The sequence below is a fragment of the Natronomonas sp. genome (assembly GCF_047616845.1).
GTDB lineage: Archaea > Halobacteriota > Halobacteria > Halobacteriales > Haloarculaceae > Natronomonas.
Genome location: NZ_JBLGBY010000011.1, coordinates 1 through 53,086, shown reverse-complemented (window position 1 = coordinate 53,086; position 53,086 = coordinate 1). Strand labels below are relative to the sequence as shown.

The following is a 53,086-nucleotide window of genomic DNA, read 5'->3' as shown; positions in this document are numbered from 1 at the left end:
GGTTGCTCATCGACTCCGACTGAACGCGAAGAATCCCTCAGAAACAATTTTCAAACCCCTCCTTGGAAGATAGAGTGCCTAATACCTGTGTTTTGAGCCTTATCTGCTCTCCCGCTGTTCCACCTTGTTTAGGTCTCAAACTGGTGTTACAGATTTCGCCTACTTTGTCGCTTTCCTTGGAGTACAATCATACTGCCGGACGTACGTTCGTAAAGTCATGTTTGAGTAAATGTCCTCTCTGCCCCAGTACAGGTCGGTTGAGCAGCTCTACAGTTCAATTAATTACGTCCGGCAGTATCAGTCATCGTCGGCGGTGTACGCACCACGATGGAGCTTGATTCGAGCAACCACTATGCGCCTGTTCATTCTGACGGAACGTCACGGCGAGACGGAACTCTCCAACACGCACTTTCTTCCGTGGACTGTTCTGAAGTGGTTCGCCGTAATCGGGTGGGTCGCGCCATGGGGAATCGACGATTTCGTCGAGTTTGTCCAGAATTCGGCCTTGTTCGTGAGGGTCAAGCGCGGCGAGGTCGTTTTGCGCAGTCGGTATCAGTTCCCACGTCCATTCATCGTCACTCATCGCCGTCCGTTCCGAACTTCTGACGGGCGTCTTCGGCACTCATGGTTCGCCCCTCGCGGATATCCTCTTCCGCTTCGAGAAGCGCCACGAGTTCGTCGCGGTCGAACGTCGGGAACTCGATTGCATCGCGCAGCGTATACCTGATGAACTCACTCCGACTGTTGAAGCCACGTCCCTGCCACGTCCCGTCTATCTCGTCGAGGAACGACTGAGTGACTTTGAAGTTCACCGTGACGATTTCGTCCTCGCCGTTGTTGTCTGTAGTCGCTCCGGCCATACGGATGTATTACGTTCGTGTTACCAAGTTTGTTTCGCTGGCAGATACAGCCCCTCGTGAGCGGAACGAAGCGAGGCCAGAATCGCCAGGTATTGACCGGGTGAAACCACGGCAGTCGCTGCGAGTCGGTTACTATCGGGCTATCGCACGATTTGACCGAGACGAACGGTTCGCGCAGATCAGCGCAGTAAGATATCAGTCGCCAATCTACGGCGGATTCCCCTGAACAGCGAGATGCATATCGGTCAATATAGAGGATATAGGTATCAACGACCGTTTGGCCAATCACGAATACGATATCAGGGCTCGTGCTCACTCTTAAGTGAGGGGCGAGGCTAAGCTGGAATGGATCATGCGAGTGAAAAGATCCCTGCAAATGGTGCACCGCCACCCAGAGCAGTGCGACCCCGACATCCCGCTTCCATTCGGCGAGTGGACCGAGGTCAGCCGGAACCGACTGGAGAAGCTCGTCGAGAATGGCGACCTCGGGTTAGAACCGTGTGAGGTGTGTTTCCCAGAACTCGGGTAGCCTCAGACCTGTATATCTCGGATTGTCCGGGCGGTGTTCTTCCCAGATCTTCACGCCTTGCATCATGCACGGCACCTCCTAACAGAATCCAGAGAGGGCTGTTTCGCCATCTTCGCAAATTCGCTCGACCAGCTAATCAGCCCTATACAGCGTGAAAAAGAGGGTTGTATGAAGATGTGACAGTTGCGTCTTCGACTGTAGAGACGCTGAGACCACCATCGAACCGATGGTGTGTGTTACCGCTTATCACGCTGGGAAATTTTGTTCAACTCGATGAGGAGCCGGAAAATAGCTTTCACGAGGTTCGCGTCGACATCGAACTGTTCGGCGTTCTCGCCGGCCCGTTCCATAACCGCTTCCTCCTGGGATTCGTCGGTCGTCGGCAGCCCTTTCTCGCGTTTGACGGCGGCGATGCTTTCGGCGACGTAGGTTCGCTGGGCGATGAGTTCGACGATCTCGCGGTCGATGGTTCGTATCTCCTTGCGGAGTTCGTCGAGATCCATCTCGGCTGGGTCGCCGAAATCCGCGACGCCGTTCTCACCACTCATTTCGTCTCCGCTCCCGCCCGTTGTGTCGTTGTCAGCCATATGTTTCCTGTTCGTTCGTTCCACGTATCAGCCAATCGCTCGAGTGTCTCTCCGTCACCGACGGCGGTGTAGCTCGGGCCCGTCCCCGAAAGCGAGACGGCGAGGTCGGGCAGCGCTTCGATGAGTGGCTCGGTCGGATAGTCGAGCGCCGCACAGAAGGCGAAGCCGTTGACGCACATCGCCTGCTCGTAGTTGCCGTCCATCGCGAGGTCGTAGACCACGTCGGCCATCGGCGCGATGCGCTCACAGCGCGACACGTCGGCATCGGCCGAGAAGGCCTGTTCATCGGGGGTGTAGACGAGCACGTCCCAGTCGGGTTCGTCGCGCCGCAGGAGTTCGTCCTCGGTGTTGTCCGTGACGGTCACGCCGCCGAGCATGGACGCGGAGGCGTCGTCGAAGGCGCCGGTGACGGTCACACCGACGTCACGGGCAGCTTCGACACCGAATCGGCAGGCATCCTCGCGGTCGATCTCGCTTTCGGCACCGAGCGCATCGAGCGTTGCCAGTACCGTCGCGTTCGCCGCAGCGCTCGAGGATTTGAGCCCGGACGCCATCGGCACCTCGCTCTCGGTGCGGACGTGGCCGCCCTCGCCGTCGCCGAACCGTTCGGTGACGAGTTCGACACAGCGTTCGATGAGCCGTGTGTCCGCGTCGGCAGCCTCGGCGATGGTGCCGTCCACATCGCCGGTGGCGTCCAGTTCGACGGTCGCCTCGGTGTAGGCATCGATAGCGAACGCCGAGCCGTAGCCGTTCGCGAGGGCGTTCAGTACGGTGCCCGCTGCCGGAGCGACTGCGCGACCTTCCATCACGTTTCCCTCGCCGTGGCGGCTACAAAGCGGTGGCGGTTAGCGCAACCGCCCGCTACGCCTCCAGTATCTCGATGCGATTGCCGTCGGGGTCGCGGAGAAACACCAGCTGCGTCCCGCTGGCGGTGGTCTGCGGTTCGCTCTGGCGTTCCACGCTCTCCGGAAGCCCCTCGACGAAGGCGCCGACATCATCGACGCCGAAGGCGACGTGGCAGGCGCCGGGCTGATTGAGCGCCGCAGTGGTCTCCTCGCCCGACGGGTCGTACTCGACAAGCTCGAGACGGATGCCACTGGCATCGAGATGCGCGAAGCGTCCCGATGCCCCTTCCACGTCGACGGCGGTCGAAAATTCCTCTCCGGCGACCTCGAACCGGGAAACGACATCGAAGCCGAGGTCGTCACGATAGAACTGCACGGCGCGGTCGAGTTCCGAGACGGTCAGGCCGACGTGGTGAGCCGAGAGGTCGCTCATGCCCGCACCGACGCCGGCGGACGGGATAGGCGCTTCCAAACACGCCAAAACAGTTGGTTGTCGCGCTCGTCGATCCGGATATGACACGACCGGAGATTCCGGCGCCGGGGTTCGGTACCTCCGGACTGGAAGGCGACGAATGCGTCGACGCCGTCACCGACGCACTCGACGTTGGCTATCGCCACATCGACACCGCACAGATGTACGACAACGAGGCCAAGGTTGGCGAAGCCCTCGCCGACAGCGGTGTCGACCGTGATGACGTGTTCCTCGCGACGAAGGTGCATCCCGACTCACTCGCGCCTGAGGACGTCATCGGAACGGCCGAGGAGAGCCTCGGCCGCCTCGGCGTCGGCCAGGTCGACCTGCTGTACGTCCACTGGCCGATTCGCGCCTACGACGCCATGGCGACGCTGCCAGCCTTTGACGAACTCCACGAGCGAGGCCTGACCCGCAACGTCGGTGTCAGCAATTTCACGCCCGACCTGCTCCGGGAGGCCCAGGAGATACTCGATGCCCCCATCGCCGCCCACCAGGTCGAGTGCCATCCGATATTGCCACAGACCGAACTGCGTGATATCGCTCGCGGAACTGGCCACCGACTCGTCGCCTACTCGCCGCTGGCGCAGGGCGAGCTGCTCGCGCATCCGACGGTGCAGGCAGTCGCCACGCAACTCGATGCGACCCCTGCCCAGACCGTGCTCGCATGGCATCTCGACCACGATATCGTCCCGATTCCGAAAGCCAGGGGCGACCACATCCAGGAGAACTTCGCGGCCCGAACCGTCGAGTTCACCGACGAGGCGCGAGAGCGACTCGACGGCGTCGAGGAGACCGAACGCGTCGTCGACCCCGACGCCGCGCCCTGGAACTGACACTCGTCGCAGCTTTCGGGCCGCTCTCGGTGGCTGACTCGATGTTCGACGAGTATCCGCCGTCTGCAGTCTCACAGCCGCCAGTAGCCATTTACCGTCGCGCCGAGAACTCATCTGAATATGGGAACCTGTCCGTACTGCGACGCCGAAATCACGGTGCGAGCCGAACTCATCCCACCGGAGTCCTTCGAGGACGACAACGTCCCGATGGACGAGGAGGGCACCATCCAACTCGAACAGGGCTCACGGATGTTCCAGTACGTCTGCCCGGAGTGTGATACGATTCTCGGCGCTGGAACGCACAAGTGGGCGCGGTAACCGCAATCGGCAATCGCCTTCCTTTTGCCGTCGCCCACCCAACGACCGCCAATGAGCCAGCGAAGCGACATCGCCCCGGAGACGCTTCAGATTTCGCTCGAACCGGAGGGCGTCGAAGTGGAGTATCTCGACGACCGGTCGGTGTTCTACCACGGCGTGCCCGCAACGCGTGAGGGCTCCGTCACCTGCGGCCCCGGCAAAGACGCCCACGTCCTCGTCACCTCCCCTGACGAGGAGGAAGGCGTGATGGTGTACGTCAACGACCGAAGCACCCACGACGAGATCCTCGAATCAACGGGCGTGGGGCGGGTCATCATCGAACGCGACGAGGAGACCTCGCTGTTCCCGGGCGTCGACGCGGAGAACCACGGCTACCGCGTGGAGGTCTCGGCCGATCCCGAAGCGGCCCGCGGCCGGGTGTTCGTCTTCGCGGAAGACGAGATGGGCGAAGCCTCCTACGAGATCGTCAACGAAACGCCGGACGAGGAGGACTCCTGATGCCGCTGAGGAAAGCGTGGGAACCGCTCGAACGGTCGACAGTCGGGAAGGTGCCAGATCGCTATGGTATCTACGAACTCGGTGATAGCGAGGGCAACGTCATCGGCATCGACCACGGCCCGCTGCGCGATCACATCAAGGAGGCGCTGGCCTACGGCGACGGCGAGCAGGTGCGCTGGAAGACGGCCCAGAACCGCGAGCACGCCGAGCAGCTGGCTACGGAACACCGCGAACGGCTGGCGTAGGCGCACCACGGAACTGTCGCGGACGGCAGAAGCCGCGCCGTCAGCGCGAACCGCGCCTACTGAATATAGCTCGGGTCTTCGGCGTCGCAGTTCTTCTCGTGTTGTTTCGCATCCGAGCGGTCGTCGAACAGCAAGCCGCATTTCTCACATTCGTACCACGTCGACCCGTCGCGCTCTGTGGTTGCGACCATAGTTGACAATGCACAATGAATACGTAAAGGCGTTTCTCCGAATCGGGCGCAGTTCCGGGGACGGCGGAACCGTAAAGCGGGAGGCGACCCCAAGGCCGCACATGGATAAGCGGGTCACGCTCACCGTAAAGGGGGCCGAAAAGCAAGACGCGGGGCGGGGTGTTGCTCGGCTCCCCGAATCCGCACGCCGTGCGCTGGGCGTTCTCAGCGGCGACACCGTCGTCATCGAGGGTGAGCATCCGACCGTCGCGAAAGTCTGGCCCGCAAGCGACGGTGACGGCGTCATCCGAATCGATGCCGAGACCCGTGCCAACGCCGCGGTCAACATCGGCGAGACGGTGACCGTCCAGCCGATTTCGGTGGCGGAAGCCGACGAGGTGGTCATCGAGGTGCCCGTCAACGCCGACGAAGAGCTGCTGGAGGCAATCACCGACGACCTCCGTGACAGACCGCTGCAGTCTGGCGAGCGGGTGCGACTCGAACGCCCCGGCGTGCAGGCGACCGTCGCCTCGACGACGCCGGACGGAACCGTTCGCGTCACCGGCCGAACGACGGTACGAGTGCGTGAAACGTCCGATTCGATTCGATATACGGGATCAGCGGACGTGACCGACGAATCCGGCACGACCGGTGACGAGGGCGAAAAAGCGCCCACCCCGGAACCGACGGCCGATGCGACCTACGAGGACATCGGCGGCCTCGACGAGGAACTCGAACAGGTGCGGGAGATGATCGAACTCCCGCTTTCCGAACCCGAGCTGTTCCGGAAACTCGGCATCGACCCACCCTCCGGCGTGCTGCTCTACGGCCCGCCCGGCACCGGCAAGACGCTCATCGCGAAAGCCGTCGCGAACGAGGTCGACGCCCACTTCGAGGTCATCGACGGCCCCGAAATCGTCTCGAAATATAAGGGTGAAAGCGAGGAGAAACTCCGAGAGACGTTCGAACGCGCCGTCGAGAACGCACCGGCAGTCGTGTTCATCGACGAAATCGACTCCATCGCCGGCACCCGCGACGAGGACGCCGACATGGAGAACCGCGTCGTCGCCCAACTGCTGACGCTTATGGACGGCCTGGAATCCCGCGGCCAGGTCATCGTCATCGGGGCGACGAACCGAGTCGACGTCATCGACCCCGCGCTCCGCCGCGGCGGCCGCTTCGACCGCGAAATCGAGATCGGCGCGCCCGACGAGACGGGCCGCCGCGAAATCCTCGCCGTCCACGCCCGTGGGATGCCGCTTTCCGACGATGTGGAACTGGATTATCTGGCTGCCCGCACGCACGGCTTCGTCGGCGCCGACATCCACTCGCTCGTCACCGAGGCGGCCATGCGTGCCCTCCGCGAACGTGAGGAGCGCGAGGAACTGCTCGTCACGCGTGCGGATTTCGAGGCCGCCCTGGCGGCCGTCGACCCCTCCGCGATGCGGGAGTACGTCGCCGAAACGCCGCACACCACCTTCGACGACGTCGGCGGCCTCGACGAGCCGAAGCAGGTGCTCACCGAGGCCGTCGAGTGGCCGCTCTCCTACGGCGCCCTCTTCGAGGAGACGAACACCGAACCGCCGACAGGGGTGCTTCTGTACGGCCCCCCGGGCACCGGCAAGACGCTTCTCGCCCGCGCGCTCGCCGGCGAGAGTGACGTGAATTTCGTCAGCGTCGCCGGGCCGGAACTCCTCGATAAGTACGTCGGCGAGAGCGAGAAAGCCGTCCGTGAGGTGTTCGACCGCGCGCGACAGGCCGCACCGGCTATCGTTTTCTTCGACGAAATCGACGCCGTCGCCGGCGTGCGTGGCGAATCCAGCGACGCCTCCGAGCGAGTCGTCTCCCAGCTGTTGACTGAATTGGACGGGCTGGCCGAGAACCCGAACCTCGTCGTCTTGGCGGCGACGAACCGGATGGAAGCCCTCGACCCCGCGCTCCTCCGGCCTGGCCGCCTGGAAAGCCACGTCGAGGTACCCGACCCCGACGAGGCAGCGCGTCGTGAAATCCTCGCGGTACACACCCGCGGCAAGCCGCTCGGAACGGATGTCGGCCTGGACGAACTGGCTGCACGGACGGAGGGGCTCTCCGGCGCGCAACTGGAATCGCTCGTGCGAAGCGCGTCGATGCAGGCCATTCGGGAATCGGCGGCCGACCTCGGCCCCGAAGAGGCGGCGAAGCGGGCCGACGAAATCGTCATCGAGGAGCGGCACATCGACGCGGCGCTGGAGACTGAGCCGTAACTGACGGGCGTCAGTCCCAGAAGGACTTCGTCTTCGCGTACTGGCGCTCGCGTGTGAGGATGTCCCGGTAGAAATCCTCCTCGTTCTCGCGGTGATTGTTGATGATGTAGGCGGCGTTTCGCGGGCCCACACCGCGGGCAGCGAGCGCGATAACGGCTTCCTTGCCGTGGCTCTGGACGAGGCTTGCGGCCTTGTACGCCCGTTCGGTCATCTTCTCTTGTTCGTCGTCCTTCTCGTTGGCCCGAACCGCCTCCAGCACCTCGTCGGCCCAGGGGTTCAGGGCGGCCACGCGGGTCGACCCGCATTTCGGGCACTCGGGGGTGTCGTCGACGCGTTTGACCTGTTGGCGTCGATCCCACTCCGTGCAGTGCAGACACGCCAGCAGGATGCGGTCGTCCTGAATCCGCTCTTTGACGGTCTCGATGACGGACGCGTCGGCGTTCTCTGGCGAGAGGAGTTCCCGCCCTGAGGAACGGCCGCCCTGCCCTAGCGGCGTCCGGTCGCCGACGGTCGCGAGTTCGATGTCGCCGGCCTGAACCCGCCTGAGTACGTCGCTTGCGCCCTCGGCATCCAGTTGCTCGTGGAGGACGACCCGTATCGCCTCATCGTAGATTGGCGTGTCTTCGAGCGCCTTCAGCAGGCGGTCTTTGCCGAAGCGGTTCTGGCTCGATCCCTTCCCTTTCCAGCGTTTGAGGGCGCCGAACTTTGCGGCGACCTGCGCAAGCGTGAACTTCAACGAATCGGAGTTCTTGAGGCTCAACTCGATGAGGCCGGCAACGTGGTCGGGGTCGGTCCCCTCGAACACCTTGACAACGTCACCGATGGTCGTCCCGCTCGGGACTTCGAGTTCGATGCGGTAGGGGTCGGCCTCCATCGCAACCGAGGTGCCGGTGCGCTGGCCGATGAGCGCCGACAGCAGGCGTCCGAGCGTCTCGTTGACCGTGTGGCCGAAGGTGGCGTTGATGACGATTTCGCGGCCGTATCCCTCAACGACGATGCGGTCGTCCGCTGGCATCGCTGCTTCGTGGCGCTCTATCGGGTCGAGCGCTTCGCTCGCGGTGTGTTCGTCTGTCGGGAAGCGGTCGGCGAGCCCGCGAGCGACCAGCTCCCGGCTCACGGGTCGCTCACGCTCCCCGTTCGCACCGTCCGAGGCCTCCCCCCGGTCGGCCTCGCGCCCTTCATCGAACCGTTCGCTCGCCTCGGCGCGGGTTCGGCCGACGTGCTGGGCGACGTCGTACGGGACTGGAATCTCCTGGCCGACCCACGAGGGCACCTCCCCTGTGGGGTCTTCGATAGGCGTGACGAGCACCTCCTCTTCTTCGTCGTCGATTTCCGTGATGCGCCACATCTCGCCGCGCTGGATGAACGTCTCGCCCTGTTGGGCGAAGGTGACGACGAACCGCTCCGCGAGCGTCCCGACAGTGCGGCCCGAGGCCATGTCCTTGACCGTGTAGTTGGCCTCGTCCGGAATCATCGAGAGGTTCGCATAGAAATACTGCCACGTTCCGCTGGATTTCTCGAGGCGGTCATCGCCCTCCTCGAGCCACAGCACGCGGTTCTCCGAGAGCTGGCGAACGATAGCCTTGAAATCCGACTCCGGAAGGTCGCGGAACGGGTAGGCCCGCGTCACGATGTCGTACGCGCGGGCAGCCGAGATGTCGCCGAAGCCCATAAGCAACCCCGGAATCTGGTTTGCGACCGTATCGAGGCTGGCGTGGTGAATGCCCGCTTCCTCGACCTCGCCACGCTCGGCCCGGTCGACGATGGCGAGCGCCTCGAATGTATCGTCGGGCCGCGTCGTGATGACGGTGCCCGACGAGGTTTCGTCGCGGCGGTGGCCCGCCCGGCCCACGCGCTGGAGCAGTCGCCGCACTTCACGCGGGCTGGAATACTGGACGACGTGGTCGATTCGCCCCACGTCGATGCCGAGTTCCATCGAGGAGGTACACAGCAGCGCATCGATTTCGCCATCTTTGAATCGGTCTTCGACGTCGATGCGGGCGGATTTCGACAGCGAGCCGTGGTGGATACCGACGTCGGTGCCGTAGGTTTTCAGCCGCGACCCGAGCCCCTCGGCTGTCTGCCGGGTGTTGACGAACACGAGCGTCGAATCGTGCTCGGAAACGAGTTCGTCGATGGCGCGGACGTGGCTCGCGATGGCCGCTTCGGTCATCAGTTCGCCGGCGGCCTGTTCGTCCTCCGTCCGAATCTCGGGTTCCCACACCCGGACGTCGATGTTCGAGCCGGCCTCGACCTCGATAACGCTGCACCCGCGGTTTCCAGTCAGGAACCGACCCACTTCGTCGGGGTCGCCGACGGTCGCTGAAAGGCCGATGCACTGGAACGACCCGGCGTGCTCCCGGAGGTGTTCGAGCCCGATGGTGAGCTGTGCGCCGCGCTTCGAGGCGGCGAGTTCGTGCACCTCGTCGATGACGACGTGGTCGATATCTTCGAGCGCCCGTCGAAGTTTCTTGCCGGTGAACATCGCCTGCAGCGTCTCGGGCGTCGTCACCAGCACGTCCGGGGGGTTGTCGGCCTGCTTGCCCCGCTCGTAATCCGTCGTGTCGCCGTGGCGAACGCCGATCTCGATATCGAGCGTCTCACCCCACCAGTCGAGCCGCTCGCGCATGTCGCGGTTCAGGGCGCGAAGTGGCGTGACGTACAGCGCCTGGATGCCGTGGCGGTGGTCGCGTTCGCGGATGGCCGAAAGGACGGGCAACATTGCTGTCTCGGTCTTGCCCGAGCCCGTGGGCGCAACGACGAGACCGTGCTCGCCGGCCGCAAGCGGTGGGATTGCCTTACGCTGTGGCTCCGTCGGCGTGCTGAACCCGCGCTCGGACAGCGCCGCCCGCACGTCAGGATGGAGATGCGAGAAGGCGTCCATTCCGGCGACCCGGCCGTCACTCATTGCCCGTGTTTCGGGCGCGAACGGATTAAGCAGACCGCTCCATGTGATACCATTCCACACTCATAAATCCCCGTCAATCTCCCGCAGTGCGCATTTGTGAATACATGGCGTCATTCACTCTGTTGGGGATGCACCCGGTATCGGAGTATCGTCCGCTTTTTTGACGGGTTTCACACCTGCCGATAATCGCCGAGTCGCGTCCCATCGAGCAGGTACGCCTCACCCTCCGAGAGCCCGTCGGGGAGGAACGGCGAGAGAAAGTCGTCGGATTCGTTGACGTACGTCCCACCGGAGAGGTCGTTGAACGCCGGGCAGACGACCATCCTGTCGCCGAGTCGGTCGGGGTCGTACTCCGAGAACCCCTCCGCGCTGACAGCACCCCGGAGCCAGACGCGTTCGGTGCGGCTGCCACCGACCTCGTCTTCCAGACGCACCTGTGGATGCTCGTGCGCCGTACAGACGGTCGGCGCCGCGACGACCTCTTCTTCGGGCCAGGTGTGGCCGTGACAGAAACCCACCCGGCCGATTCGCGTGCCGGAGCCATCGACCACCTCGACGGCGTCGAAGCGGTCAGTGACCGCCTCAATGTCGCCGTCGTGGTTGCCTTTCGTCACCGTGACGGGAACGCGCTCGGTGACAGCCGACAGCAGCGTCTCCAGTTCCCGGCGCTCCTCGCCGGTCGGTTCGCCGATGCCGTTACCGATGTCGCCGAGAAAGACGAGCCGATCGGCGCCCGAATCGGCGAGCAATCGGAGGAGCTTCTCGCGACGCTCGGCGCCGTGACTGGCGATTTCGACGCCGTCTCGACGGAGGCCGACTTCGAGTCCAGCGTGGTAGTCGGCGACGACGAGCGCGCGCTCGGAACCGCAGTCCGCAATCGCGGCCGGCTCGCCGGGCACCGGTTCGAGCATTCAGATGGATTTTAGGACGCCGTCGGAGGGCTCGTAACACCGGCCGCTCATCAACGCGTCCTGGATGGCATCGTCGACCGCTTCGGCGGCGACGCCGTGCTCCTCGACGACCGCGGAAACCAACTCCTCGCGGTCGGCACCGTCGTCATCGCTGAGCGACTCCATCGTCTCCATCACGGCGTCTTCGAGGTCGACCTCGCCGGCTGCTGGCTCCGCTTCCAGTTCTGTTTCTTCCGTCTCGGCTTCCGCTTTCGTTTCGGGTTCTGTTTCCCCTTCCGCTTCAGCCCCCGGCGGTTCGGGCCCGGGTTCGCCCTCCTCGTCGATCTCCGGCTCGGGTGTCTCGATGCCTGCCTCCTCGACTTCGCCGGCGGTCGAAAACTCCGTGCCGTACTCCTCTTCGACCTCGCGGCGCTCCTCCTCGTCGAGTTCGAACTCGCCGGGTTCGAAGTCCTCGAGTTCGTCCTCACTGGCCGTGACCTCACCGGGCTCTGGTGCGGCTTCCTCTTCGGGCTCCGCGACCGGTTCCGGCTCCGGGCCAGGCTCTTCGACCTCTGACTCCTCGATGTCGGTCGGTTCGGATTCATCGCCAGCGTCGGTCGACACCGTCTCCGGTTCGGCTTCCGATTCGGTTTCAGGCTCTGTTTCCGTCTCGACTGCGGCCTCTGTCTCCGCTTCAGTATCGGCTTCGACGCCCACTGTCTCCGCTTCAGCAGCGGAGGGTTCAGCCTCCGTTTCGGCTTCGGTGGCCTCGGTTTTCTCGGCGGCTGCCGCCGCTGTTTCAGGGGAGGGCGCACCGGAGAGGTCGAGCGTCGCGAGTTCGCTGGCGTCGGCCGTCCGCTCCGGCCCGCCGCCTTCGCCGGGGGCGACCTCCAGTTGTCCGGCCTCCTCCTTGTCGCCAGCGACGACCCGGGCCGCGTCCAGCGCCGTCTGACGGAGGGCGTGGAGATACGCGGGTGTCGTGCCGTAATACTCCAAAGCGAGCGCAACGCCGTCGGCAAGGCGTTCGTCGACGCCTTCCTCTTCGAGCGCCGCCCGGAGCTGGTCGCCCGCGAGGCCGGCTTCGATGGCCGACGCCATGATGCCGATGCGTTCGAGCGTCCGCTCGGCCGTCGTGACGACCCAGCGGTCGCGCGTGTCTACGTCGACCTCGCTGACCGACTCCGGCCGGATGGAGGTGAACACTTGGTCGCCGTCGTCCGGCTCGAATGTCCTGGCTTTCCCCGAGAGCGACAGGAACGTCGGCGGATCGGCACGTTCGAGGAAAGCGAGTTCGTCGGGCTGGTACTGCCCGGCGTAGGTGACGAACGCGCCTGTCGGGTCAACGACGCGACCGCGCACCATCTCGGGGTTGACGTCGTCGACCTCGGTCAGGACGCCGACGACGAACAGCCGATTGACGCGGGCGCCGGTCGGCGTGACGACGTAATTCGGCGCACGCTCCTCGTCGGACTCGCTGTAGGAGAACTCCGCGTCATCGAACTCGGCGGCGAAAAGCCGGTAGGCGACCTCGCGTCGCCCAGGGCCGGATTGGCTCATTGGCCCACCTCCGCGAGCAGTTCGTGGGCACGTGTCTCGGGGTCACCCTCGCTCGCCTCGAATTCGGTCGCATCGAGGTTCGCGCCGTACTCGTCGACGGAGAGTGCCCCCCGGACGCGGTACTCCCGGCCGACAAGATCGGCCGCGATCTCCTCGGCGACGACCTCCCGGTCCATCGCGTCTCGGGCGTGTTCGAGGGCATCCTTGAGCGTGCCGCCGTACACCTCCTCGGTCAGCTCGCGGCCGAGGACGACCGTGACGGTGTCGGTGCCGTCGTCGAGGATGGCCTTCACGCGCAGGTCGTCCTCGGGGTCGACCTGGCCGTGGCTTCGGCACTGGTCGTTCTGGACGACGCGGCCACACTCTGAGCATCGCTGAATGAGCCCGGAGCCGTCGCGCACTTCGATGACGTTCCCGGTGAGTTCGGCGTCGAAGACGCCGCCGGCCTCGACGGCCTCGTGGACGGACATCTCGGTCGCGGAGTCGCTGACCTCGACCGCCGGAACCGTCTCGACCGTCGAGAACTCGGTGACGTTCACCGAGGGGACGCCGCGGTACTCACGGACGTAGATGTCTTTAAGGCGGACGGACTCCCCTTCCGCGAGTTCCGCGTGAGGATCCCAATCAGTGAACGGCAGTCGAGCCGTCTCGTCGCCGAGCACGCCGCTCAGAATGTCCGTCTCGCCGTCCCGGCCGTCGATGGTCTTGTGCTCGACTTCGAGCGCCTTCACCTCGACCGTCCGGCCGCGGTCGCCGGGGCGGAGGTCGATGAGGTCACGCTCGCCGCCCACATCGTATGGCACCTCGAGCGGTTCGTCGTGCAGCGTCACGGTCGTCGACTCTCCGAGATTGAGTTCGGGGTCGCCCTCCCATTCGCGGACGCCCGCGTTGCCCGCGGTGATGGTGTCACCGGCCGACAGCGAGAAATCCGTCCACGCGGTGTAGGATATCGTCCCCGTCTCGTCGGCGAGTTCACCCTCGAAGATGACCTGGTCGTCACCCTCGTATCTGATGGAGCGTTTGCCGACCGTCAGGACGCGTGCGGTGACGGTGACGTTGCCCATGTCGGGCTCGATGTCGGCGATGTCCGTCTTCGGTGGTTCGCCGCCGCCACCACCGCCGCCGGAGTCGCCGTATTTCCGCCGCAGGCTCTGTTTCGCCTCGTCCATCGGCACCGAGTACGAGACGAGTTTCTCCAGGTCGTCTTTGACCTCCTCTTTGTCAACACCGAGGTCGGAGGCGAGCTCCTCGGCAGCGTCTTCCAGACTCATTTCAATCGGGGGTTGGTCGGCGTGGGTCAAAAGCGTTCGCGCCGGGCATGCCGCGACCGCAGGGAGCGGCACGAAAAAGGCGAGCGGTGACGGAGGAACCGCGAGCAGAGGCTGCCGCGACGGACGGGAGAGAAACGAGAAACCGAGACGTCAGAGATCTCCGTCTTCGGCTAATCTCCGGATTTCCTCGGCTCGCTCGCGAATCGCTGCCCGCTCCTCGTCGTCTTTGTCGTCCCAGTGTGAGTAGACCAGCCCCATGCGATGATTCGACCGGAGCTGGTCTTCGTTGCGCCCCAGGAAATCCCAGTAGAGCGTGTTGAACGGGCAGGCCTCCGCGCCGGTCGTCGCGTCCTCGTCGTACGGACAGCCCGCGCAGTGGTCGCTCATCCGGTCGACGTAGTTCGCGGAGGCCGCGTACGGCTTCGTCGAGAGCGTGTCGGTGCCGAACGTGCCCATGCCGACGACGTTCGGCGTCGTCACCCAGTGGTAGGCGTCGACGTAGGCGGCGTGGAACCACTCGTTGAGCTGCTTCGGTTCGATGCCGTACGTCGTCGCGAAGTTCGAAAGCACCATCAGACGCTCGATGTGATGGGAGTAGCCGCGTTTTCGGACGCCCTCGATGACGTCGTCCATGCAGGCCATCTCGACCTCGCCGTCCCAGAAGAACTCCGGGAGGTCGTGGGCGGCGTCGAGTTGGTTGGCCTCGGCCATCCCGGGCTCACGCCGGTAGGCGTGGCGGACGAACTCCCGCCAGCCGAGCACCTGCCGGACGAACCCCTCGACGCTCGCGACGGGCAGGTCGCGCTCGTGGAAGGCGTCGATAGCCGCCTCGATGACCTCGGTTGGCCGGAGCAAGCCGAGATTGAGACACGGTGAGAGGAGGGCGTGGTTCATCGCCCACTCGGATTCGAGCATGGCGTCCTGATACGGCCCGAACGAGGGCAGCCGGTGGTCGATGAAATTGTCCAGCGCGGCCAGCGCCTGCTCGCGGCTGACCGGCCAGAAGAACGGCTCGGGGTCGGCCCAGCCGACGGTGTCGGCGAACTCCTCGTGCACCCACTCGCGTACCGCTGTTGTCGTTTCGTCGGGGTCGAACCGCGGCGGCTCTGGCGGGTCGTAGTCGCCGCCCGGAAATTCGCGGTTCTCCTCGTCGTAGTTCCACTCACCGCCGACCGGGCTGTCTTCGCCGTCGGCCATCAGATACCCCGTCCGGCGGCGCATGTACCGGTAGAAGTTCTCGTGTCGGTACGGTGGGTCGCCGTCGGCCCACTCGTCGAACTCGTCGGGCGAGCAGAGGAACGTCTCGTTGCGGGCGAACTCGAGTTCGCCGCCCCGTTCGGTTACCAGCCCTCGGAGTCGGTTGGCGGCCCCGCGGCTGGCCGGGCGCATCGCCATCAGTTCGTCGCCAGGGTGGGCCTCGAAATGCTCGTCTAAGCCCTCGGCGAACGTCTCGGCGGTGTAGTATTCGACCGGATGGCTGGCCTCGCGTAGCGCATCACGAAACTGCCGCATTGCGCTGAACAGGAGCGTCAGTTTGTGCGGATGGTACGGTTTCCGGCGTGCGAACGCGCGCGATTCGACCATGAGGACGCGTTCGTCAGAGTCGGCGCGAGCGAGCGGGCCCCGTTGACGAACGAGCTGGTCGCCGAGCACCCAGACCGTCATTATCGGTGTGTGGTGTTGACCACCAAAGAAATCCGGGTCAGAGGCAACTCAGGCAGAAAATCGTGGTGTAGTTACACAAATTCGCTCTACCGGCTGGAATCCACGAGTCGATTGGATGGTTTTGTCAGAATCGCCTTTTGCTGGTCTTGCTTTTACTTGCCAAGACATGACTGACTCCAATCTCAACGATGCGACGCGACGTGCGGTGCTGAAGGGCGCCGCAGGCGCCCTCGGTGTGAGCGCGATGGGCTCTGCGAGCGCCCACAAGTGGGGCGAAGAGAGCGGCCCGGCGGGCACGAATAGCTGGACATCAGCGGACGAAGACACCCGCGGTGAGGGGCAAAACGCCGCGGTCGTCGGCTACCACGCGCTTGGATCCGCCGGCGCGCCGAACCGAAATCGGGAAGCCGAGGCCCAAGACCCCCACTACGGCGGGCTCACGGAGATCACGACGCACGGCGATTACGCGTACGTCACCATCTTCTCGTCGGACTCGCCGACGCCCGGCCGTGGAATGGCGATTCTCGATATCTCCGATTACAACCGCGCCGAGACGCGCGAGGATCTCAAGAGCGCGGAGTTGTCGGTCATCTCGTTCCTCCGGAACAACAACACCGCCACCGCGATGATGGACGTGAAGGTGTCCGACGACGGCGAGTACGTCTTCATCTCGACGCAGCCGTACACCGCGCTCTTCGGCGGGCTCCCGAACACGAACTCCGACGACCCGACGCGCGCCGAGGTTGCTGACCCGACGCCGAACACCGACGACGAGTCGGCCAACGCGCAGGCCGCCGGCATCCTCGCGGTTGACGTCAGCGACAAAGCGAACCCAAAGACGGTGGGCACGTTCAGTCTGGAAGGGACTGGCTCACACAACGCCTACCACCACCGAATCAACGGCGAGGAGTACGTCTTCGCGATTCAGGACTCCGGCAACCTCGTCGGCGTCGGGGATGGGATGTACGTCCTCCGCTTCGACCGAGCGACAGGTGTCCTGGAGTTAGTCAACCGCTGGCACTTCGAGACCAACAACCGTCAGGGAGAGGTCAGCACCGAATACGCCTACATCCACGACATGGAAGTGCAGGACGACCCCCGAACCGGAACGCCGGTCGTGTATCTCGCTTACTGGGATCGCGGACTGTGGGCGCTCGACGCCTCCGACCCCGAGAACCTCGAAGCACTCGGGCACTTCGAGATGGGCTCGTCTCACTTCGCCTCGCCGGCACCGACGCTCGTCGGCGGCAAGCGCGTCGTCGTCACCAGCCAGGAGATCTCCGAGTCCGATACGCACACGGGCAGAGTGTACCTCGTCGACGCCGACGGTCTGTTCGATGACGACCCGAGATTCGATTCGGTTCCACGGGACGACAACGGCGTCGTCCAGATGGGTGAACTCGCGTTGTGGGAGTGGCAGAACGAATACCAGTATCCGAACGACGACAACGCCGTCGAGTTCGGCCCGTACGACTTCTCGCTGTCGCCGCACAACTCCGATTTCGCGCGACACGTCGACCCGAAGAACGGCACGGAGGAGTTCTGGGTTCACCAGGCCCACTACGGTGGCGGCATCCAGTATTTGGAAGTCAAGACGGGCAAGCAGGACGGACTCGTCGGTGCCGACGCCCGCTTCACCGAACCTGACGGAGACACGGACGGGAACGGCCTCTCGGGCGCTGCCGACGAACACAACACAACCGACTGGCGGCTTCGACGACGGGGCTACGCCCGCCCGACCTACGGGACGCCGAAGGAGTCCCGCATCGAGGGGCTCAACTACATTACGCCGTTCGTGTGGGGCGCAAGCGAATCCAACGGCGTCACCTTCGCCTCCGACATCAATCAGGGCGTCCACGCCATCATCCATGACGATATCCCGGTCGGCGGTGCCGACCCGGTCGTGGGCATCAACCGCAGCGACGACGGCAGCCTCTTCACCGGCGGCCAGACCGACCGCGTCAGCCTCGATGTCGCGTTTAGCGACCGGGACGTGCTCGTTCGTGACCGCCTCCCCGAGAGCTGGAACGCTATCGAAGGCGACGAGTACGATACCGTCGAAGCAGGCGGCTCCCAATACATTCAGTTCAGCGAGCCGGTCAGCGGTGGTGACACGCTCCGGTACTTCGCCAGCGTCGGCAGCGAGACCGGCGCCCACCAGCTCGGGCCCGTTAAGGTCAGCGACGATGGCGGCGACACCTGGCACACACTCGCCGAAACGACCGACACGAACTACGTCATCGGCCAGTCGACGAGTCTCGCGTTGGGCAGTTCCACGGTTGGCGTTGCGGGCGTCCTGGCGAACCGCAGCGACGGCGTTCGTGAGCGACTGAGCGGGCTGTTCGGCGACGAATAGTCGAGTCCAACGAACCGGTGAACGGCGAGGATACCCGAACTGTCTTCGTCGAAATCGACGAGGCACCGACGGGCACCGTGTACACGCTCGGGCCGGCCGAGGTAACTGGAGACATCGGCGCTGCCAACGACCAGCAGGTGTGGCAAGCTGTGCCCGACACGGAAGACCTCATACTGCCGGACGTAACTGATTCCACTGTAGAGCTGCTCATCCGGTCTGTGCTGGGGCAGAAAGGCCATCTACTCGAACTGTCTTGACGAACGTACGTCCGGCAGTATCAACGTCGTCATCGGGCAGCGCCAGCCCTGAGACGGCCCCTCGATCCGTGGATCGGCTACCGCCGCTCCTACACTCCTGTTCACACACTTCAAACCGATTTATGTGGTGTCGATTCCAATGATATGCCTGTATGAGCGAGTTCAGTCGACGCCGCTTCGTTCAGGGCACAGGTGCCGCGATAGCCACCGGTATGTTAGCCGGGTGTACAGGCGGTGATGGCGGCAATGGTGGAGGCGATGGCGGGGGCGGTGAGGACGTTCCCCAGAAGATCGACGATTATCTCTCGGGCGCAAACGAATACGACGGCTCCATCGAAGACCACACGGGCGAAGATGAGGTGACTGTGATGGTCGGCGCCGGCAACGGACTCGCGTTCGACCCGGCGGCAATCCGTATCTCCTCGAGTACGACCGTCGTCTGGGAATGGACCGGCGAGGGCGGTTCTCACAACGTCGCCTCCGCAGAGGAGTCGGAGTCGGACTTCAAAAGTGGCGACCCCGTCATGGAGGCGGGCAATACGTTCCAACAGTCCTTCGACAACACTGGTATCCAACTGTACTTCTGTGAACCCCACAAATCGCAGGGGATGAAAGGCGCCATCGAAGTCGTCGAGGAGTAAGTTCCGCCATCCGGCTTTTATATTCGTATCGCATAGCGTAGCCGTGAAGCGAGCGACGGACAGAGTGTCGAACCCCTTCGGCATGCGTGCGCCCGGGGAGCCTGCGGTGTACGGCTACGGCGACGCGAATGCGGATTTCCACGTCGTCGGCGCCGATGCCGAGACGCATGGCGGCACCGATACTGGCGTCCCGTTCACCGACTCGACCGCTGGCGAACAGCTGCAGGGCGTTCTCCACGAGACCGACTTCGCAGCCGACGCATACAGCGACGCGCCGACGCTTTCGAACTGCTATCTCTCCTATCTCCGGCTGTCACCGGGCGACCCTGCCGACCTCGAACGGTACGTCGACGCCGAGATTCGGGCGATAAACGCCCACATCCTGCTTCCGGTGGGTGACGACGCGCTGTCGTACGTCCTCGAAACGTTCACGACGCAGGCTCGGAAGCTCCCGACAGACGCCGCCGCGCTCCACGCGACGGACGTTCGTGGCCGAGGCTTTCTGGTCGTTCCAGTCCGGGAGCCAAGCGAGTGGTGCCTCGAAGAAAGCCAGACACTCGTCCGGCGGCTGAACGCACTTCTGGATAGCGATTATCGGCAGACGAAAGGCGTCGCGACGACGGTCGGTTAGGACGTCCGCTCGACGAACGCCGCGATTTCCTTGCCGATTTCTTCGCCTTTGTCCTCCTGCAGGAAGTGCATCGCACCCTCAATCCAGGTGTCGGGCTGGTCTTTCGCCGTCGGAATCAGCTCACGGAGCGGGTCGCGGGCGTTTTTCGTAATCGGGTCGGAGTCGGAGAACAGCACGAACGCCGGCTTCTGCCACTCGCTGAGTCGCTCTTTGGCCGCTTGCATCGTGTCGGCGCCCTCGTCGTCAGGTGAGTGTGGGATGAGGAAGGGCAGCACGCGGGCGCAAGCTTTCGACTCCTCGGTCGGGAACGGCGCCTCGTAGGCGGCGAGAACCTCGTCGTCGAGGTCAGTAAGCGTCGCGTTCTCGATGAGCATGTCGATAGGCAGTTCCTCGACGTTCTCGACGAAATCGGCGAACTCATGCCAGGCGTCGGACATTTCCTGCGTCCCGTCGGGAACCCCGGTGTTCATCGCAACGATACGGGCGAATCGGTCGGGGTTGTGGCCCGCAAGCGCCAGCCCGAGGATGCCACCCCAGTCCTGGCAGACGAGCGTGACATCTTCGAGGTCGAGTTCGTCGAACAGGAGCGTCTCGAAGCTGTTGTAGTGGAGGTCGAAGCTGTAGGCGTCCTGGTCGGTGTACTTGTCCGACCGACCCAGCCCGAGCATGTCCGGGACGATGACCCGGCCGTACTCCGAGAGTTCGGGAATCATCTTCCGATAGAGGAAGCCCCAGGTCGGTTCGCCGTGCATGAGAAGGAACGTTTCGTCAGCGTGGCCGCTGCCACGTTGTTCGACATCGACGTAGGCCATCTCGGCGCCGTCGTCGGTGACGGGCACTTTCTCGTGCGGGTAATCGTAGTTCGGAACGTCCTCGAACCGGTCTTCGGGCGTGCTGATGAGAGTCACGCACGGAAATCCGAACGACGGATTATAATTGTTAGGTTATCTCGCGGCACGGCATAACATTGGTTAGGCCAGTTTACTTGTGATTCCAGGCCGTACAGCAGGCATGGAACATACCCCCGAAAACGAGGTCACTGCGGAGGCGCCCGACAGCCCCGTTCACACCATCGGTACCGACCACATGACAGTCATGGGTGGCGATTCTTCGAGCACCATCGCGTTCTATCGCGACCTGCTCGGAATGTCTCTCGTGCTCGAACAGCCGAACCTCGACCAGCCCGAACTGACGCATCTGTTCTTCGACACCGGCGACGGCCGGATTCTCACCTTCTTCACGAAAGAAAACCAGATCACGCGGCCCCAGCGAGGCCCCGGCAACGTCCACCATCTCGCCTTCTCGATTGCGCCCGAGGAGTTCGAAGATACCAAGCAAGCGCTGAACGCGGCCGGATACGGCTTCAACGAGTTCGACCGCGGCGCCTTCCACTCGCTGTACACCCAAGACCCCGGTGGACTCATCGTGGAGTTGGTCGTCGAGAAGTACGACATCCCCGACGAGCGCCGCGGCGAGGTGCTCGCTTTGGCCCACGAGAACCGCGTCGACGCGGGCGCTGGCTTCGTCGACGACGAACACATGCAGGCCGCTCTGGAGGAGTTGGGCCTCGACCCGACACCGCAGTTCGAAGGCGAGGCGCCGACCGGCGCCGGCGTCTGAACGGATTCCTGATACTGCCGGACGTACGTTCGTAAAGTCATGTTTGAGTAAATGTCCTCTCTGCCCCAGTACAGGTCGGTTGAGCAGCTCTACAGTTCAATTAATTACGTCCGGCAGTATGACTGCGGTGCCGGGGTGCGAAAGGTTTTGACTGCCGCGGCGTCGAACAGTGGTATGCGCGTCGAGTTCCAGTTCTATGCGACCCTTCGGGACGCCGTCGACGAGAAGACGAGCGTCCGGGAGTTCGAAGCGGGGACGACCATCGCCGAGGCGCTCAGGGCGCTCACGGACGACTACGAGAAACTGCATTCGCTTCTGTTCCGCTCGAACGGCGACCTGCGCTCGCACGTTACAGTGTCGCTGAACGGCGAGCCGCTGATGGACGACCGTGACGACGTGACGCTGTCCGACGGCGACACGCTCATCCTCTCGCCGGGCGTCGCCGGGGGTATGGCCGACTCCACGAGCGACCCAGGACTCGATTTCGAACTCGGCATCATCTCGCTCGGTAACCGCGCGTTCGAGGGGAACAACAACAGTTACCTCCTCGGGCTGGAGGCGGACGCCGAGACGACGCTCGTCGACACCGGCGTCGCCGTCGAAGAGACCGAACGGCAACTGCGAGCAGGCCTCGACCGTTACGATCTCGAGTTCGCCGACATCGACCGAATCTTCCTTACCCATCACCACGCCGACCACACCGGCCTCGCCGGCGATATACAGGCTGAAAGCGGCTGTGAGGTGTTCGTCCACGTCGACGATGCGCCCGTAGTCGAGCAACGGCCCGAGGCCATGGATGCCTCTGAAGACCGCCTCAGACGTGCCATCGACGAGTGGGGGATGCCCGAGGACAAACAGGAGGAGCTGCTCTCCTTCCTCGACGGTACCGCAGGTATCGACGGTGACCCACCGGAGGTGACAACCTTCGAGGGCGGCGAGACGTTCGATCTCGGCAGCGTCGAACTGGAGGCCGTCCACATGCCCGGCCACGCGGCCGGACTGGCGGGCTTTGCCTTCGACGGCCGCGACGGCGAGGAGGTGTTCAGCGGCGATGCGCTCCTGCCCTACTACACCCCGAACGTCGGCGGCGCTGACACGCGCGTCGAGGGCGCGCTGGCGAAGTATCTCGACACGCTTTCGAACGTCGTCGAGCGCGGCTACACGCGCGCCTGGCCCGGCCATCGAGGCCCGATAATCGACCCACCGGGTCGTGCCGCCGACATTATCGTCCACCACCGAGAGCGCACGGAGCGCGTCCTGTCGGTGCTCGAGAAGGGGCCGGCAACACCCTGGGAGGTGAGCGCCGAGCTATTCGGCTCGCTTTCCTACATTCACATCTTGCACGGCCCCGGCGAGGCGTTCGCCCACCTCGAACACCTCGCGGAAGCCGACATCGTGCGCCGAGACGGCCACGCATTCGAGCTGATAAGCGAAGACCCGAATCTCGACGTGCTGTTCCCCGACATCTCGACGGCGCTCGACCCCGCAAATCAGCCTAATCGTTAGGATTCGGTCGAACGCTCGTACTGTCACACTCCGGGCACCGGAGGACGGACGCACCCGAGGCCGCCTCCATCCGAACCCATCTCGGGGACGCGCTGGTGGCCTCGAAACCGCAGTCGATACATCTGGATACCCCGATCTGGTCGGTCTCCCGGGCCATACGAGAAAGTATTCTTGAGAATACATAATGGTTTCCACTGGTTATGTGCGCTGCGTACCAGACCGACAGGCAGTTAAGCGAACCCCACCCGTCGTTGGGAGTATGAGTGATACAGAATCGCGAGTTGCGTCGCTCCCACCCAGCGCCAAACTCGTCTACAAGACGCTGGAGTACGAGGGCCGGCTGACCCAATCGGAACTGGCGACGGAATCACGCCTCCCGCAGCGGACGGTTCGGCACGCACTCCGAAAACTGGAAGACGCCGGCGCCGTCGAGGAGGCAGTGTATCTCATGGACGCCCGCAAATCGATGTACATGACGGCGGGCGACCAGGAAAGCGAAGCGGCAGCGGCACTCTAATTCGGCGAAGGGCAGGAGTCTTTTGTGAAGGCAGTTTGACCATACTGTATGTCACGACTGCGAGCCACAGTCGCGACCAGAACCCGCATCCGGATCGGTGTCGTCATCGTGCTCGCGCTCGTCGCGCTGACGCTCGGCCACGCGGCGTTCACGGGCCTTTCGACGCAGACGGAGGCGGACGTCCCCGACGCGCCGCCAACCGATAACGTCACCGTCGTCACCGAATCCGCCCGTGCGGGCACGCTCATCGCGTACGCGCCGAACGGGAGTGTCTACTATTACAACGACAGCCACACCAAATACTTCGACGTCGATCCGGTCGCCGGCACATCGATGACCGTCGGGTACACGGCGACGGACACCATTCACAGCAGCGGGCCGACGTGCAGTGACCCACCCTGTACCCGCAACGTCGTCGAGCGGGCGAACCTCTCGACCGGCGAGGTGACGGAACTGTACGCCCGATATGACGATTCGGAGCTCGCCGCCGAGTGGCACGACGCCGAACGCGTCGACGAAAACCACCTGCTCATCGCCGACATCATCGACGACCAGGTGTTCATCGTCGACACCGAAACGGGAATCGTCGAGTGGCTCTGGGACGCCCAAGCCGCCTATCCCGTGACCGGCGGCGGGCCGTACCCGAGAGACTGGGCCCACATCAACGACATCGAGCTGCTCGATGACGGTCGGGTGATGGTCAGCCTCCGGAACCAAGACCAGGTCGTCTTCCTCGACCGCGAGACGGGCGTCATCGAGGAGTGGACGCTCGGTTCCGAGGACGATTACGAGACGCTGTTCGAACAGCACAACCCGGATTACATCCCCGAGATACGTGGTGGCCCCGCCGTCGTCGTCGCCGATTCCGAGAACGGCCGCGTACAGGAGTTCCAGCGCGTCGACGGCGGATGGGAGCGAACCTGGCAGTGGTCGGACGAGCGCATGCAGTGGCCCCGCGATGCCGACCGACTGCCGAACGGCAACACGCTCGTCGCCGACACCCACGGCAAGCGCATCATCGAGATCGACGCGACAGGCGACATCGTCTGGGACGTGCCGATGACCCACCCGTACGATGTCGAGCGACTCGGCACCGGCCCGGAAAGCGCCGGCGGCGAGAGTGCCCGCTCACTCGGCCTCGAATCTCGGACGGCGGAAACGACGACGACCGATGAGGCGGGCATCGAACCGCTCGCACCACTGGCGGCGGTCGTCCACGCTGTCATCCCGTCACGCGTCGTCAACGCCGCGCTCTACGTCGGCCCGACGTGGATGGGCCGCCTCGAATTCCTCGCCGTCGCCATCGGTCTCGTGACCGGGGTCGGCTGGCTGGCCGTCGAACTCCGCTGGCGTCTCCCCACACTCGGTGTTCGCTGGCCCGTCTACCGGGAAGAATAGCGACGTTACTCCTTGACTGCGTCGATGCGCTTTACGCGGCCGATGAGCGCGGTTCCGTCAGTACCATGGAAGGCTCGCAGGACGCCGTCACGCTCCCGTTCGCGCAGCTCGACGGTCGCGTGCGTTTCGCTCACGCCGTCTTGGTCGATTCGGAGCAGCGTGCGGTCGCCATCTACCTCGACGACGCCGACAAGCCGCTGATTCTCTCGCGGTTTGGGCACCGTGATGCGGACGCGCTCGCCGGCCATCGCGCGGACATCCGCCAGCTGCGGCCGAGACATGGCCGCTGTTCGTCGGCGCCGCTGGTGAACCGCCTCGGGGTCAAGTGGTTCGAGAGAGCTTTGCTCTCTCGTCATCCCGGAAGACCGCAGGTCTTCCGGCGACCCCGAGGCTTCCCGCTTCTACGACGCGACTTGCAGGAACCGACGAAGACCGCCCTCCGTCAGTTTCCACAGCGGTCGCAGTCTCCACGGGCGTCACTTCGGCCTGTCCCAGACCTAACTCCTGAAGACCGCGAGAAAGAACGTTGTACGACGCATTTGCATCCCTGTCTGCCTCAAAACCACAACTCGGGCAACTGTGTTCCCGCACCCACAACGGCTTCTCCGTCTCGACACCACACTCAGCACACTCCTTGGTCGTCCCAGCAGGATTCACTTGTACGACGTGCGTGCCGTACAGGTCGCCTTTGTACTCCACCATCTCGATGACCCCACGCCACGCAGCATCCTGCTTGTTCCGCGCATTCCCACGCCGTTGAAGCATCCCCGAGACGTTCAAGTCCTCCACGAACACGGCGTCATATGTCTTGACGAGCCACGTCGTGAGCTTGTGCTGGAAGTCTTCGACCTTCCGCTTGATTCTGTGCTTAACCTTGGCAACCTCACGGCGCTGTTTCTCCCAGTTGTTGCTTCCGTGTTCCTTGCGGGAGAGACTGCGCTGTTCACGGCGCAGACGTTCGTAGTCGTCGGAGAGGTCGAGCCAGTCCACACTATCGCCGTCCGACGTGTAGATGTAGGTAGTGATGCCGAGGTCGATACCAACGCAGTCCTCAACATCCACGTCACCCACGTCGGGTTTCTCGGGGAGTACGGCGTCTTCGACTTCAAGACCGAACGTGACGTACCACTCACCAGTAGTCTCTTTCTTCAACGTGACTTCTTTGATAGTGGCGTTGTCGGGAATCGGGCGGTGGTAGCGAATGGGAATGTCACCGATTTTGGAGAGCCAGAGTGTGGCAGTCCGACCACTCGTGTTTTTGAGTTCGAAGCCAGACTGCGAGTACGTCACGCTCTGGTACTCTCGCGGTGACTTCCACTTGAGCCACCCAACCTTGTGCCCCTTTGCTTTCTTCTCGGAGAGGTTCGAGAGGTTGTCGTAGAAGCGTTCGACGGTCTTCTGTAACGCCTTCGAGTGGACATCGGAGAACGCGGGCCAATTGTCTTTCCACTCGGTGAGGCGCTTCTGGTGTTGGTACGCCGAGCCGATGTTGTCCTCGTCGGTGTCGAGGGCTTGGTATTCGTATCGGGTGTGGTTGTAGGCTTGGCGGTGGATGTCGATGTGGCGTTCCACTTCCGCAGTTACGCCTGTCCGGTCGGGATAGGCGCGGAACCGGTAGTCGTACCACATCGCTGTACCGCGATTATCGGTGTGTTGCTACTTAATGGTTGGTGTCACGAAGTGTCGGCTTCATCCACGGGGTCAAGCCCCGTGGCATTCGCCTCGACAGCCTGTAAATCGGTCGGAGGGTGGGAGGCGAGCTGTTGGTAGCGAGCAGAAAAAATCAAACGAGAATGGTAAGCAGAGCGTGGCGGGAGTGAGCGAAGCCAGAGGCTTCGCGAACTACGCCACGCGAGCGACCGCAGGAAGCGAGCGTGGCGGGATTCGAACCCGCGGTCTAGAGGTTAGGAACCTCTTGCCCTGATCCACTAGGCCACACGCCCCGCTGGGCAGGTGTTGGGCCGGGGGTGAGAAAAGCGGGCCGATTAGTTCGTCTCGTTTTCGGGTTCCGCGTCAGCGATTTCGAACTCCTCGTTTTCGGGTTCCGCTGTCTGTTCGGAATCGGCTTCGGTCTCCGGCTCCGTCGCTTCCGATTCGATCTCCGTCGCCTCGGAGGCGTCGCTGCTCGAGGGATCGCGCATATCCTGGAGCTCCTGCTCGACTTCTTCACGGCCTTTCTGGAACTCACCCATGGCTTCGCCGGTCGAGCGGGCGAGCTCCGGAATCTTGTTCGCGCCGAAAAGCAGGACGGCTATCAGGAGGATGATGAGCAGCTCCGGCCCACCGGGCAACCCGAACTGCAGGGGGAGTAGGTCTATCATTGCTAACCGATGCTAGCCCAGACGCGATTATAGGCTTTTTCCTCGGATGGAGAAACGAGTCGTCGACAAATCGGAGTTAGGCCTTCGAGCCTTCGGTCTCCGGTTCGGGCTCCGGCTCGGTTGCGACCTCCTCGTTGTCGCTTTCCTGCATGTCCTCGAGCTCCTCCTCGACCTCTTGGCGACCTTTCTTGAACTCGCCGGTGGCCGACCCCATCGACCGCGCAAGGTCAGGCAGTTTGCTCGCGCCGAAAAGCAAGACGAGTATGCCGACGATCAACAGCAGCTCCGGCGGGCCGAGGCCTCCAATGAACAGTGGGAATGTCATATATTCGGATTCGGGCGTCAGTATGTAGGCCTTTCGCCGTCTCGTGCCGGAAGCCACAGCTTCAAGCCAGAGGGTTCGGTACAATCGGCATGGTTTCAGAAGGCGATGATGCCCCCGATTTCACCGCACCGGCAGCAATGCCAGATGGCGATATCACCGAATTCAGCCTCGCCGACGCACTGGCGGATGGCCCCGGCGTACTGGCCTTTTTCCCCGGCGCGTTCACGAGCGTCTGTACCGGCGAGATGGTGACGTTCCGTGACCGCCTCGATACCCTCCAGTCGGCCGGCGCGAACCTCTACGGCGTCAGCATCGACTCACCGTTCTCACTCGGCGAGTTCGCCGCACAGAACGACCTGAACTTCCCGCTCATCAGCGACACGAACAAGGAGCTTATCGACGCCTACAACGTCGAGATGGACTTCGAAGCGCTCGGTATCTCCGGCGTCGCGAAACGCGCCGTCTTCGTCGTCGACGAAGACGGGACGGTGACCTACAAATGGGTCTCCGACGACCCCAGCGTCGAGCCGGATTACGACGAAGTCGAGGACGCTGCGGCCGAAGCAGCCTGACTGCGAAGCCGCCGGTCGTTTTTTCTCACACCCCGCCGTCGGTGCGACCATGAGCGATGCCGACAGCGACCCCGACGCCGGTCGTGTCTACAATCCCGATGACGACCACGCGTTCCCGGACGAACGACTCAACGCTGTCCTCGAGAAAGTCACGTCCGACGAGGAGGTCATCGCGTATCTCGAAGCCCAGAACGTCAATCCAGTCGCCCGGAAAGGGTACAACGACCACGGAGCCAAGCACATCGAGATCGTCCGCAATCGCGCGCTCTGTCTGTACGACCTCCTGAAGGCCGGCGGCGTCGCGTTCAACGGCGCCGACGACCAAGGGCTCGATGAGGCCGACGAGAGCGTCATCATCGCGCTCGCGGCGACGCTACACGACATCGGCCACGTCGTGCACCGTGATGACCATCCCTACTACTCGATTCCGCTTGCCGCCGACATCTTAGACCGGCTGCTCCCGGCGTTCGACTACTACGATACTGCTGACGTGGTTCGGCTGAAAGGCGAGGTGCTACACGCCATCCTCTGTCATCACACGGTCGAGGAACCGCTGACACACGAGGCCGGCGTCGTCCGTGTCGCCGACGCACTGGACATGGAGCGAGGTCGCTCGCGAATCCCCTACGAAAAAGGCGGTCGAGGCATCAACACGATTTCGAGTCAAGCGATTCGGAACGTGTCGCTGCAACCAGGTGAAACAGCGCCAGTCATGGTCGAAATCGAGATGACCGACGCAGCCGGCGTCTACCAGGTCGACGAACTACTCAAGCACAAGCTCCACAACTCTCGAATCGAGGAATACGTCCGAATCGCCGCCGTCAATATCCGCGCCACCGAAGAGGAGGAGCTCGTCGAACGCATCGAGATGTAGGGCGTTGTTCGATACCGCACCACCAGCCGCGAGTGATGTGAAAGCCACCGGCAACGGCGCTCACGTCTACGTCCCGAAACGGTGGCGTGGCGCGGATGTGAAAGTCGTCCGTACATCCGACCTAACGACGAATTAGCGTGACTGTCGATACCTGTAGGCAGGTCTACAAGCATTTCCTCCACCGCCTCAACAGACATGACGATACCTCGGCGTACTCCGAGCAGAAACGCCTGCCGAACCTGAAAGGGCTGGTGGAGTGACCTGCAAGACGTTCACTCAACGGTTCTTCAGAAAGCCGTTCAGCGGGTGTACGGCACTCTCTCGACGCTACAAGGTGAGCAGCTTCGTGGCCGTTCGCCCGATTGCGTCTCTCGGCGTTCACGAGTCGCTCCGCTCCCCGTTCACGTCATTGAGGCACTCACTTCGTTCGTGCCTCACTATGCGCCGACCGGGAGTCCCGCGAGCGAAGCGAGCGGGACATCGGTCGGCAAACGACCGAAGGGAGTGCGCCGACCGGGATTTGAACCCGGGCCATGAGCTTGGAAGGCTCAGGTCCTACCACTAGACCATCGGCGCGCATTCGGGCGTAACACCCCGCCCACTAAGGGCCTTTCCGTTCCTGCCGCGCCGCCCCGGCTGCGTTCGGCCCCTAACGGTTTGAGAGGGCCGGTCGAAGACAAACCATGAGCATCCTGACGCCCATCGACGGCACCGACCGCGGGCTGGCAGCGCTCGACGTCGCTGCGGGGCTTGCCGAACGGCTGGACGCCGACCTCGACATCGTCAACGTGACCGACGAGCGCTCCGAGGAGAACTGGCGGCTCCTCGATGCCGCACGAGAGCTGTTGTCGGAGTACGACATCGACGCTGAACCGAGAATCCTCATCGAAGAGGACGCGGAAGGCGCGGGCATCTCGGTGGCTGTCGGCGAACGCCTCGTCGAACTACTGGAGGCGAACGACTACGAGTTCGTCGTCATGGGCCAACACGACGAACAGGGCACTGTCGAGCGTGTGCTCGTCGGGAGCGCCTCGGGGGTCGTCCTCGACGAAGCCGAAACCCCGGTCATGCTGGTGTGACGACGGCGTAGCAGTTGCCACTGGAGCGGAACGAGTCGACGATATCGAGGGCGCTGGCTTCGATGTCGGCCTCGAACTCCGTTGGCGCGTAGATGTGGTAGTATCGTGGGACGGTCTCCCCGCCGGGGAGCGTCCAATCGACCTCCGTATCGAATCCGGTCTCGGCATCGGCGCCCGCGTCGAACGTCTCGTGGGCGGTACTCCAGGCGCTTACGAGCGCCTCACCGTCGGCGTCGAGAACACGAGCGAGCTCGTCAAGGCTTCGACGCCGAAGCGAGCGCGTCGGGAGGTGATGGACAGTCGCGATGTACACCGCGAGGTTCGCACACCCGCTGGCGAGCGGGAGCCTGGAGGCGTCGCCCTCGACGAACGACGCCGTGGGCACGCGGTCGGTGGCGATACTGAGCAATTGTCGGCTGACGTCGACGCCGACGACACGGTCGGCGTGATCTGAGAGCAACTCCGCGTTCCGACCGTTGCCACAGCCCACGTCGACTGCGGTGTCGACAGTGCGACCCTCACAGAAGGATTTCGTCTCCGGCCACGGATACTCACGTGTCGTCGCGAAATGCTCGCCGATCTGTTCGTAGGTCGCTCGCACGCCCGCTCGGTCGCTCATACCGACGTTACCCCTCGTCCCCACAAGAACGCGGTGGTCATCAACCGAGCAGCGTCAGGATGACGTAGGTCGTCGTGAGCATGATGGCGGAGTGTTTCGCGCCGTCTCGAAGCGACCCACCGCCCATCATCCCGCCGACGAGCCCCGAGAGGGCCGACTGAACCAACGCGGTGTGGAAGAATGCGAGGCGGTAGGCGTCGACATCACCGCCCTGGAGGCCGCCGATTCCAGGGACGCCGCTTCCGGCGCCACTGCCAACCCCGCTCGCATCCGGAAGGTTCGGAATCAACACGTAGTCGAGCGCTCCGATGACGATGAGGAAGACGAGGAAGGAGATGTAGATTACCACGAGATACGTCATCATCTCCTGGCGGCGCTGCCGCCGGAGCCGCTGGTCGGCACGGGCCTGCTCGGACGCAATGCGGAGTACCGGCCCGATCTCGTTCGAAGCCCGCATCGCGTTCGTCACCAGGGCGACCACACGCGTGACCGAGGGCGTCCGAACACGGCTCTCGAATCGGTCGAGCGCCTGAGCCACTGTCGCGCCCCACATGATATCCCGCCAGATGCGCTCGACCTCTTGGTCGAGGGAACCAACATCGCTTGAGCGGACGCGGTCGAACGAGGAGACGACGGCGATACCCGCCTCGTTGAGGCTTGCGAGGCGTTCGAGCAGATCCGGGACGGACTCCTCCAGTCGCCGGAGTCGCCGATTGCTCACTTCGTACACGATGGCGAACGTCGCAAGGACGAAGATTGCCGCCTGGACGATGATGTCGTCGATCAGTCGAAGCTGTATCGACCCGTCGACAACCGTGTTCGGAACCCGATAGGCGGTGACGAGAACCGCGATTGGAACCGTCACGTAGAACACGAGCATCGGCCGCTCGATGGCCGATTGAACCGGCGATGTGAGCGTCCGGCGCAGCGACCGAACCTGGTTGTACGCTCGTAGCCGGACGTGGTTCGCACGAGACTCCGGGCGGACGTACCCGCCGTCGGCTTCGAGTGTTTCCCGGCTTTCGCCGACCGCCGCCTCCGTGGCCAAAATACGGCTGTCGTCGCGAGAGGCCCGAAGCGGCTGGGTCACGTTGATGAGATACACGAGGAAGACCAGGTTCGCGGCCGGGAGCACGACGTACGCGATGGCGCGGATGAGAAACAGCGTATCGCCGGCAGTCAGGCCGATGATGAGCAGGATGGTGACCAAGAAGAGCATGCCGGCGACGATGACGGTGACGTACACCTCCGCGGTCGTCGCAAGCAACTGGAGAATCTCCTTCTGTTGTTCCTCGGCCTCATCCCGGTAGCGTTCGTACTGCTCGTGGAGGAAATCCGAGACGTGTCGCCCACTCTGGAGTACGCTCGCGAGGTTCTCGTTGAACGTCTCGAACTGCTCGGAAGGCGTGTTGTGTGAGAGATCCTGAACCGCCGTCACGAGGTCGACCCCGAACAGGTCGATGTTCCGGACGGCGGTGCCCGTCTCGGTAGCTCCTTCACCGAAGATGCCCTCGTTTCGCGAAAGCGCTCTGAGGACGTCCGGGAACGACATCCCCCCGCGTGTGAGCGCGTACACGAACGCGACCATGCGTGGCATGCTGGCGTCGATCTGTCGACGGCGGGTGTCCGCCCGCAACGACGGAACCTCCCACCGGATGAAGTGGGCGCCGGCCGCGGCCAGGATGCTCGCGGTGGCGCTCGCAACCATGAGAACGATGAGTGACAACCTGTCGAGAGCGGCCAGTTGTGTTACGATGCGACCGACTGCCGGCAGCCACGAGAGGTCGGGAATGTTGGTGAAAATACCGAGACGGGGAACCGACGGTGCTGCCGAAACGCCGAACCGCTCGACGAGCGCGAGGACGCCGACGCCGAGGTAGACGCCGACGAAAGCGCCCGATACCGCGGCGCCGAGGATGTAGAGACGCGTTTTCGCGGCGTACTCTCGGTACGGCGTTCCGATGGCTGCCATCCGCAACAGCCGCTCGCGCTTCCCGTTCGGCTCGATATTGGTGCCGTCGAACACCCTGAACGCGATGCGGGATAGGAGTGCATCAAGCCAGGCGCTGTACGGCGCCAAGACGAACGCAAACAGGATGACAAGCGCCACGAACAGCGGGAGATAAGCCAGCATCTATCGCCCCGGCACGTCCGCCGACGCCCGTTCGGAGGAGGCCTCCTCGATGCGCTCCATCACTTCGTCCGGCGCCGCGTAGTAGCTGTTGACCATGGCCGTGAACTGCTGGTACTGCGTAATGTCCTCGTCCCAGAGGTACTCGAGGAAGGTTCGGCGGCGCTGCATCTCCCGGAGAAGTTCGGACTGCGACCAGCCACGCTCCTCTCGAATCTCGTGCATGAGTTTGTTGTTGCCTTCACGGAAGGTGTCGTTGGCCGAACGCCACTCGTAGGCACTCGTGTAGTCGAGTTCACCCGTTCGCTGGTCGATTGCGTCGATTTCGGCGATGGCATCCGCGCGCCGTATCCGCTCGCCGCCGAACCGAGCCAGCGTCTGGACACAGAGGACGTCCAGCGACTGCACCATCGGCCGTGGCACGTTGATGGGTTCGTTCTCGAGGCGGTTGATGACCGTCTGCACGGAGTCCGCGTGCATCGTCGACAGCGTCGTGTGGCCGGTGTTCATCGCCTGGAACAGCGTCATCGCCTCCTCGCCTCGAACCTCGCCAACGAGGATGTATTCGGGGCGGTGTCGGAGTGCAGACCGCAGGAGGTCGTACATCGTCACGTTCGCCGCCTCATCGAGCCGCTCGCGGGTGACACAGGACAGCCAGTTGTCGTGGTGCAGCGCCAACTCGCGGGTGTCCTCGATGGTGATCAGTTTCGAGCGCGGTGGGATGAACATCGAGATCGCGTTCATCGACGTGGTCTTCCCGGACGCAGTACCGCCGGCGAAGATGACGTTCTTGTTGTGCTCGATGGCCATCCACAGATACGCCATCTGCTGAAGCGAGTAGGTGCCGAACTTCAGGAGGTCGATGGGCGTAAACGGCTCCTCGGAGTACTTCCGGATGGTGAAGGCCGACCCACGCGGTGTCACCTCCTCGCCGAGTGCGAGCTCCGCACGAGAGCCGTCCTCGAGCGTCGTCTCGACGACCGGGTTCCCGACCGAGATATGCCGGCCGGACTGCTGGGCCATCCGGATGATGTAGCTGTCGAGTTCGTCCTCGCCGAACGAGACGGTCGTCTCGATGTCCTGGTACTCGTCGTGGTAGGCGAAAAGCGGGATGCCGTAGCCGTCACAGGAGAGATCCTCGATGAGGGGGTCGTTCATCAGGGGGTCGAGTCGGCCGAAACCCTGGAACCGACGGTACAGGTAGTAGTAGAGCCGGGAAAACCCCGCGATGTCGACGGTTATCCCGTACTGCTCGAGCCGCTCGCGGAGCTCGTTTCGAAGCACTTCCTCCGGTGAGCCCTCCCGGTCGTTGTACAGAAGGGGCGTCCGAACGTCGTCGTACAGCGTCTCGAGAATCTCGCTTTCGAACCGGTCGAGGTCGGGTTCGATGACCCGATAGAGGTGTTTCTCTTCGTCGTCGCTGTAGGTGATGACGACGTACGAGAAGGGCGCGTTGAGCCAGTAGCGTTCTATTTCCCGGTCGTCGAACGACCGGTCGCCCACGACATCCCCGTGTTTGCCCGGCGTGTAGCGTTCGTCCGGGAGCCGCGAGCCACGGAGCATCTCGCCTGTCCGTACCAGTCGTTCCCTGAGCGATTCCAACAGTCCGGGTCGTTGTTCGGTGGCCATCTGTTTTGAGAGCGCCGTCCGCTATTGGAGAAGGGTATGTCACCAACGGGAATAAAACCCCACCGCGTTTCGGCTGCTACGTTCGTTCGACGGTGAGCAACAAGCCGCCGAGGACGTACATGAAGAGGATGCCGACTGGTACCGTAACCCCCGCGAACCCGGTCGTAAGCAGGTACACCGTCGCGGTGAACGGCACCGCAGACGCGATCAAAAGCACCCCCATCAGCCGAACCGGGTCGACCGGCAAGCGCTCCTCGAGGTCTTCCTCATACACGTAGTATGCGATGCTCAACACCAGCGCAAGCGAGAAGACTGCTGCTCCGACGATCCAAATCTGGTAGCCGAGTGCCACGTCGGTGTTATCCGGGAATCCGGGCGCCTGATGCAGCAGCACGAGCGGATTGTACTGGGCGATTTCGATACCAGGGATGAACTGCAGGAACAGGTAGATGAAATGGATGCGGAACAGACGAGCGTCGCCGTTGCTGGCGTAGGAGATGCCCCACGGCAAGAGCGCACACAGCCAGGCTGACAACACGGCGAGTTCACCGGCGTACTCGGAACGAACCCACATACCACCCCACCCGCTCCGGGCCGGGTAAAAGATATCGACACGACGTGACGGAGAGCTGTCGCGACAAACTACACCAGTCCGTATGACGCTGGCGTTACGTTCATCACTGCGGCACTCCTAGATGTAGGCACAAACAGGGATGCGGCGTGATTACTTCACTCTGACCGTCGACGGTGTCGAAGGCGACGAAGCGGAACAGCCTGTGGTCACGATAACCTACGAGGGCCCGACCGAACAGCTCGAGTCGCGACTCCGGAAGGGGAGTTCGCTGCTCACCGACGAGGAGATCGATGTGGCGTATCGACTGCAGGACGCATTGGAAGCTGACGACCCGAGCGGCGTCGTCGCGTTGGCCGACCGCGTGACCGGCGAGTACGTCCTCGAACTCAACGCGGACGCCGAAGCCGTCTTCGAGTTCGTCGACGCCGCCCGCGAGTTCGGTGACACGAGCGACAGCGAAGGCCGCTATCGTATCGTCCTCGAAACCGACGATGGCAACCTCGTCACCTACGACAAATCGACGCTGCTCGTCTACGACGCTGACGGCCAACTGCTGCGTAGCAAGAGCCTCATTCCGAGCGGCGTCGAACTGTAGTCACTGCCGTTCGCAGACGTTCTCGGAGGTTCGCACCTGGATATCCCTCTTCTTCGTCGTCTGAATCCACGAGAGATACGACGCCATGCGGTCGGCGTCTCGGAGCGCCTCGGCAGTGTCGAACGCCTCGCGGAGCTCCTCGTTCGTGAACAGCGCGTGTAGCTGCTTGTGACACGGCGTGCACACCTCGATAACGGGACTCTGCTTTCGGTTCTCCGGAACGAGATGGTGACGTTCGGTCGGCAGAGCCGGGCCGTGCCGTCGGCAAATCGCACACTCGCCCACACAACGTAGAGGGCCCGGAGTGCGGAAAACGTTCTGCCGGTCGTTACTGGATGAGGCCAGTCACGACGCGAGATTCGGCCTTGCGGAGGTGTTCGTCGACGGTCGAGGGCGCGCAGCCGAGGTTCTCGGCGATGTCTTTGTGTGTCGCTCGGCGGGGGACGTCGTAGTAGCCCTCCTGTACGGCCGTCTCGAACACTTCGAGTTGGCGGTCGGTCAGCGGGGATAACAGGTCTTCGCTCCCCGGAACGTACGTTCCGGCGTTGTCGACGGAGAAATCGAGGGTGTCCGGAATCGCGCTCAATGCACCACGGAGGTTCTCGTGGGTGCCGACGAGCGTCGCGCGAAGCCCGTCGTCGGTGAAATCGAGTGGCGTGTCGATGATGAGTGCGTGCTCGTGTGCGACCTCCAGAAGCGCATTACCTTTGTTCGTCGATTCGGCCTGGATGAATGCGTGGTAGCCGTTGTCGGCGAGGTCGACGACTTCCCGGTCGTGGATTTCGGGTTGGTCATCGAGTGCGTCATCGAAGGCATCACCGTCGCCGACGACGCGGTACAGAAGCACGGTCGTCCCGTCCGCACGGGAGTCGACGTGGAGCAACGCTTCACGCGAAACCGCGTCGTGTTGGGCGACGAAACGGTCGATAGGATGGATCGCCCGGTCGGTCGGTGAGAGGCTCAGCTTTAGGTATTTCATGGAGTGTCCGGCGTGTCCACACCCGGGGTTGGACGGTGGTTTAAGGTTCTGACAAAACCATCCAAACGTTGGCAACCGCTGGCATGCCATCCGAGAGCGGAAACGCTTTGGGGGCGGGAACCACAGGCGTGGATATGGATTGGCCCCACGACCCCGACGGCGAAGAAGGCTCAGAGGGGATGCGAAAGTACGGGCAGGCGGTACTCGCAAAGAAGCTCGACGAGGAGGAGGACTTCCCGCTTTCGAAGGCGGAGTTCGTCGACGAACACGGCGACGAACCCATCCGGCTGAACCACGAGGAGGTCGTCTCCGTCTCGGAGATCTTCGAACACGTCGACGAGGATGCGTTTGAGGACATCATCTCGTTCCACAGAGCCGTCGGGCAGGCGATGCGGTCGGCCGGTATGTGGGAAGTCGACGTGGCGAAGTACGCCTAAGTCCCACTTTTTGCACGAGAACAGGGGTCGAGCGCGACGCGCTCGACACCGGTTCTCGCAAAAACTTGGGGAAAATATGCGCGAGAGCCTCCAGCCGCGCCCTACGGGCGCGTTAGTCGGCTCTCGCTACGGCGACTCGCTTCGCTCGTCGCCGCTCGATTACCTCGAGGGTCTTCCGTTCGCCCCCCTCTGAATAAACTATATTTCTCTCCCCCGTTACACTGCCGCCTGAATCCGTTCTCGCAGTAACTCGACCGCGGTGTCGTTTGCACCCTCCGGAACGATGAGGTCGGCGTGTCGCTTTGTCGGGCGGACGAACCGCTCGTGCATCGGTTTCACCGTACTCAGATACTGGTCGATGACGCCACTCAAGTCGCGATCGCGTTCTTCGACATCGCGGCGGATTCGACGCAGCACGCGTACGTCCGCGTCCGTTTCCACGTACAGTTGGAGGCCGAGTCGCTCACGTACTGCGTCGTCGTAGAGCGCGAGAATTCCCTCGATGACGATGACTGAGCCGGGCTGGACATCTATCGTCTCGTCGGTTCTGACGTGGTTCTCGAAGTCGTACTGTGGCATCTCGATGGCCTCACCGTCCTCAAGTGCGTCCAGATGGTCACGGACGAGCGGCCAGTCGAACGCGTCGGGGTGGTCGTAGTTCACGCGAACGCGCTCCTCGGGGGACAGCATCGACCGGTCGCGATAGTAGTTATCCAGCGGAAGCACTCGAACGTCGGATACGCCCTCCGTGATGCGGCTCGCGACGGTGGTCTTGCCGGCTCCCGACCCGCCGGCGATGCCGATGAACATATCGGGCGGTCGTGTGGCGGCCTCAAAAGAACATCGCGCCATCGTGGATGGTAAGGCAAATACCGGCGCACACCGAATCCACTCGCGTGACGAACACGCAGGTAACGCTCATCCAGATAGACAACTACGGGCCGTGGACGGTCACGCCCGAACCGCGCCGTGAGGTCGACCTCCAGACGCTCCAATCGCGGCTGTACGCCGACCTCTCACAGCTGTTCGGCAACCGCGAAGGGTACGTCTTCTTCACCCGCTTCGATAACATGGTGGCGGTGACGAACGGGCTCGATGCCGACGCCCACGCCCTGATTCAGGAATCGGTCGCGAACCGCTATCCGGTGACAATCAGTCTTGGCATCGGGGTCGACCCCTCACCGGCCGAGGCGCTCGGGATGGCGTCGGCCCATCTGCAGGACGCCGGCAGCGCCCAAGACCGCGAACGAACGGAGATACTCCGTGGCACTCCCCGCTCGACCGACGACCGGACGGGCGAGGACGTACAGATCGCACATTTCGACGTCAACGACGCCACCGGCAAGTACACCGACCGGCTCAACGAGTTCGACGCCTTCATCAACATCGAACAGGGCTACGCGGAGTTGATGCGCTACATGCGGAGAGCCCACGACTCGCTGTCGTTCTTCGTCGGCGGCGACAACATCATCGCGGTCTGTGACGCGGTCGAGCACGAAGGGTACGCAGACGCCATCGAACACGTAAACGAGGCCGTCGGTGTCGACCTCAAGGTCGGGGTCGGACGGGCCAAAACAGCCCAAGAGGCAGGTATGAGCGCAAAACACGCGCTCGAAACCTGTCGTGAGGAGAACACCGACGTGGAGTTCGGGCACTGATTTCGGCTCGGAGCCACAGCCGTTCTATCGGGCTTTGAACGCGTTGTGCCCGTAATTTCCGGGGTTTGAATACGATTTCGGCCACAGCAGGGACGCACCTTTATACGTGACCGGTATATATAGCAATTCGATATGCCACGGAATGTGCAACGACGTGACGTGCTGAAGGGTGTAGGTGCTGCGGGACTCTCCGTCAGCGTGGCCGGGTGTTTCGGCGGCGGTGGGAACGGTGACGGCGGCCGTGAACTCAAGCAGGGCGTCCTCCTCCCGCTGACGGGCGACCTCAGTAACCTCGGGCAGCCGATTCGTGACGGGGCCATTCTCCCCGCGACAGAGCTCGAGGGTGAGACGGAGTTCACCATCGACATTCAGGAAGAGGACACTGAGACGAACCCACAGGCGGGTATCTCCGGTGCCGACGCGCTCATCGACGCCGGCTATCCGGCCCTTACCGGCCCGGCGTCCTCCGGTGTGAACCTCCAGGTGACGCGACAGTCGCTCATCCCCAACCAGACAGTTGGCTGTTCGCCCTCCTCGACCGCACCCGCTGTCACGTCCCTCGATGACGACGACTACGTCTTCCGGACGTGTCCGTCCGACGCCCTGCAGGGGCAGGTCATCGCACAGGTCGGTGCCGATGAACTCGGCCAAACCGACGCCGCGACGATGTACGTCAACAACGACTACGGGCAGGCGCTCTCCGAGTCGTTCGCCGCGACGTTCGAAGACGAGTACGACGGCGAGGTCAAACAGCAGGTCTCCTTCGAGCAACAACAGAGCTCCTACTCCTCGCAGCTGGAGTCGGCGCTGAACGACAGCCCTGGTCTGCTCGTCGTCATCGGGTACCCCGAATCTGGAAACCAGCTGTTCCGTGACTACTACGGCGACTTCGACACCGGTGAGGACATCATCGTTACGGACGGTCTCATCGACAACGAACTGCCGGATAACGTCGACAACGACATGAGCAACGTCACCGGGACGGCACCGAAATCCTCCGGCCCGGGGCGTGAGGCCTTCGACCAGCTCTACGAGGACGAGTACGACCGCGCACCCGGCGTCTTCAACGCCCAGGCCTACGACGGGACGGCCATCAGCCTGCTCGCCAACGTCTACGCGGGCGACAACGATGGCACCGCAGTCAGCGACAACATGCGTCGTGCTGCGAACCCCGACGGCGAGGAGTTCGGCCCCGGTGAGCTCGCGGACGCCATCGAGGCGGCCGCCGCTGGTGATGAAATCAACTACCAGGGCGCGTCTTCGGCGACGGACTTCGACGAGAACGGCGACATGATCGCCGTCTCCTACGGTATCTACGAGGTTCAGAATCGCGACTTCGAGGAAGTTGACTCCGTCGCGTTCGGCCAGTAGAACGAACTCCCGATTTTTCTTTCGTACGCGCTCTCGAGTAGCGACAGCTATGCAAAAACGACGCGTCGATTAGCCGCCCAGGAACTCCTGGCGAACCTGCTCGTCGTTCAGCAGGGCGTCGCCGGAGTCCATGAAGCGGTTCTGTCCCTGGACGAGGACGTACCCTCGGTCACAGCGTCGGAGCGCCTCTTTCGCGTTCTGCTCGACCATGAGCACCGCAGTGCCGGCCTCGTTGATGCGGTCGATGCGGTCGAACATGTCGTCGACGAGGTCGGGGGCGAGCCCCGCCGACGGTTCGTCGAGCATGAGCAGGTCGGGGTCGAGCATCAGCGCCCGCCCCATCGCGAGCATCTGCTGTTGACCGCCGGACATGGTGCCGGCCTTCTGGGACTGCCGTTCTTTCAGGATGGGGAAGCGGTCGAACACCTCGTCGAGGCGCTCTTGGGGCACCTCATCGAGGATATACGCGCCCATCTCGAGGTTCTCGAGGACGGTCAAAGACGAGAAGATATTGTCGGACTGCGGGACGTAGCCGAGGCCGAGGTGGATAATGTCCTCGGGGGCCTTGCCCGTGATGTCGTCGCCATCGAATTCGATTTCGCCGCCCATGTAGTTCGTCAGCCCGAAGATGGATTTCATCACCGTCGACTTGCCGGCGCCGTTCGGGCCGACGATGGTGACGTACTCGCCTGATTCGACGTTCATATCGACGCCGTCGAGAATCTGGAGATCGCCGTAACCGGCATCCAGCTCCTCGACCTGCAGGAGGCTCTCCTCGGCGGTGGTGAAGTCGGTGGCGTTGACGCCCGCCGTCTCCACGTCGCGCTGGTCGCCAGTGCCCGCGCTCATATGTCCTCACCCAGGTAGGCTTCGATGACCTGTTCGTTGTTCTTGATGTCCTCGGGAGCGCCTTCCGCGAGGAGTTTCCCTTGGTGCATGACGATGACGCGTTCGCAGTTTTGCATGATGAGATCCATATCGTGTTCGACCAGGAGGAACGTGTAACCCTGCTCTCTGAGGGCGTGAATCCGGTCGAGCAGTTTCTCCTCCAGCGACGGATTGACGCCGGCGAAGGGTTCGTCGAGCAACAGCATTTCGGGGTCGACCATGAGCGCCCGCGCGAGCTCGAGCAGTTTCCGCTGGCCGCCGGAGAGATTGCCCGCATACTCTTCCGCGAGATGGTCGATCTCGAAGAACTCCAGGGTCTCCCAGACCTCCTCGCGGAGTTCGGTCTCCTGTTCGATGACGTCGCCACGGAGGCCGGGCGCCACGGAGTTGATGAGTTTCTCGCCGATCTGCTGTCGGGGGGCGAGCATGAGGTTCTCGAGGACGGTCATCTCCTCCAGTTCACGCGCAATCTGGAACGTGCGCACGAGGCCACGGTTGGCGATCTGGTGCGGTTTGAGGCCAGTGATGTCCTCACCCTGGAACAGGACGGTGCCGGCATCCGGCTCGTGAACGCCGGTGATGCAGTTGAACGTCGTCGATTTGCCGGCGCCGTTCGGGCCGATAAGCCCCGTCAGGGAGCCTTCCTCGACCTCGAAGGAGACGCCGTCGACGGCCGTGATGCCGCCGAAGTGTTTCTCGAGGTTCTGAACACGGAGCGGGAGACCACGCGGCGTCTGCTGGGCCGCTTTCTCCACCTCGCTGTCCTCGGTGTCGGGCAGTTCTTCGGGGTCGCGTGAGTCGACGCCTTCGGGCGTCCCGACTGCGTCACTCATCGGTCTCACCTCCGGTGTCGGCTGAGCCACCATCTGCGGCCGGCCGCCCAGCGGGTGTGCGTTCACTGAGATCGACGCTCGAAGCGATCTCCTTGCGGTGGCCGAGGAGGCCGTCCGACCGGTTCTGCATCAGATACACCAACACAGCACCGAGGAAGACGAACTTCAGGGTGCTGACGTTGTCGATGGCGAAACCGAGCCACGCAAGCGGGTCGAGCGAGACGACCGCGGCGTAGAAATTGTTCGGCGATGGCAGCGATGCGCCGGGCCCGGAGACGGTCACGAGAAGCCCCTCGACGCTGGCCTGGACGACTCGGGCCAGTTGTTTCGGCCCCTCGAAGAGGAAGGCAGCGAAGACCGCGCCGCCGATGACGCTCCCGGTGTTCGACCCTGAGCCGCCGATGATGAGCGCCGTGAAGATGTAGAAGGTCACGATGGGTCGGAACGTGTTCGGATTGACGAAGCCGAACGAGCCCTGCCAGAGGATGCCGCCCAGCCCCATCAGCGCACAGCCGACCATGAAAACCTTGATCTTGAACCAGCGAGTGTCCTTCCCAAGCGATTGGGCGACGATTTCGTCTTCACGGATGGCTTTCAGAACGCGTCCGAACGGCGAATTGCCGATTCGGACAAGCAGCACGTAGTAAAGCGTCATGACGACGAGAAGCAGGAAGAAGGCGTACGTCGCGCCGTTGACGACGCTGGAATTGACGCCGACAGAATCGGCGGCACCGTAGACGAGTTCACCGAGGACGTTCGGGCCGCCGGTCGGCCCGTACAGCAGATCGCCGAGCGACGTGGTCGAGTAAAGGAAGTCCGCTGGCGAGGACGTCGGCGTGTTGATGCCCTGCCCGCCGCCGGTTCCGAACGTGTAGCCGAAAATCTCGATGACGTTGTAACCGCTTGCTTCGGGGTCTTTGACGGTGCCCGCGAAGTAGCTGGCGTTGAAAACGAGCCGGATGATTTCCGAGAAGCCAACGGTCACGATAGCGAGGTAGTCAGCTTCCAACTGCAACGCCGGTAACGCCGCGATGCCGCCGACGATAGCGGTGATGATGACGGCGCCGATGACAGCGACCGGCACGGGGAGGCCGAACCCGGGCGGCGACCCCGTTGCCGGCGCTGCGAGAATCGACATCGAGTACACACCGACAGCCATGAAGCCGGCGATACCGATGTTGAAAAGCCCCGTGTACCCCCAGTGGAGGTTCAACGCCAGCGCCATGATGGCGTAGACCGCGATGAGGAAGGTGATGTTCTGCAGGGAATTCGCGACGGCCGGCAGCACGGCCGCGTTGTTCGCGACCGCGAGATACGTCTGTGCGAGCGTGTAGACGAGATACGTGAAGACGAGCAGGCCCGCGATGAGCCGGGTGTCGTCGTTCTTGATATACTCCGGGACGGCACCCCAGAGTCGTGCGCCGACTGTCATGCTGTTTTCACCCCGCCGAAGAGGCCTTCGGGCCGATACAGCAAGACGAGAATCATGACCGTGAAGGCAGCCACGCGCGCGAAGTCGGACGGAATCCAGACGAGCGACATCCGGGAGGCGACGCCGATGAGGATGCCGCCTGCCATCGCACCGTAGACGCTACCGATGCCGCCGAGGATGACGCCGGCGAAGATGAGAAGCAGGAGCCGCCAGCCGATGTTGAAACTGAGTGTGCCGCGTTCCAGCACGATGAGGAAGCCGGCGACACCGGCGAGGCCGCCGCCGATGATCCACGTCGCGCGGATGACACGCTCCGTGGGGATGCCGGTGACCTGGGCGAGGGCTTTGTTGTCGGCCATGGCACGCATCGCCGTGCCGAGTTTCGTTCGCTGCAGGAGGAAGTGGATTCCGAACATCAGGCCGACGGCCGCGATAATGAGCGTAATCTCGTGGAGGTCGATCGGAACGCTGCCGTCACCCGTCGGGATCGACCACTGCGGAATCGAGCTGGTCGAGGTCAGGCCACGGGCGCTCGTACCGTACATGAAGACGATGGCGTAGCGGAGCGCGAGCGCGACACCGATGGAAGCGATGAGCAGTGGGATGCCGCCTTTGTCACGCATGGGCCGGTACACCCAGCGGTCGAGCAGGAGCACGATGGCGACCGTGACGAGCGCGGAGGCGATGAGCCCGGCGACAATTGCGATGGGAGCGTTCGCCGCCGAGACGAGCGAGGGTGCGTTCAGCAGGACGATATCGCCGGTGGAGACGTCCAGACCGAGCGTGAAGACGCCGACGATGTACGCCACGAGCCAGCCCGAGAACGCGCCAGTGGTGAGGTAATCACCGTGAGCAAAGTTCGCGAAGTTGAGGATGCTGTACGTCATCGAGAGACCGACGCCGGCGAGTCCGACGACCAACCCGACGACGAGGCCGTCGACGAGGAACCGCCCGAACGTCGATGTTTTGAGGCTGCCACCGATGAGGTGTACGCCGCCGACTGACACCGGAACGTTGACGAGTTTCAACGCCAGGTCGGCGAGCAGATACAGGATCCCAGCGGCGAGCAGAGCGACCGCCGGTCGCTTGACAAAGAGCCGCCTACCGGCCGTGACTGTCTCAAATACATCCATGGCTCAGGTTCACGCGATATCTTCGGAATCCAAGCAATAAATAAACCTCCGTTCCGATTCAGGTCGCTGTCTTCAACACGGGCTGTATACGGTACTGGCCGTCTCGGTCGCGCGTCGCCCCGAAAGTGCCCGCCGCGGAACAAAACGCCTATGCGGGCCCCGTGGGGACGGAGAGGTATGATACGGACGCTCGACGATCTCGAAGTCGAGGGGACGGCGCTCGGGGTACGCGTGGACATCAACAGTCCGGTCGCGGACGGCGGCCTGGCCGACGATGCCCGACTTCGCGCACACGTCGACACCGTCGAAGAGTTGTGTAGCCGTGGCGGTCGCGTCGCACTCCTCGCCCACCAGGGGCGGCCCGGTGATGACGATTTTACCGACCTCGAACCGCACGCGGAGCGTCTGAACGAACTGCTCGACGCCTCCGTCGACTACTGTGACGCCACGTTCTCCTCTGCCGCCCGCGAGCGCGTCCGGAACCTGGATGCCGGCAACGCCGTCCTGCTGGAGAACACTCGCTTTTACTCCGAGGAGTACATGTCCTTCGACCCCGCAGACGCCGCCGAAACCCATCTCGTCGAGAAGCTCGCGCCCACGCTCGACGCCTACGTCAACGACGCCTTCGCCGCTGCCCACCGCAGCCAGCCCTCCATCGTCGGCTTCCCGACCGCGCTGCCGGCGTATGCGGGCCGTGTCATGGAAGCGGAACTCGGCGTCCTCGGAAACATCGCCGAGAGCCCCGAGCCTCGCGTCTACGTCCTCGGCGGTGCGAAAGTCGATGACTCCATCGGCGTCGCCCGCTCCGTACTCGAACGCGGCCTCGCAGATGCCGTCCTCACCACCGGCATCGTCGGCAACGCCTTCCTGCTCGCAGACGGCGTCTCGCTGGGGGCCGCCTCCGCCGCCGTCGTCAACGAACGGAGCCACGAGGCCGTCAAGCAGGCCGGCGACCTCCTCGATGATTTCAGCCATCGCATCTACATGCCACGGGACGTGGCCATCGAGCGCGACGGCGAGCGGGTCGAGATCGACCTCGACGAACTGCCGGCCGAACAGCCAGCCATGGACATCGGCGCGCGCACGCTCGCCGCGTACGCGGAGATTCTCGAAGACGCCGGCACGGCCATCCTCAACGGCCCGGCGGGGGTCTTCGAGGATGAACTCTTCGAGCTCGGCACCCGCGAACTGTTCGAGGCGGCGACGCGTGCGGAGATGAGTATTGTCGGCGGCGGCGACACGGCCGCGGCGATGCGCGCACTCGGCGTCAAAGGGTTCGACCACGTCTCGACCGGCGGCGGCGCGGCCCTCCGGATGCTCACCGGTGGCTCCTTGCCCGGCGTCGACGTCCTCGACCAGTGATGGCGCCGTCGCCACCGGCAGACGTCAGTATCGAAGCGGCCGAAAGCGACGACGCGAGCGCCTTCGCCGATCTCTGGGTCGACCTCGCGGCCGATCAGCGACAGCACGGCTCGCATCTCCGCCCATCGGCGAACCGCGGCCGCATCCGCGAGGCGATGCTCCAGCACGTCGTCACCGACACCGTACTGCTCGCCGAACGCGACGGGGATATCGTCGGCTTCGTCACGTTCGGCCGGGAGTCCGAAAGCTTCGAACAGGACGTCACCCGAGGGCTCGTTCACAACATCTACGTCACAGCCGGCCACCGCGGGGAGGGTATCGGCAGTGCGCTCTTGGCCGCCGCCGAGGAAACGCTTGCGGAGCGCGGCGTCGACAGCGTCGCGTTGCAGGCGATGGCAGCCAACGACGAGGCCCGCGAATTCTACCGTCGGCACGGCTACGACCCCCACCGAATCGAGCTCGAAAAAGCAGTCGAAAGCGATAGCCTCACAACGGACGACGGATAAGACCCACACGCGCCAGGGGAGCTTGGGTGGTTCAAGCACCCGACTTGTAATCGGGAGTTCGAGGGTTCAAATCCCTCCCCTGGCTTGCTCCTGCAGGTTCGAATCCAGAACATCTTATTTTCAGCAGAATCGGGTTCTGTGACGCCGGCGGCATTCACGATTCGAGGCACCCATATCCAAACCACCGGCCGAAAGGTCGATACCAATACGACGGGTATCGAAGCAGTATGCCAGATGGGTTGAACGGTCGCGACGAGCCAGGTGGTCGCGGGGACAGGCACGCGGAGCTGCTCTCCGCGCTCGATTCACACGATCTTGCGCTCGCCTTAGACCCGATAGAGGCCAGCGACGCCGACGCGTTCACGGTCGACCCGGATGCAGACCCGGATGCGACGTTTCCGCAGTCCGTCGCCAGCGGTGGGCCGACGCCGACCGGTGTAATCCTCTGGACGCGTCTCGCGTCCGACCGCATCGACCCGAACCAGCCGCTGGCCGTGCAGGTCGCCACCGATTCGGCGTTCGGGGATGTCGTCTTCGATGGCGTGATAACGGACGATATGCGAATTCGGGCCCACGACAACACGGTCAAAGTCGACCTCGACGGGCGGCTCTCGCCCGACACGCGGTACTACTATCGGTTCATCTACGACGGCACCGCGTCCCGAACGGGTCGGTGTCGGACGCTGCCTCGGTCGGACGCCTCGCCGGAATCGGTCAGTTTCGCCGTTCTGACCTGCCAGAACTTTCTGAACGGATACTTCCCGGCCTGGCACTACGTGGCCGAGGAGGACGTCGATTTCGTCGTCCATCTCGGGGATTTCATCTACGAATCCGAGGACGGCGCATTCAAAGGCCTCGGGTCGTACGAATACCCGAATCGAGAGAAGACGCTACCCAGCGGCCACGACCGCGCGTGGAACCTCACCGACTACCGCTATCTCCACCGCACCTATCGCTCGGATGCATTCCTCCAGGAGGCGCTGGAAACGCACACGCTCATCGCAGGATGGGACGATCACGAGATGGTCAACGACCTCTACTGGGATCACGATACGGACGCGCCCGCCGGTGACCATCCGCGCGGTGACGACCCGGAGTTCATGAGCGAGTTGGTCGCCGATGCGATGCACGCCTGGTGGGAGTACATGCCGGCGCGCGTCGAATACGACCCGGCCGGTGAGTCGCTGCGCGAACGGATGCAACTGTGGCGCGATTTCGAGTTCGGCGACCGCTGTCGGCTGGTCATGACCGACGAACGGCTGTTCCGAGACCCGCCGCGAGAGGCGATTCCGACGCCTGACAACGTCGGCCCGCATCGTGAGCCGCCGGGCCGAACCATGCTCGGTGCTGTCCAGCGCGAGTGGCTCATCGACACCATCACCAGCGACGACTCACAGTGGACAGTCTGGGCGGACGAGGTACTGACCACCCCGTTTCGAATCGGCTCCGGGCCGCTGTCGCTGTATCCGGTGCAGGGCGGCTGGGATGGGTACACCCGCGAGCGCCAGCGAATCACCGAAGCCATCGCGGCCGCCGATGTCGACAACTACGTCTCGTTAACCGGGGATATGCACTGCTACGTCGCGGCCTATCAGCAGAGTTCGTATCCGGGTCGGGTTTCCGGGGATGCTGGCGTGGCACAGGGCGAACGCATCGGCGTCGAATTCATGACGCCCGCGACGACGTCGCTCAACGTCGCCGAAGCGCTTCACCTCACACGCGGATGGCGGGGGCGAATCACCGAACCCCTGCTGTCGCGACTCATCGAAGGGATGAACCCCCACATCGAGTTCTTCGACAGCCACAACTGGGGCTACTCGGTCGTGGAGTTCGACCGCGATGAGTGCCGCTACATCGGGTATGCCGTCGACAAAACCGACAACAGCTCCGACGCCGACCGGGAAGTGGTCGTGGCGTATCGTGTGCCCGACGGCGACGTAACGCTCGAGGAAATCACGGACGAGTACCGTGACTGATACTGCCGGACGTAACTAATTGAACTGTAGAGCTGCTCAACCGACCTGTACTGGGGCAGAGAGGACATTTACTCAAACATGACTTTACGAACGTACGTCCGGCAGTATGAGCGGAAGCCCCGAAGACGATTGAACGGGAAACTGGAGATTTGGGAGAGACGTGGGAGAGACTTCGGAGAACAGTCAAATACTGAATACGTCTCTGTAGAGTCATGAGCCTCGAACCGAACCACCGCACCGATGCACAGTCGGTCGTCCGGGATATCTCCCTGGGCGATGGCGGTATCATCATCTACGACACCGAGAACGAAGCGGCCTGGATACAGGCCGATTCGCCGGATATCCTGTAGGTCAGTCGTCCGCGGACGCCTTCTTGCCAATCAGCTGCTCTTTGAGCGTTCGCTCGTGTTTCTCTCGGGCATGAGCACTGAACACCCAGTTGTCAGGCGCCTCGATTATCACTCTCTGCAAACCGTCGAGATGGGTTTAAGAGTGCGGCGACAAGGGTGAGGTATGTATCTGTTCGCAAAGACGGCGCTTTTCGTTCTCGTCTGTCTCGTCGTCGGCGCCACTATCGCGGCGCTGTCGTATCTGGGAACGACGTTCGGGTGAGGATAGGCTGCGTTATTCGGTGATCTCCGCGAGCGTCTGGACGCCGCTGATTTCGAAGCGAGCGCCTCCGTCCCGGCTTTCGGCTGCTTCGATGTCCCAACCGTGGGCTTCAACGATGCTGTTGACGATTGACAGCCCGAGACCGGTGCCCTCCTCGCCAGTCGTGTAGCCGGCCTCGAAGATCTCGTCGCGTTTATGCTCGGGAATCCCCGCACCGTCGTCCTCGACGTAGAACCCCTCACTGTCGGTGAGCATGCCCACCCGAATCGAGACGTCCTCGCCGCCGTGTTCGATGGCGTTCCGGAACAGGTTCTCGAACAGTCGCCGGAGCCGTTCGCCGTCGGCGGTGACCGCCGGCAGGTCGCCGTGCTCCATCCCGGCCCACATCTCGTCGACGCTGCTCCAGGCCAACTGGACGGTCTCCTCGAGGTCGACGCGCTCGAACTCCTCGACGTCTTTCCCCTGGCGAGCAAGCGTCAGGACGTCCTCGATGAGCTGTTCCATCCGCTCAAGGGCATCCTCGACCGATTTGAGCTTCTCCTCGTTGTCTTCGAGGCTCCGCGCCATCCCGATGTTGCCGATGGCGACGTTGAGTGGGTTCCGGAGGTCGTGGCTGACGACGCTTGCGAACGCTTCCAGTTGCTCGTTGCGGCGCTCCAGTTGCTCGCGGCGTTTCCGCTCCTCGCTACGGTCTGCGAGGATGAACACGTATCCAAGGAGGTTATCCCCCGGCTGGACAGCCGACAGCGTTCCGACGCCGTAGAACGTGTCACCGTCGGAACGCTCGAACTCACCGTCGATTTCGACGCCGTCGGTTCGGAGCGCTCGCTGGAGGTGCTGTTTCGCCTCGCGGTCGCCACCCTCGGGGTAGAGCGCGTCGAGTCGGGCACCGATGACCTCTTCGGCCGTGTATCCGGTGACCGACCTGGCTCCCTCGCTCCACTCGTCGATGTACCCCTCTGGGTCGAGGCGGACGATTGCGAACCCGTTCGTGGAGCGGAGCGTCGCTTCGGCGCGATGCGCTCGTGGTTCGAACTCGTTGAGGGCGTTCTTCCGTCTGGTGTCGATGAAGGCGGTGATCGACGCACCGGCGGCGCCAACGGAGGCGACCGCAAGCACGACCAAAAGCGGGTCGAGCGGCGCACCGAACGCCCGCGTCCTGAGCAACACGGCGTCGGCAGTCGCACCGACAGCGATAGCACCGACGACAGTCCAGACGACGATGCGGTTCGTATCGCCCGTGAGCGACCACGAGCGGTACCCGAGCGTCACGAGCACACCCCCCGCAATAAAGACGGGGGCGAGAGCAATCACGAAAATCGGATCTATCGATTCCGCAGCGTAGGCGCGCTGGCCGGCGGCCGCAATAGCCACGACGCCAGCGAGTGCGAGCAGCGCGCCGGTCGGCAAAGCATCATCGGAGCGTCCCATCGGGTTGCATATCTTTCCGATTCGGTATAACGTCTCGCATCGCTCGCGAACACAAGGCATTTGCAACGACCGTCTCGTCTGGATGGTATGGTCGAATCGTCGCTGCAGCTGTTTCTCCCGTTCGTCGCCGCCGCGCTCCTGCTTGCCGGCGGCGTCCGGCGCGGCATCGTCTCTCTCTTGCGTCACACGGTACCGGCTGCCGCGCCGTGGACGCTCACCGCCGCCGTGATGGTCGTCGGCGTCCGACTCGGTGCCTATCAGGCGTTGCCAGCCCAGCCGACGGCCGTGGAACTGCTGGGCGCACTCACACTACTCGTCGTCATCGTCTGGCTCTGTACCGCCGAGTTGGCATCGCTCCGGGGTGTTCAACGCCGGGAGCGCTACCTTTCGGCGTCCGGAATCGGCGCCCTCTTCGTCATCTCGGTGTCGCTTCTGACAAGTGTCGGTGGGGCTTCCCCGCTCCAGCTCGTCTGGCTCGCTCTCGCGCCCATCGGCGCCGTGCTGTTTGCGGCTGCAGGCTACTTCGTCCTCGGGTTGGTCTACACGGACGCAGTCGTCGAGTTCCAGCTTACCGGTGTGTACGTCATCGGTACCATCGTTCTCGACGGATTCGCCTCGGCAGTGGCCGTCGAAACACTGGCGAACGGCACGCCCGGTGTCGTAACGACGGTCGTCATCTGGGCGGTTTCGGCAGTGGGCGGTGACATCTCTGTGTGGCTTCTGCTACCGCTGCACGTGTTCCTCGGCGTCGTCTTCCTCGGTGCCTGCGGCTGGCTGGCCAGACGGGAATCGTGGGTCGGCAACGCCTGTGCGCTGCTTGCGTCCGTCCTCGCGCTCGGCTCTGCGACCGTCGTGCTGCTGTCGTCGACGCTTCTCGGTTGATTTTTCACGATACCGGTCGAACGCTGACCGTGAACAGTCGCATCCACGACCCAGTCGGGACTGGTGTCGCGCTTCTCGTCGGACTGTTGCTCGGCATCACCTTCGCCGCGCCGATACTTCCGCGGACGATTCCGTTCGGGAACGTCACGCTCGGCCCGACGCAGGCGGTTATCGTCGCCGGAACGGGCGCAATCGTTGTCGTCGGCCTTGCTATCGTCGGGATGTACATCGTCCTCGCCCAGCATGACCGATGACGCGGGCGCGTAATCTCGGCCTCTTCGTCGCCCTCACGGCGCTTTGTGAGATGTCGTTTCCCGCCATTCAGGCCGGCCTTGAATCGTTGCCACCGCTCCTCTTTGCCGCCACCCGGTACGATACGGGCGGGCTGCTCCTGTCGCTGTTCCTCGTCGCCGGCAACAGCATATGCTTTTCATCGGCCAACAGACCGTCACGAGCGGCATCGCGGCTATCCTCTACGGCCTCGTCCCGATTCTGACGATCGGGGTCGCTGCCATCCTGAAGGCCGACCGATAGCAGGGGTTCGGCGCATGACAGATGTCTGACGGAGAACTATGTACGCCGGGTGCAACTTCTCTGACGATGGGCGAGGAAACGATCAGTGTCGGAGAAGTGAGCCGTGGCGACGAGATGGGCTCGAACGTCGAACTGCCTATCGTCGACCTGCTCACAGGGCGTGGCTTCATCACGGGCAAATCCGGCTCCGGAAAGTCGAACAGCGCAAGCGTCATCGCCGAGAAACTGCTCGACCGTGGGTACAGCCTGCTCGCAGTCGACATCGATGGCGAGTATTACGGCCTGAAAGAGGAGTACGAAATCCTTCACGTCGGCGGCGACGAGGAGTGTGACCTCCAGGTGAACGAAGAGCACGCCGGCAAGATCGCCGAACTCGCTTTGGAGCAGAACGTGCCGATAATTCTCGACATCTCCAGCTTTCTGGACGAGTCGAAGGCACGCGACCTGCTCACCGAAGTGACGAAACACCTCTTCGCCAAGGAGAAGAAGCTCAAACAGCCGTTCCTGATGCTCATCGAGGAGGTACACGAGTTCATCCCCGAAGGCGGCGGGATGGATGAGTGCGGCCGGATGCTCATCAAGGTGGGCAAACGCGGCCGGAAGCACGGCCTCGGCATCGTCGGCATCAGCCAACGCCCTGCCGACGTCAAGAAGGATTTCATCACGCAGTGTGACTGGCTCTGCTGGCACCGGCTGACGTGGAACAACGACACGAAAGTCGTCGGTCGCATCCTCGGAAGCGAGTACGCGAACCACATCGAGGAGATGGACGACGGCGAGTGTTTCCTCATGACCGACTGGGCCGAGGAGATTCGCGTCGTCCAGTTCGAGCGCAAACAGACGTTCGACGCCGGCGCCACGCCGGGCCTGGACGATTTCGAGCGCCCGGAACTGAAAAGCGTCTCCGGCGACCTCGTCGAGGAGCTACAGGATATCACCGAAGAGCAGGAACACCGTGAGAACCGCATTGAAGAGCTCCAGCGTGAACTCCAGTCGAAGGAAGAGCGCATCCGCGATCTCGAAAAGCAGCTCTCGGATGCCCGCGACCTCAAGCAGATGGCAGACCGCTTCTCGCGGGCGATGATGGAACAGGTGACCGGCCGGCCGCTGTCCACGGCACCGGGTCGACAGAGCGAACTCGAAGAGGCCGCTCGGGGGCCGGTTCGCCGCGACCCCGAACTCGAAGCCGAACTGGACGCTATCCGGAACGGCGAGAAGGAGCCCCAGTCGTCGCCGGTGCCGGACGCGAGCGAAAGCGCCGATACGTCCGAAGAGAACGAGCCCGAATCGGCTGCCACGTCGGATGCGTCTTCGGAGCCAGCAGAGCCCGAGCCGGTCGAAGCGAAAACGACGGAAGCTACAGCCTCAGCCGACACAAAGCAAGACGGGGCAACCGACGCGTTCGCTGCCCTCGACACCGACGCGCTATCGACCGACGATTCCCCCACGGGGTCGAACACCGAGCCGTCCGTCGCCGAAATCGTCGGCGGGACGACCGGCACCGAGCGATCGT

Annotated in this window: 55 protein-coding genes, 3 tRNA genes and 2 pseudogenes; 30 read left to right on the top strand and 30 right to left on the bottom strand. The window is 63.4% G+C overall.

What is annotated here, in order from left to right; genetic code table 11:
• Window positions 1-297: 297 nt before the first annotated feature.
• The 5 genes and pseudogenes from ACI8UR_RS04045 to ACI8UR_RS04025 form a co-directional block, all read right to left on the bottom strand.
• A pseudogene (locus ACI8UR_RS04045) lies at window positions 298-583 on the bottom strand (type II toxin-antitoxin system RelE family toxin).
• Window positions 576-860, bottom strand: coding sequence for a ribbon-helix-helix domain-containing protein (locus ACI8UR_RS04040; protein ID WP_411715232.1), 285 nt, complete (start codon window positions 858-860; stop codon window positions 576-578). Before ACI8UR_RS04040 ends, ACI8UR_RS04045 begins: the two are co-directional and overlap by 8 nt.
• Before the next feature lie 765 nt (window positions 861-1,625).
• The gene (locus ACI8UR_RS04035) at window positions 1,626-1,937 is read right to left on the bottom strand and encodes a chorismate mutase (protein ID WP_411714989.1); all 312 of its coding nucleotides are present in this window, start codon (window positions 1,935-1,937) and stop codon (window positions 1,626-1,628) included.
• The gene (locus tag ACI8UR_RS04030) at window positions 1,934-2,782 is read right to left on the bottom strand and encodes a shikimate kinase (RefSeq protein WP_411714975.1); all 849 of its coding nucleotides are present in this window, start codon (window positions 2,780-2,782) and stop codon (window positions 1,934-1,936) included. Before ACI8UR_RS04030 ends, ACI8UR_RS04035 begins: the two co-directional genes overlap by 4 nt.
• 55 nt (window positions 2,783-2,837) lie before the next feature.
• Window positions 2,838-3,254, bottom strand: coding sequence for a VOC family protein (locus tag ACI8UR_RS04025; RefSeq protein WP_411714976.1), 417 nt, complete (start codon window positions 3,252-3,254; stop codon window positions 2,838-2,840).
• An 80-nt stretch (window positions 3,255-3,334) separates the two neighbouring features.
• On the opposite strand from ACI8UR_RS04025, the gene ACI8UR_RS04020 reads away from it, so the two are divergent.
• The 4 genes from ACI8UR_RS04020 to ACI8UR_RS04005 all read left to right on the top strand — a co-directional run bounded on the left by ACI8UR_RS04020 (window position 3,335) and on the right by ACI8UR_RS04005 (window position 5,190).
• A complete protein-coding gene (locus ACI8UR_RS04020; RefSeq protein WP_411714977.1) occupies window positions 3,335-4,129 on the top strand; it encodes an aldo/keto reductase in 795 nt (264 codons plus the stop codon).
• A 120-nt stretch (window positions 4,130-4,249) separates the two neighbouring features.
• The gene (locus tag ACI8UR_RS04015) at window positions 4,250-4,447 is read left to right on the top strand and encodes a hypothetical protein (protein ID WP_411714978.1); all 198 of its coding nucleotides are present in this window, start codon (window positions 4,250-4,252) and stop codon (window positions 4,445-4,447) included.
• Window positions 4,448-4,498: 51 nt separating this feature from the next.
• Window positions 4,499-4,945: a DUF5796 family protein gene (locus ACI8UR_RS04010; RefSeq protein WP_411714979.1), complete on the top strand. Its 447-nt coding sequence runs from the start codon at window positions 4,499-4,501 to the stop codon at window positions 4,943-4,945.
• Window positions 4,945-5,190 carry a hypothetical protein gene (locus ACI8UR_RS04005; RefSeq protein WP_411714980.1) on the top strand — a complete coding sequence of 82 codons (246 nt, stop codon included), beginning with the start codon at window positions 4,945-4,947 and terminating at the stop codon, window positions 5,188-5,190. The genes ACI8UR_RS04010 and ACI8UR_RS04005 overlap by 1 nt, the downstream gene beginning before the upstream one ends.
• Window positions 5,191-5,246: 56 nt before the next feature.
• Here ACI8UR_RS04005 and ACI8UR_RS04000 read toward each other — a convergent pair whose 3' ends face one another.
• Window positions 5,247-5,381 (bottom strand): hypothetical protein, encoded by a 135-nt coding sequence (locus ACI8UR_RS04000; protein ID WP_411714981.1) that lies wholly within the window; start codon window positions 5,379-5,381, stop codon window positions 5,247-5,249.
• Window positions 5,382-5,482: 101 nt separating this feature from the next.
• On the opposite strand from ACI8UR_RS04000, the gene ACI8UR_RS03995 reads away from it, so the two are divergent.
• Window positions 5,483-7,603, top strand: a complete 2,121-nt coding sequence (locus ACI8UR_RS03995; protein WP_411714982.1) for an AAA family ATPase — start codon at window positions 5,483-5,485, stop codon at window positions 7,601-7,603.
• A 10-nt stretch (window positions 7,604-7,613) separates the two neighbouring features.
• Here ACI8UR_RS03995 and ACI8UR_RS03990 read toward each other — a convergent pair whose 3' ends face one another.
• The 5 genes from ACI8UR_RS03990 to ACI8UR_RS03970 all read right to left on the bottom strand — a co-directional run bounded on the left by ACI8UR_RS03990 (window position 7,614) and on the right by ACI8UR_RS03970 (window position 15,894).
• On the bottom strand, window positions 7,614-10,511 hold the full coding sequence (locus ACI8UR_RS03990; RefSeq protein WP_411714983.1) for a DEAD/DEAH box helicase: 2,898 nt from the start codon (window positions 10,509-10,511) through the stop codon (window positions 7,614-7,616).
• A 170-nt stretch (window positions 10,512-10,681) separates the two neighbouring features.
• On the bottom strand, window positions 10,682-11,422 hold the full coding sequence (locus tag ACI8UR_RS03985; protein WP_411714984.1) for a metallophosphoesterase: 741 nt from the start codon (window positions 11,420-11,422) through the stop codon (window positions 10,682-10,684).
• The gene (locus ACI8UR_RS03980) at window positions 11,423-12,958 is read right to left on the bottom strand and encodes an RPA family protein (RefSeq protein WP_415087584.1); all 1,536 of its coding nucleotides are present in this window, start codon (window positions 12,956-12,958) and stop codon (window positions 11,423-11,425) included.
• Window positions 12,955-14,229 (bottom strand): Single-stranded DNA binding protein, encoded by a 1,275-nt coding sequence (locus tag ACI8UR_RS03975; protein ID WP_411714986.1) that lies wholly within the window; start codon window positions 14,227-14,229, stop codon window positions 12,955-12,957. The genes ACI8UR_RS03980 and ACI8UR_RS03975 overlap by 4 nt, the downstream gene beginning before the upstream one ends.
• A 150-nt stretch (window positions 14,230-14,379) precedes the next feature.
• Window positions 14,380-15,894: a cryptochrome/photolyase family protein gene (locus ACI8UR_RS03970; RefSeq protein WP_411714987.1), complete on the bottom strand. Its 1,515-nt coding sequence runs from the start codon at window positions 15,892-15,894 to the stop codon at window positions 14,380-14,382.
• A gap of 166 nt (window positions 15,895-16,060) precedes the next feature.
• Here ACI8UR_RS03970 and ACI8UR_RS03965 point away from each other — a divergent pair, with 166 nt between their 5' ends.
• The 4 genes from ACI8UR_RS03965 to ACI8UR_RS03950 all read left to right on the top strand — a co-directional run bounded on the left by ACI8UR_RS03965 (window position 16,061) and on the right by ACI8UR_RS03950 (window position 19,779).
• The gene (locus tag ACI8UR_RS03965) at window positions 16,061-18,250 is read left to right on the top strand and encodes a hypothetical protein (protein WP_415087583.1); all 2,190 of its coding nucleotides are present in this window, start codon (window positions 16,061-16,063) and stop codon (window positions 18,248-18,250) included.
• 17 nt (window positions 18,251-18,267) lie between these two features.
• The gene (locus ACI8UR_RS03960; protein WP_411715684.1) at window positions 18,268-18,507 is read left to right on the top strand and encodes a hypothetical protein; all 240 of its coding nucleotides are present in this window, start codon (window positions 18,268-18,270) and stop codon (window positions 18,505-18,507) included.
• A gap of 152 nt (window positions 18,508-18,659) precedes the next feature.
• Complete coding sequence (locus ACI8UR_RS03955) at window positions 18,660-19,148, top strand: halocyanin domain-containing protein (RefSeq protein ID WP_411715683.1); 489 nt, start codon at window positions 18,660-18,662, stop codon at window positions 19,146-19,148.
• A 43-nt stretch (window positions 19,149-19,191) separates the two neighbouring features.
• On the top strand, window positions 19,192-19,779 hold the full coding sequence (locus ACI8UR_RS03950) for a uracil-DNA glycosylase family protein (RefSeq protein ID WP_411715682.1): 588 nt from the start codon (window positions 19,192-19,194) through the stop codon (window positions 19,777-19,779).
• Here ACI8UR_RS03950 and ACI8UR_RS03945 read toward each other — a convergent pair.
• A complete protein-coding gene (locus ACI8UR_RS03945; RefSeq protein ID WP_411715681.1) occupies window positions 19,776-20,687 on the bottom strand; it encodes a haloalkane dehalogenase in 912 nt (303 codons plus the stop codon). The two genes, ACI8UR_RS03950 and ACI8UR_RS03945, sit on opposite strands and share 4 nt — an antisense overlap.
• Window positions 20,688-20,790: 103 nt before the next feature.
• Between ACI8UR_RS03945 and ACI8UR_RS03940 the strand changes: the two genes are divergently transcribed.
• The 4 genes from ACI8UR_RS03940 to ACI8UR_RS03925 all read left to right on the top strand — a co-directional run bounded on the left by ACI8UR_RS03940 (window position 20,791) and on the right by ACI8UR_RS03925 (window position 24,820).
• The gene (locus tag ACI8UR_RS03940; protein ID WP_411715680.1) at window positions 20,791-21,399 is read left to right on the top strand and encodes a VOC family protein; all 609 of its coding nucleotides are present in this window, start codon (window positions 20,791-20,793) and stop codon (window positions 21,397-21,399) included.
• Between the two features lie 174 nt (window positions 21,400-21,573).
• On the top strand, window positions 21,574-22,905 hold the full coding sequence (locus ACI8UR_RS03935) for a ubiquitin-like small modifier protein 1 (protein WP_411715679.1): 1,332 nt from the start codon (window positions 21,574-21,576) through the stop codon (window positions 22,903-22,905).
• Between the two features lie 259 nt (window positions 22,906-23,164).
• Window positions 23,165-23,422 (top strand): winged helix-turn-helix domain-containing protein, encoded by a 258-nt coding sequence (locus ACI8UR_RS03930; protein ID WP_411715678.1) that lies wholly within the window; start codon window positions 23,165-23,167, stop codon window positions 23,420-23,422.
• A gap of 48 nt (window positions 23,423-23,470) precedes the next feature.
• Window positions 23,471-24,820 (top strand): aryl-sulfate sulfotransferase, encoded by a 1,350-nt coding sequence (locus tag ACI8UR_RS03925; RefSeq protein ID WP_411715677.1) that lies wholly within the window; start codon window positions 23,471-23,473, stop codon window positions 24,818-24,820.
• 5 nt (window positions 24,821-24,825) lie between these two features.
• Here the strand turns inward: ACI8UR_RS03925 and ACI8UR_RS03920 are convergent, their stop codons facing one another.
• From ACI8UR_RS03920 to ACI8UR_RS03900, 5 genes are all read right to left on the bottom strand, one after another.
• On the bottom strand, window positions 24,826-25,101 hold the full coding sequence (locus ACI8UR_RS03920; RefSeq protein WP_411715676.1) for a hypothetical protein: 276 nt from the start codon (window positions 25,099-25,101) through the stop codon (window positions 24,826-24,828).
• A gap of 40 nt (window positions 25,102-25,141) precedes the next feature.
• Entirely contained in the window at window positions 25,142-26,449 is a 1,308-nt protein-coding gene (locus tag ACI8UR_RS03915; protein ID WP_415087582.1) for an RNA-guided endonuclease InsQ/TnpB family protein, read from the bottom strand.
• A 240-nt stretch (window positions 26,450-26,689) separates the two neighbouring features.
• A tRNA-Arg gene (locus ACI8UR_RS03910) sits at window positions 26,690-26,763 on the bottom strand.
• A 42-nt stretch (window positions 26,764-26,805) separates the two neighbouring features.
• Window positions 26,806-27,141 carry a twin-arginine translocase TatA/TatE family subunit gene (locus ACI8UR_RS03905; RefSeq protein ID WP_415087581.1) on the bottom strand — a complete coding sequence of 112 codons (336 nt, stop codon included), beginning with the start codon at window positions 27,139-27,141 and terminating at the stop codon, window positions 26,806-26,808.
• A 76-nt stretch (window positions 27,142-27,217) separates the two neighbouring features.
• A complete protein-coding gene (locus ACI8UR_RS03900) occupies window positions 27,218-27,466 on the bottom strand; it encodes a twin-arginine translocase TatA/TatE family subunit (RefSeq protein ID WP_415087580.1) in 249 nt (82 codons plus the stop codon).
• An 89-nt stretch (window positions 27,467-27,555) separates the two neighbouring features.
• On the opposite strand from ACI8UR_RS03900, the gene ACI8UR_RS03895 reads away from it, so the two are divergent.
• The 4 genes and pseudogenes from ACI8UR_RS03895 to ACI8UR_RS03880 form a co-directional block, all read left to right on the top strand.
• Entirely contained in the window at window positions 27,556-28,038 is a 483-nt protein-coding gene (locus ACI8UR_RS03895) for a redoxin domain-containing protein (protein WP_415087579.1), read from the top strand.
• A 49-nt stretch (window positions 28,039-28,087) separates the two neighbouring features.
• Window positions 28,088-28,912, top strand: a complete 825-nt coding sequence (locus tag ACI8UR_RS03890; protein ID WP_415087578.1) for an HD domain-containing protein — start codon at window positions 28,088-28,090, stop codon at window positions 28,910-28,912.
• Between the two features lie 4 nt (window positions 28,913-28,916).
• Window positions 28,917-29,048, top strand: a complete 132-nt coding sequence (locus ACI8UR_RS03885; protein ID WP_411716165.1) for a DUF2080 family transposase-associated protein — start codon at window positions 28,917-28,919, stop codon at window positions 29,046-29,048.
• A pseudogene (locus ACI8UR_RS03880) lies at window positions 29,044-29,263 on the top strand (RNA-guided endonuclease TnpB family protein); the annotation flags it as partial. The gene ACI8UR_RS03885 and the pseudogene ACI8UR_RS03880, both read left to right, overlap by 5 nt.
• 154 nt (window positions 29,264-29,417) lie before the next feature.
• Here ACI8UR_RS03880 and ACI8UR_RS03875 read toward each other — a convergent pair.
• Window positions 29,418-29,488 (bottom strand) — tRNA-Gly (locus ACI8UR_RS03875).
• Between the two features lie 107 nt (window positions 29,489-29,595).
• On the opposite strand from ACI8UR_RS03875, the gene ACI8UR_RS03870 reads away from it, so the two are divergent.
• Complete coding sequence (locus ACI8UR_RS03870) at window positions 29,596-29,991, top strand: universal stress protein (RefSeq protein WP_411716166.1); 396 nt, start codon at window positions 29,596-29,598, stop codon at window positions 29,989-29,991.
• Here ACI8UR_RS03870 and ACI8UR_RS03865 read toward each other — a convergent pair.
• The 4 genes from ACI8UR_RS03865 to ACI8UR_RS03850 form a co-directional block, all read right to left on the bottom strand.
• Window positions 29,978-30,610: a class I SAM-dependent methyltransferase gene (locus ACI8UR_RS03865; RefSeq protein WP_411716167.1), complete on the bottom strand. Its 633-nt coding sequence runs from the start codon at window positions 30,608-30,610 to the stop codon at window positions 29,978-29,980. The genes ACI8UR_RS03870 and ACI8UR_RS03865 overlap by 14 nt on opposite strands.
• Before the next feature lie 40 nt (window positions 30,611-30,650).
• Complete coding sequence (locus tag ACI8UR_RS03860) at window positions 30,651-32,744, bottom strand: type II secretion system F family protein (protein ID WP_411716168.1); 2,094 nt, start codon at window positions 32,742-32,744, stop codon at window positions 30,651-30,653.
• Window positions 32,745-34,370 carry a type II/IV secretion system ATPase subunit gene (locus tag ACI8UR_RS03855; protein WP_415087577.1) on the bottom strand — a complete coding sequence of 542 codons (1,626 nt, stop codon included), beginning with the start codon at window positions 34,368-34,370 and terminating at the stop codon, window positions 32,745-32,747.
• Window positions 34,371-34,446: 76 nt separating this feature from the next.
• Window positions 34,447-34,944 (bottom strand): hypothetical protein, encoded by a 498-nt coding sequence (locus tag ACI8UR_RS03850; RefSeq protein ID WP_411715266.1) that lies wholly within the window; start codon window positions 34,942-34,944, stop codon window positions 34,447-34,449.
• Between the two features lie 139 nt (window positions 34,945-35,083).
• On the opposite strand from ACI8UR_RS03850, the gene ACI8UR_RS03845 reads away from it, so the two are divergent.
• Window positions 35,084-35,539: a DUF5793 family protein gene (locus ACI8UR_RS03845; RefSeq protein WP_411715267.1), complete on the top strand. Its 456-nt coding sequence runs from the start codon at window positions 35,084-35,086 to the stop codon at window positions 35,537-35,539.
• Here ACI8UR_RS03845 and ACI8UR_RS03840 read toward each other — a convergent pair whose 3' ends face one another.
• On the bottom strand, window positions 35,540-35,824 hold the full coding sequence (locus tag ACI8UR_RS03840; RefSeq protein ID WP_411715268.1) for a hypothetical protein: 285 nt from the start codon (window positions 35,822-35,824) through the stop codon (window positions 35,540-35,542).
• Window positions 35,825-35,867: 43 nt separating this feature from the next.
• Entirely contained in the window at window positions 35,868-36,518 is a 651-nt protein-coding gene (locus ACI8UR_RS03835) for a helix-turn-helix domain-containing protein (protein ID WP_411715269.1), read from the bottom strand.
• Window positions 36,519-36,652: 134 nt separating this feature from the next.
• Between ACI8UR_RS03835 and ACI8UR_RS03830 the strand changes: the two genes are divergently transcribed.
• Entirely contained in the window at window positions 36,653-36,955 is a 303-nt protein-coding gene (locus ACI8UR_RS03830) for a DUF5785 family protein (protein ID WP_411715270.1), read from the top strand.
• Window positions 36,956-37,171: 216 nt separating this feature from the next.
• On the opposite strand, the gene udk is transcribed toward ACI8UR_RS03830, so the two are convergent.
• Window positions 37,172-37,765 carry a uridine kinase gene (gene udk, locus ACI8UR_RS03825; protein WP_411715271.1) on the bottom strand — a complete coding sequence of 198 codons (594 nt, stop codon included), beginning with the start codon at window positions 37,763-37,765 and terminating at the stop codon, window positions 37,172-37,174.
• Between the two features lie 86 nt (window positions 37,766-37,851).
• Between udk and ACI8UR_RS03820 the strand changes: the two genes are divergently transcribed.
• Window positions 37,852-38,613, top strand: a complete 762-nt coding sequence (locus ACI8UR_RS03820) for a GTP cyclohydrolase III (RefSeq protein ID WP_411715272.1) — start codon at window positions 37,852-37,854, stop codon at window positions 38,611-38,613.
• Between the two features lie 144 nt (window positions 38,614-38,757).
• Window positions 38,758-39,984, top strand: coding sequence for an ABC transporter substrate-binding protein (locus tag ACI8UR_RS03815; RefSeq protein ID WP_411715273.1), 1,227 nt, complete (start codon window positions 38,758-38,760; stop codon window positions 39,982-39,984).
• Between the two features lie 69 nt (window positions 39,985-40,053).
• On the opposite strand, the gene ACI8UR_RS03810 is transcribed toward ACI8UR_RS03815, so the two are convergent.
• The 4 genes from ACI8UR_RS03810 to ACI8UR_RS03795 are packed head-to-tail and all read right to left on the bottom strand — an operon-like array spanning window position 40,054 to window position 44,270.
• A complete protein-coding gene (locus ACI8UR_RS03810) occupies window positions 40,054-40,833 on the bottom strand; it encodes an ABC transporter ATP-binding protein (RefSeq protein ID WP_411715274.1) in 780 nt (259 codons plus the stop codon).
• Entirely contained in the window at window positions 40,830-41,705 is an 876-nt protein-coding gene (locus tag ACI8UR_RS03805) for an ABC transporter ATP-binding protein (RefSeq protein WP_411715275.1), read from the bottom strand. The genes ACI8UR_RS03810 and ACI8UR_RS03805 overlap by 4 nt, the downstream gene beginning before the upstream one ends.
• A complete protein-coding gene (locus ACI8UR_RS03800) occupies window positions 41,698-43,137 on the bottom strand; it encodes a branched-chain amino acid ABC transporter permease (RefSeq protein ID WP_415087576.1) in 1,440 nt (479 codons plus the stop codon). The genes ACI8UR_RS03805 and ACI8UR_RS03800 overlap by 8 nt, the downstream gene beginning before the upstream one ends.
• Window positions 43,134-44,270 (bottom strand): branched-chain amino acid ABC transporter permease, encoded by a 1,137-nt coding sequence (locus ACI8UR_RS03795; protein WP_411715277.1) that lies wholly within the window; start codon window positions 44,268-44,270, stop codon window positions 43,134-43,136. The genes ACI8UR_RS03800 and ACI8UR_RS03795 overlap by 4 nt, the downstream gene beginning before the upstream one ends.
• A gap of 177 nt (window positions 44,271-44,447) precedes the next feature.
• Between ACI8UR_RS03795 and ACI8UR_RS03790 the strand changes: the two genes are divergently transcribed.
• The 5 genes from ACI8UR_RS03790 (at window position 44,448) to ACI8UR_RS03770 (ending at window position 48,464) form a co-directional block, all read left to right on the top strand.
• Window positions 44,448-45,632 carry a phosphoglycerate kinase gene (locus ACI8UR_RS03790; protein ID WP_411715278.1) on the top strand — a complete coding sequence of 395 codons (1,185 nt, stop codon included), beginning with the start codon at window positions 44,448-44,450 and terminating at the stop codon, window positions 45,630-45,632.
• Window positions 45,632-46,138 carry an N-acetyltransferase family protein gene (locus ACI8UR_RS03785; RefSeq protein ID WP_411715463.1) on the top strand — a complete coding sequence of 169 codons (507 nt, stop codon included), beginning with the start codon at window positions 45,632-45,634 and terminating at the stop codon, window positions 46,136-46,138. The genes ACI8UR_RS03790 and ACI8UR_RS03785 overlap by 1 nt, the downstream gene beginning before the upstream one ends.
• Before the next feature lie 11 nt (window positions 46,139-46,149).
• Window positions 46,150-46,223, top strand: a tRNA-Thr gene (locus ACI8UR_RS03780).
• A gap of 142 nt (window positions 46,224-46,365) precedes the next feature.
• The gene (locus ACI8UR_RS03775) at window positions 46,366-48,114 is read left to right on the top strand and encodes an alkaline phosphatase D family protein (protein ID WP_411715464.1); all 1,749 of its coding nucleotides are present in this window, start codon (window positions 46,366-46,368) and stop codon (window positions 48,112-48,114) included.
• A gap of 212 nt (window positions 48,115-48,326) precedes the next feature.
• Entirely contained in the window at window positions 48,327-48,464 is a 138-nt protein-coding gene (locus tag ACI8UR_RS03770) for a hypothetical protein (RefSeq protein WP_411715465.1), read from the top strand.
• Between the two features lie 274 nt (window positions 48,465-48,738).
• On the opposite strand, the gene ACI8UR_RS03765 is transcribed toward ACI8UR_RS03770, so the two are convergent.
• On the bottom strand, window positions 48,739-50,157 hold the full coding sequence (locus tag ACI8UR_RS03765; RefSeq protein WP_411715466.1) for a two-component system sensor histidine kinase NtrB: 1,419 nt from the start codon (window positions 50,155-50,157) through the stop codon (window positions 48,739-48,741).
• A gap of 87 nt (window positions 50,158-50,244) precedes the next feature.
• Here ACI8UR_RS03765 and ACI8UR_RS03760 point away from each other — a divergent pair, with 87 nt between their 5' ends.
• From ACI8UR_RS03760 to ACI8UR_RS03750, 3 genes are all read left to right on the top strand, one after another.
• Window positions 50,245-51,039 carry a hypothetical protein gene (locus tag ACI8UR_RS03760; protein WP_411715467.1) on the top strand — a complete coding sequence of 265 codons (795 nt, stop codon included), beginning with the start codon at window positions 50,245-50,247 and terminating at the stop codon, window positions 51,037-51,039.
• 29 nt (window positions 51,040-51,068) lie between these two features.
• Window positions 51,069-51,293, top strand: coding sequence for a hypothetical protein (locus ACI8UR_RS03755; RefSeq protein WP_411715468.1), 225 nt, complete (start codon window positions 51,069-51,071; stop codon window positions 51,291-51,293).
• Window positions 51,294-51,639: 346 nt separating this feature from the next.
• Window positions 51,640-53,086: helicase HerA domain-containing protein (locus ACI8UR_RS03750; RefSeq protein ID WP_415087575.1), on the top strand; the 1,447-nt coding region annotated here is incomplete at its 3' end.

Coding starts and splice junctions, on each gene's coding strand:
- ACI8UR_RS04040 (WP_411715232.1), bottom strand. CDS start 860: ATGGCCGGAGCGACTACAGACAACAACGGCGAGGACGAAATCGTCACG.
- ACI8UR_RS04035 (WP_411714989.1), bottom strand. CDS start 1,937: ATGAGTGGTGAGAACGGCGTCGCGGATTTCGGCGACCCAGCCGAGATG.
- ACI8UR_RS04030 (WP_411714975.1), bottom strand. CDS start 2,782: ATGGAAGGTCGCGCAGTCGCTCCGGCAGCGGGCACCGTACTGAACGCC.
- ACI8UR_RS04025 (WP_411714976.1), bottom strand. CDS start 3,254: ATGAGCGACCTCTCGGCTCACCACGTCGGCCTGACCGTCTCGGAACTC.
- ACI8UR_RS04020 (WP_411714977.1), top strand. CDS start 3,335: ATGACACGACCGGAGATTCCGGCGCCGGGGTTCGGTACCTCCGGACTG.
- ACI8UR_RS04015 (WP_411714978.1), top strand. CDS start 4,250: ATGGGAACCTGTCCGTACTGCGACGCCGAAATCACGGTGCGAGCCGAA.
- ACI8UR_RS04010 (WP_411714979.1), top strand. CDS start 4,499: ATGAGCCAGCGAAGCGACATCGCCCCGGAGACGCTTCAGATTTCGCTC.
- ACI8UR_RS04005 (WP_411714980.1), top strand. CDS start 4,945: ATGCCGCTGAGGAAAGCGTGGGAACCGCTCGAACGGTCGACAGTCGGG.
- ACI8UR_RS04000 (WP_411714981.1), bottom strand. CDS start 5,381: ATGGTCGCAACCACAGAGCGCGACGGGTCGACGTGGTACGAATGTGAG.
- ACI8UR_RS03995 (WP_411714982.1), top strand. CDS start 5,483: ATGGATAAGCGGGTCACGCTCACCGTAAAGGGGGCCGAAAAGCAAGAC.
- ACI8UR_RS03990 (WP_411714983.1), bottom strand. CDS start 10,511: ATGAGTGACGGCCGGGTCGCCGGAATGGACGCCTTCTCGCATCTCCAT.
- ACI8UR_RS03985 (WP_411714984.1), bottom strand. CDS start 11,422: ATGCTCGAACCGGTGCCCGGCGAGCCGGCCGCGATTGCGGACTGCGGT.
- ACI8UR_RS03980 (WP_415087584.1), bottom strand. CDS start 12,958: ATGAGCCAATCCGGCCCTGGGCGACGCGAGGTCGCCTACCGGCTTTTC.
- ACI8UR_RS03975 (WP_411714986.1), bottom strand. CDS start 14,229: ATGAGTCTGGAAGACGCTGCCGAGGAGCTCGCCTCCGACCTCGGTGTT.
- ACI8UR_RS03970 (WP_411714987.1), bottom strand. CDS start 15,894: ATGACGGTCTGGGTGCTCGGCGACCAGCTCGTTCGTCAACGGGGCCCG.
- ACI8UR_RS03965 (WP_415087583.1), top strand. CDS start 16,061: ATGACTGACTCCAATCTCAACGATGCGACGCGACGTGCGGTGCTGAAG.
- ACI8UR_RS03955 (WP_411715683.1), top strand. CDS start 18,660: ATGAGCGAGTTCAGTCGACGCCGCTTCGTTCAGGGCACAGGTGCCGCG.
- ACI8UR_RS03940 (WP_411715680.1), top strand. CDS start 20,791: ATGGAACATACCCCCGAAAACGAGGTCACTGCGGAGGCGCCCGACAGC.
- ACI8UR_RS03935 (WP_411715679.1), top strand. CDS start 21,574: ATGCGCGTCGAGTTCCAGTTCTATGCGACCCTTCGGGACGCCGTCGAC.
- ACI8UR_RS03930 (WP_411715678.1), top strand. CDS start 23,165: ATGAGTGATACAGAATCGCGAGTTGCGTCGCTCCCACCCAGCGCCAAA.
- ACI8UR_RS03925 (WP_411715677.1), top strand. CDS start 23,471: ATGTCACGACTGCGAGCCACAGTCGCGACCAGAACCCGCATCCGGATC.
- ACI8UR_RS03920 (WP_411715676.1), bottom strand. CDS start 25,101: ATGTCTCGGCCGCAGCTGGCGGATGTCCGCGCGATGGCCGGCGAGCGC.
- ACI8UR_RS03915 (WP_415087582.1), bottom strand. CDS start 26,449: ATGTGGTACGACTACCGGTTCCGCGCCTATCCCGACCGGACAGGCGTA.
- ACI8UR_RS03905 (WP_415087581.1), bottom strand. CDS start 27,141: ATGATAGACCTACTCCCCCTGCAGTTCGGGTTGCCCGGTGGGCCGGAG.
- ACI8UR_RS03900 (WP_415087580.1), bottom strand. CDS start 27,466: ATGACATTCCCACTGTTCATTGGAGGCCTCGGCCCGCCGGAGCTGCTG.
- ACI8UR_RS03895 (WP_415087579.1), top strand. CDS start 27,556: ATGGTTTCAGAAGGCGATGATGCCCCCGATTTCACCGCACCGGCAGCA.
- ACI8UR_RS03890 (WP_415087578.1), top strand. CDS start 28,088: ATGAGCGATGCCGACAGCGACCCCGACGCCGGTCGTGTCTACAATCCC.
- ACI8UR_RS03870 (WP_411716166.1), top strand. CDS start 29,596: ATGAGCATCCTGACGCCCATCGACGGCACCGACCGCGGGCTGGCAGCG.
- ACI8UR_RS03865 (WP_411716167.1), bottom strand. CDS start 30,610: ATGAGCGACCGAGCGGGCGTGCGAGCGACCTACGAACAGATCGGCGAG.
- ACI8UR_RS03860 (WP_411716168.1), bottom strand. CDS start 32,744: ATGCTGGCTTATCTCCCGCTGTTCGTGGCGCTTGTCATCCTGTTTGCG.
- ACI8UR_RS03855 (WP_415087577.1), bottom strand. CDS start 34,370: ATGGCCACCGAACAACGACCCGGACTGTTGGAATCGCTCAGGGAACGA.
- ACI8UR_RS03850 (WP_411715266.1), bottom strand. CDS start 34,944: ATGTGGGTTCGTTCCGAGTACGCCGGTGAACTCGCCGTGTTGTCAGCC.
- ACI8UR_RS03845 (WP_411715267.1), top strand. CDS start 35,084: ATGCGGCGTGATTACTTCACTCTGACCGTCGACGGTGTCGAAGGCGAC.
- ACI8UR_RS03835 (WP_411715269.1), bottom strand. CDS start 36,518: ATGAAATACCTAAAGCTGAGCCTCTCACCGACCGACCGGGCGATCCAT.
- ACI8UR_RS03830 (WP_411715270.1), top strand. CDS start 36,653: ATGGATTGGCCCCACGACCCCGACGGCGAAGAAGGCTCAGAGGGGATG.
- udk (WP_411715271.1), bottom strand. CDS start 37,765: ATGTTCATCGGCATCGCCGGCGGGTCGGGAGCCGGCAAGACCACCGTC.
- ACI8UR_RS03810 (WP_411715274.1), bottom strand. CDS start 40,833: ATGAGCGCGGGCACTGGCGACCAGCGCGACGTGGAGACGGCGGGCGTC.
- ACI8UR_RS03805 (WP_411715275.1), bottom strand. CDS start 41,705: ATGAGTGACGCAGTCGGGACGCCCGAAGGCGTCGACTCACGCGACCCC.
- ACI8UR_RS03800 (WP_415087576.1), bottom strand. CDS start 43,137: ATGACAGTCGGCGCACGACTCTGGGGTGCCGTCCCGGAGTATATCAAG.
- ACI8UR_RS03795 (WP_411715277.1), bottom strand. CDS start 44,270: ATGGATGTATTTGAGACAGTCACGGCCGGTAGGCGGCTCTTTGTCAAG.
- ACI8UR_RS03790 (WP_411715278.1), top strand. CDS start 44,448: ATGATACGGACGCTCGACGATCTCGAAGTCGAGGGGACGGCGCTCGGG.
- ACI8UR_RS03785 (WP_411715463.1), top strand. CDS start 45,632: ATGGCGCCGTCGCCACCGGCAGACGTCAGTATCGAAGCGGCCGAAAGC.
- ACI8UR_RS03775 (WP_411715464.1), top strand. CDS start 46,366: ATGCCAGATGGGTTGAACGGTCGCGACGAGCCAGGTGGTCGCGGGGAC.
- ACI8UR_RS03770 (WP_411715465.1), top strand. CDS start 48,327: ATGAGCCTCGAACCGAACCACCGCACCGATGCACAGTCGGTCGTCCGG.
- ACI8UR_RS03765 (WP_411715466.1), bottom strand. CDS start 50,157: ATGGGACGCTCCGATGATGCTTTGCCGACCGGCGCGCTGCTCGCACTC.
- ACI8UR_RS03760 (WP_411715467.1), top strand. CDS start 50,245: ATGGTCGAATCGTCGCTGCAGCTGTTTCTCCCGTTCGTCGCCGCCGCG.